49 protein-coding genes, 1 tRNA gene and 1 riboswitch (1 of these 51 only partly in view) are annotated in these 46,146 nt (G+C 62.3%); of the genes, 31 read left to right on the top strand and 19 right to left on the bottom strand.

Features of this window, described 5'->3' with window-relative positions:
• Positions 1–507 precede the first annotated feature (507 nt).
• The 4 genes from N6L27_RS11945 (at position 508) to N6L27_RS11930 (ending at position 2,957) form a co-directional block, all read left to right on the top strand.
• Entirely contained in the window at positions 508–1,107 is a 600-nt protein-coding gene (locus N6L27_RS11945; RefSeq protein ID WP_271907479.1) for a hypothetical protein, read from the top strand.
• Positions 1,108–1,407 (top strand): hypothetical protein, encoded by a 300-nt coding sequence (locus tag N6L27_RS11940; RefSeq protein WP_271907478.1) that lies wholly within the window; start codon positions 1,108–1,110, stop codon positions 1,405–1,407.
• A gap of 90 nt (positions 1,408–1,497) precedes the next feature.
• The gene (locus N6L27_RS11935) at positions 1,498–2,010 is read left to right on the top strand and encodes a hypothetical protein (RefSeq protein ID WP_271907476.1); all 513 of its coding nucleotides are present in this window, start codon (positions 1,498–1,500) and stop codon (positions 2,008–2,010) included.
• 14 nt (positions 2,011–2,024) lie between these two features.
• Positions 2,025–2,957: an IS5 family transposase gene (locus N6L27_RS11930; protein WP_271907474.1), complete on the top strand. Its 933-nt coding sequence runs from the start codon at positions 2,025–2,027 to the stop codon at positions 2,955–2,957.
• Positions 2,958–2,995: 38 nt separating this feature from the next.
• Here the strand turns inward: N6L27_RS11930 and N6L27_RS11925 are convergent, their stop codons facing one another.
• Both N6L27_RS11925 and N6L27_RS11920 read right to left on the bottom strand, forming a co-directional pair.
• Positions 2,996–3,193 (bottom strand): hypothetical protein, encoded by a 198-nt coding sequence (locus N6L27_RS11925; RefSeq protein ID WP_271907473.1) that lies wholly within the window; start codon positions 3,191–3,193, stop codon positions 2,996–2,998.
• A 327-nt stretch (positions 3,194–3,520) separates the two neighbouring features.
• On the bottom strand, positions 3,521–5,818 hold the full coding sequence (locus N6L27_RS11920; protein WP_271907472.1) for an adenosylcobalamin-dependent ribonucleoside-diphosphate reductase: 2,298 nt from the start codon (positions 5,816–5,818) through the stop codon (positions 3,521–3,523).
• Positions 5,819–6,012: 194 nt separating this feature from the next.
• On the opposite strand from N6L27_RS11920, the gene N6L27_RS11915 reads away from it, so the two are divergent.
• Positions 6,013–6,444, top strand: coding sequence for a DUF1489 family protein (locus N6L27_RS11915; protein WP_271907471.1), 432 nt, complete (start codon positions 6,013–6,015; stop codon positions 6,442–6,444).
• Between the two features lie 225 nt (positions 6,445–6,669).
• On the opposite strand, the gene hisG is transcribed toward N6L27_RS11915, so the two are convergent.
• The 3 genes from hisG to hisS are packed head-to-tail and all read right to left on the bottom strand — an operon-like array spanning position 6,670 to position 9,943.
• Positions 6,670–7,368 carry an ATP phosphoribosyltransferase gene (gene hisG / locus N6L27_RS11910; protein WP_271907470.1) on the bottom strand — a complete coding sequence of 233 codons (699 nt, stop codon included), beginning with the start codon at positions 7,366–7,368 and terminating at the stop codon, positions 6,670–6,672.
• Positions 7,365–8,453 carry an ATP phosphoribosyltransferase regulatory subunit gene (locus N6L27_RS11905; protein ID WP_271907469.1) on the bottom strand — a complete coding sequence of 363 codons (1,089 nt, stop codon included), beginning with the start codon at positions 8,451–8,453 and terminating at the stop codon, positions 7,365–7,367. Before N6L27_RS11905 ends, hisG begins: the two co-directional genes overlap by 4 nt.
• Before the next feature lie 2 nt (positions 8,454–8,455).
• Positions 8,456–9,943 (bottom strand): histidine--tRNA ligase, encoded by a 1,488-nt coding sequence (gene hisS / locus N6L27_RS11900; RefSeq protein WP_271907468.1) that lies wholly within the window; start codon positions 9,941–9,943, stop codon positions 8,456–8,458.
• Positions 9,944–10,140: 197 nt separating this feature from the next.
• On the opposite strand from hisS, the gene N6L27_RS11895 reads away from it, so the two are divergent.
• Positions 10,141–10,335 (top strand): SlyX family protein, encoded by a 195-nt coding sequence (locus N6L27_RS11895; RefSeq protein WP_271907467.1) that lies wholly within the window; start codon positions 10,141–10,143, stop codon positions 10,333–10,335.
• Between the two features lie 98 nt (positions 10,336–10,433).
• A complete protein-coding gene (locus tag N6L27_RS11890; protein ID WP_271907466.1) occupies positions 10,434–11,057 on the top strand; it encodes a hypothetical protein in 624 nt (207 codons plus the stop codon).
• A 558-nt stretch (positions 11,058–11,615) separates the two neighbouring features.
• On the opposite strand, the gene N6L27_RS11885 is transcribed toward N6L27_RS11890, so the two are convergent.
• The 8 genes from N6L27_RS11885 to N6L27_RS11850 all read right to left on the bottom strand — a co-directional run bounded on the left by N6L27_RS11885 (position 11,616) and on the right by N6L27_RS11850 (position 17,517).
• A tRNA-Pro gene (locus N6L27_RS11885) sits at positions 11,616–11,692 on the bottom strand.
• Between the two features lie 174 nt (positions 11,693–11,866).
• Positions 11,867–12,970, bottom strand: coding sequence for a 3-isopropylmalate dehydrogenase (leuB, locus tag N6L27_RS11880; RefSeq protein WP_271907465.1), 1,104 nt, complete (start codon positions 12,968–12,970; stop codon positions 11,867–11,869).
• A 124-nt stretch (positions 12,971–13,094) separates the two neighbouring features.
• On the bottom strand, positions 13,095–14,138 hold the full coding sequence (locus N6L27_RS11875; RefSeq protein ID WP_271907464.1) for an endonuclease/exonuclease/phosphatase family protein: 1,044 nt from the start codon (positions 14,136–14,138) through the stop codon (positions 13,095–13,097).
• Positions 14,135–14,971 carry a hypothetical protein gene (locus tag N6L27_RS11870; protein WP_271907463.1) on the bottom strand — a complete coding sequence of 279 codons (837 nt, stop codon included), beginning with the start codon at positions 14,969–14,971 and terminating at the stop codon, positions 14,135–14,137. Before N6L27_RS11870 ends, N6L27_RS11875 begins: the two co-directional genes overlap by 4 nt.
• 200 nt (positions 14,972–15,171) lie before the next feature.
• Complete coding sequence (locus tag N6L27_RS11865; RefSeq protein WP_271907462.1) at positions 15,172–15,321, bottom strand: hypothetical protein; 150 nt, start codon at positions 15,319–15,321, stop codon at positions 15,172–15,174.
• Positions 15,322–15,343: 22 nt separating this feature from the next.
• A complete protein-coding gene (leuD, locus tag N6L27_RS11860; RefSeq protein WP_271907461.1) occupies positions 15,344–15,949 on the bottom strand; it encodes a 3-isopropylmalate dehydratase small subunit in 606 nt (201 codons plus the stop codon).
• A 12-nt stretch (positions 15,950–15,961) separates the two neighbouring features.
• Positions 15,962–17,365: a 3-isopropylmalate dehydratase large subunit gene (leuC, locus tag N6L27_RS11855; RefSeq protein ID WP_271907460.1), complete on the bottom strand. Its 1,404-nt coding sequence runs from the start codon at positions 17,363–17,365 to the stop codon at positions 15,962–15,964.
• Between the two features lie 53 nt (positions 17,366–17,418).
• Entirely contained in the window at positions 17,419–17,517 is a 99-nt protein-coding gene (locus tag N6L27_RS11850; RefSeq protein WP_226429013.1) for an isopropylmalate isomerase, read from the bottom strand.
• Between the two features lie 224 nt (positions 17,518–17,741).
• Here N6L27_RS11850 and N6L27_RS11845 point away from each other — a divergent pair, with 224 nt between their 5' ends.
• The 3 genes from N6L27_RS11845 to rlmH all read left to right on the top strand — a co-directional run bounded on the left by N6L27_RS11845 (position 17,742) and on the right by rlmH (position 20,203).
• Positions 17,742–19,118, top strand: coding sequence for a mechanosensitive ion channel family protein (locus tag N6L27_RS11845; protein WP_271907459.1), 1,377 nt, complete (start codon positions 17,742–17,744; stop codon positions 19,116–19,118).
• A 166-nt stretch (positions 19,119–19,284) separates the two neighbouring features.
• A complete protein-coding gene (gene rsfS / locus N6L27_RS11840) occupies positions 19,285–19,656 on the top strand; it encodes a ribosome silencing factor (RefSeq protein ID WP_271907458.1) in 372 nt (123 codons plus the stop codon).
• 76 nt (positions 19,657–19,732) lie between these two features.
• Complete coding sequence (gene rlmH, locus N6L27_RS11835) at positions 19,733–20,203, top strand: 23S rRNA (pseudouridine(1915)-N(3))-methyltransferase RlmH (RefSeq protein ID WP_271907457.1); 471 nt, start codon at positions 19,733–19,735, stop codon at positions 20,201–20,203.
• A 52-nt stretch (positions 20,204–20,255) separates the two neighbouring features.
• On the opposite strand, the gene N6L27_RS11830 is transcribed toward rlmH, so the two are convergent.
• Positions 20,256–20,612 carry a hypothetical protein gene (locus N6L27_RS11830; RefSeq protein ID WP_271907487.1) on the bottom strand — a complete coding sequence of 119 codons (357 nt, stop codon included), beginning with the start codon at positions 20,610–20,612 and terminating at the stop codon, positions 20,256–20,258.
• 35 nt (positions 20,613–20,647) lie between these two features.
• Positions 20,648–21,370 carry a DUF599 domain-containing protein gene (locus N6L27_RS11825; RefSeq protein WP_271907456.1) on the bottom strand — a complete coding sequence of 241 codons (723 nt, stop codon included), beginning with the start codon at positions 21,368–21,370 and terminating at the stop codon, positions 20,648–20,650.
• Positions 21,371–21,450: 80 nt separating this feature from the next.
• On the opposite strand from N6L27_RS11825, the gene N6L27_RS11820 reads away from it, so the two are divergent.
• The 7 genes from N6L27_RS11820 to N6L27_RS11790 all read left to right on the top strand — a co-directional run bounded on the left by N6L27_RS11820 (position 21,451) and on the right by N6L27_RS11790 (position 28,306).
• Positions 21,451–22,899, top strand: a complete 1,449-nt coding sequence (locus N6L27_RS11820) for an FAD-linked oxidase C-terminal domain-containing protein (protein ID WP_271907455.1) — start codon at positions 21,451–21,453, stop codon at positions 22,897–22,899.
• 49 nt (positions 22,900–22,948) lie between these two features.
• Positions 22,949–24,046: an FAD-binding protein gene (locus N6L27_RS11815; RefSeq protein WP_271907486.1), complete on the top strand. Its 1,098-nt coding sequence runs from the start codon at positions 22,949–22,951 to the stop codon at positions 24,044–24,046.
• Between the two features lie 3 nt (positions 24,047–24,049).
• Positions 24,050–25,372, top strand: a complete 1,323-nt coding sequence (gene glcF / locus N6L27_RS11810; RefSeq protein WP_271907454.1) for a glycolate oxidase subunit GlcF — start codon at positions 24,050–24,052, stop codon at positions 25,370–25,372.
• Between the two features lie 153 nt (positions 25,373–25,525).
• Positions 25,526–26,284, top strand: a complete 759-nt coding sequence (locus N6L27_RS11805; protein WP_271907485.1) for a trypsin-like serine peptidase — start codon at positions 25,526–25,528, stop codon at positions 26,282–26,284.
• Positions 26,281–27,096, top strand: coding sequence for a trypsin-like serine peptidase (locus N6L27_RS11800; RefSeq protein ID WP_271907453.1), 816 nt, complete (start codon positions 26,281–26,283; stop codon positions 27,094–27,096). Before N6L27_RS11805 ends, N6L27_RS11800 begins: the two co-directional genes overlap by 4 nt.
• 137 nt (positions 27,097–27,233) lie before the next feature.
• On the top strand, positions 27,234–27,698 hold the full coding sequence (locus tag N6L27_RS11795; protein WP_271907452.1) for an Hsp20 family protein: 465 nt from the start codon (positions 27,234–27,236) through the stop codon (positions 27,696–27,698).
• A gap of 209 nt (positions 27,699–27,907) precedes the next feature.
• Complete coding sequence (locus N6L27_RS11790) at positions 27,908–28,306, top strand: globin domain-containing protein (RefSeq protein WP_271907451.1); 399 nt, start codon at positions 27,908–27,910, stop codon at positions 28,304–28,306.
• Positions 28,307–28,346: 40 nt separating this feature from the next.
• Here the strand turns inward: N6L27_RS11790 and N6L27_RS11785 are convergent, their stop codons facing one another.
• The gene (locus N6L27_RS11785) at positions 28,347–29,819 is read right to left on the bottom strand and encodes an NAD-dependent succinate-semialdehyde dehydrogenase (RefSeq protein WP_271907450.1); all 1,473 of its coding nucleotides are present in this window, start codon (positions 29,817–29,819) and stop codon (positions 28,347–28,349) included.
• Between the two features lie 182 nt (positions 29,820–30,001).
• On the opposite strand from N6L27_RS11785, the gene N6L27_RS11780 reads away from it, so the two are divergent.
• Together N6L27_RS11780 and N6L27_RS11775 are read left to right on the top strand one after the other, a co-directional pair.
• Positions 30,002–30,787: an alpha/beta hydrolase gene (locus tag N6L27_RS11780; protein ID WP_271907449.1), complete on the top strand. Its 786-nt coding sequence runs from the start codon at positions 30,002–30,004 to the stop codon at positions 30,785–30,787.
• A 189-nt stretch (positions 30,788–30,976) separates the two neighbouring features.
• A complete protein-coding gene (locus N6L27_RS11775) occupies positions 30,977–32,185 on the top strand; it encodes an aminopeptidase P family protein (protein WP_271907448.1) in 1,209 nt (402 codons plus the stop codon).
• A 111-nt stretch (positions 32,186–32,296) separates the two neighbouring features.
• Here the strand turns inward: N6L27_RS11775 and N6L27_RS11770 are convergent, their stop codons facing one another.
• Complete coding sequence (locus tag N6L27_RS11770) at positions 32,297–32,791, bottom strand: GlcG/HbpS family heme-binding protein (protein ID WP_271907447.1); 495 nt, start codon at positions 32,789–32,791, stop codon at positions 32,297–32,299.
• A gap of 80 nt (positions 32,792–32,871) precedes the next feature.
• Here N6L27_RS11770 and N6L27_RS11765 point away from each other — a divergent pair, with 80 nt between their 5' ends.
• The 10 genes from N6L27_RS11765 to N6L27_RS11720 all read left to right on the top strand — a co-directional run bounded on the left by N6L27_RS11765 (position 32,872) and on the right by N6L27_RS11720 (position 42,797).
• Complete coding sequence (locus N6L27_RS11765; RefSeq protein ID WP_260017374.1) at positions 32,872–33,507, top strand: Crp/Fnr family transcriptional regulator; 636 nt, start codon at positions 32,872–32,874, stop codon at positions 33,505–33,507.
• Positions 33,508–33,749: 242 nt separating this feature from the next.
• The gene (gene pssA / locus N6L27_RS11760; RefSeq protein WP_271907446.1) at positions 33,750–34,496 is read left to right on the top strand and encodes a CDP-diacylglycerol--serine O-phosphatidyltransferase; all 747 of its coding nucleotides are present in this window, start codon (positions 33,750–33,752) and stop codon (positions 34,494–34,496) included.
• Between the two features lie 25 nt (positions 34,497–34,521).
• Entirely contained in the window at positions 34,522–35,145 is a 624-nt protein-coding gene (locus N6L27_RS11755; RefSeq protein ID WP_271907445.1) for a class I SAM-dependent methyltransferase, read from the top strand.
• Positions 35,146–35,318: 173 nt separating this feature from the next.
• The gene (locus N6L27_RS11750) at positions 35,319–36,401 is read left to right on the top strand and encodes a hypothetical protein (RefSeq protein WP_271907444.1); all 1,083 of its coding nucleotides are present in this window, start codon (positions 35,319–35,321) and stop codon (positions 36,399–36,401) included.
• A 383-nt stretch (positions 36,402–36,784) separates the two neighbouring features.
• On the top strand, positions 36,785–37,906 hold the full coding sequence (locus N6L27_RS11745; RefSeq protein WP_271907443.1) for a hypothetical protein: 1,122 nt from the start codon (positions 36,785–36,787) through the stop codon (positions 37,904–37,906).
• A 105-nt stretch (positions 37,907–38,011) separates the two neighbouring features.
• Entirely contained in the window at positions 38,012–39,946 is a 1,935-nt protein-coding gene (locus tag N6L27_RS11740) for an AAA family ATPase (RefSeq protein ID WP_271907442.1), read from the top strand.
• A gap of 3 nt (positions 39,947–39,949) precedes the next feature.
• Positions 39,950–40,315, top strand: a complete 366-nt coding sequence (locus N6L27_RS11735; protein ID WP_134828959.1) for a hypothetical protein — start codon at positions 39,950–39,952, stop codon at positions 40,313–40,315.
• A 196-nt stretch (positions 40,316–40,511) separates the two neighbouring features.
• A complete protein-coding gene (locus N6L27_RS11730; RefSeq protein ID WP_271907441.1) occupies positions 40,512–41,873 on the top strand; it encodes a DUF6638 family protein in 1,362 nt (453 codons plus the stop codon).
• 1 nt (position 41,874) lies between these two features.
• The gene (locus N6L27_RS11725; RefSeq protein WP_019297329.1) at positions 41,875–42,141 is read left to right on the top strand and encodes a hypothetical protein; all 267 of its coding nucleotides are present in this window, start codon (positions 41,875–41,877) and stop codon (positions 42,139–42,141) included.
• Between the two features lie 11 nt (positions 42,142–42,152).
• Positions 42,153–42,797: a DUF1523 family protein gene (locus N6L27_RS11720; protein ID WP_271907440.1), complete on the top strand. Its 645-nt coding sequence runs from the start codon at positions 42,153–42,155 to the stop codon at positions 42,795–42,797.
• A 71-nt stretch (positions 42,798–42,868) separates the two neighbouring features.
• Here the strand turns inward: N6L27_RS11720 and N6L27_RS11715 are convergent, their stop codons facing one another.
• Both N6L27_RS11715 and N6L27_RS11710 read right to left on the bottom strand, forming a co-directional pair.
• The gene (locus N6L27_RS11715; RefSeq protein WP_271907439.1) at positions 42,869–43,408 is read right to left on the bottom strand and encodes a TetR/AcrR family transcriptional regulator; all 540 of its coding nucleotides are present in this window, start codon (positions 43,406–43,408) and stop codon (positions 42,869–42,871) included.
• Positions 43,409–43,423: 15 nt separating this feature from the next.
• Complete coding sequence (locus N6L27_RS11710) at positions 43,424–43,960, bottom strand: dihydrofolate reductase family protein (protein ID WP_271907438.1); 537 nt, start codon at positions 43,958–43,960, stop codon at positions 43,424–43,426.
• Positions 43,961–44,231: 271 nt separating this feature from the next.
• Positions 44,232–44,429, top strand: a riboswitch (cobalamin riboswitch).
• A 107-nt stretch (positions 44,430–44,536) separates the two neighbouring features.
• Here N6L27_RS11710 and N6L27_RS11705 point away from each other — a divergent pair.
• Both N6L27_RS11705 and N6L27_RS11700 read left to right on the top strand, forming a co-directional pair.
• Positions 44,537–45,772, top strand: coding sequence for an aromatic ring-hydroxylating oxygenase subunit alpha (locus N6L27_RS11705; protein WP_271907437.1), 1,236 nt, complete (start codon positions 44,537–44,539; stop codon positions 45,770–45,772).
• 4 nt (positions 45,773–45,776) lie between these two features.
• Positions 45,777–46,146, top strand: the 5' end (the start) of a protein-coding gene (locus tag N6L27_RS11700; RefSeq protein WP_271907436.1) for a hybrid-cluster NAD(P)-dependent oxidoreductase. It continues 716 nt past the right edge of the window; only the first 370 of its 1,086 coding nucleotides appear in the window; the start codon lies at positions 45,777–45,779; the stop codon falls past the right edge of the window.

Genomic DNA, 46,146 nt, shown 5'->3' with positions numbered 1-46,146 from the left:
CCTTGGCCTTGAACTCAGGCGAATGGTTCTTCCGTTTCGACATCTCTGATCTCCTCTGCGTCGAAGATCAACAGACAGCAAATTGTAGCTTACGTCAGTGTCCGATTTTCGGGGAGTAGCTCAATCACCTCTGTCCCCGTCGTTTTCTACAAAACAGCGGCAGGCGAATGGAAAATCGCCGACATTAACATCGGCCTCTGACCCCTCCGGCCCGCTGCCCTTTTTTTGGCGAGCCATCTGACCAAGAGTTTTTCATGACGCGCATTCTGAACTGGGCCACTGCTCTGAGACACATTCTTCACCAGATCGAGCCCTACAGAGATGATCACTGACATGAGCATTCCTCTGTGGATCATTGCGGACCCACCGAGGCACATTGATGCCGTCAGAGGGCGGTCACATCACCAAATCCCATCAACGTCCATCGTCTGGCATAATAAACACCGGAGCCCCAAGTACCCCCAAGGGCTGCAGAGCTCAACCGTTCATCTACTTGTCACGCAATGAATGCCCGCCGACCGCGACCTCAAAAAACACCAATTGAATACGCCGAAAAAGGAGCAGACGTGCTCACGCTTCCAGGAAATCCTCGAGTTTTGGCACAAGCTTGAGTTCTCCACGCCCTTTGATTTAACCAAGAGGGTCGAAAATCCCGGCCAGAAGAAGGTTTTCTGGCTTCACCCTGAAGATCTCGAAGCCACACTGAGAATAGCCGCAGCATTCCGACCGCCTGAAGGCAACCGCATCAGCAGCATTCACCTATTTGCCGGTGTCTTCGACATCGCTGATCTCAGTGAAGTTGCACGCGAGATATGTGCCAGCACGGCAGATGGCAATGGCTTCGACAACGACGAGCGGGGCCTGCCGGAGGGCCGAACATGCTTTGCCAGGTTTGGCCTAAGCGAAGATTTCCGCATCAATTTCGAAGATGTTGAGATTTCAACGCTGCCCTGGGCCATGGGGCGAAACCTGACCGTCGGGGTGGATACCCTTTCTCTATCGGCCTTTCAAGCCGATCTCAAACGCCTGAAGGACACGTTTTTTATGCTGCGGAGGCTCCACAGTGACGAGCCGGCCGGCCCAGTGACATCTGTGGAGATACTGTAATTGGCTGAGTCATTGACCTCATGGGCCCAATACCACCCAGCTTCGAGCAATCCGCTTGTATGCCTTGAAATCAACTTGGGCAAAGAGCGGCCTGCCGATGTCCGTTCCGGTGAAAACACGCCCAAGGGCGCGATGGGAATCGCCGATAGAGGCGAACAGGATCGCGTTCCCGAATCCGATGACGAGCAGGAAATCGGGATCTTGAACAGCTTCTACATTTCAGATCTGGAGCTCGCTATCAGGCTTGCCGCTCGCGGCGCACTGCCGCCTGTGCTGCGGGAATATCTTTCACCCAAATAAGCCGATCAAAGGGCCGACCTTTACCGGAACGCTGGCCGCGAAGACCTTCTAGCAACACTAGCCCCAGAAAACGTTAATCAGGGCCGCTGGATGAGCGAGGCCGCCCATGCCATGAGTTTGATGCAGCAATTCGCCATCAACAAGACAATCCAAATGCGCGAGACGGAAGGCTTGTTTTCGGTGAATGGCCCTCCCGGCACCGGCAAGACAACGTTGCTACGCGATATCCTCGCTGACAACCTGGTGGCCCGGGCACAGATTCTGGCCAGTTTTGCCGGGGCGCAAGATGCCTTTCTGAAGGAAAATCGCCCCTTTGAGGCCGCGGATGGAAGTACCGTGCCAGTCAGCCTCCTGAAGCCGGAGTTGACTGGCTATGGAATGGTCGTTGCCTCCTCAAACAATGCCGCGGTGGAGAATATTTCACGAGATCTGCCCAAGCGGGATGCTATCGTTGCACCCAAGGAATTTGACTACCTTAAAACTATCGCGCATAAGTTTGCGGCCGAAAAAGGATACGGCCGCTTCGAACGTCTGAAAGAAGGAGACATGCCTTGGGCGTTGTTGCACAAAGGCCGTAGAGGATTCACTTCGCGAATCCCGTAGGTTAGATCGGCGGCATGCCGAAGCCTGCCTCTTCCCGCTATCGAACAACGAACTGGTCCAACTGTAACGCATCACTTCGAAAGCGCGGCTCTCTGCTGGTCTGGTTTGACCGCGACATGACCTGGTTCGCCGAGCGATGCGGCAAACGCGGACGACCGGAGACCTTCTCCGATGCGGCCATCCAGTTCTGCCTTAGTGTGAAGGTGTTGTTCGGCCTGCCATTGCGGCAAACGTCCGGTATGGTTGCGAGCCTGCTGAAGATGGCGGGACTTGATTGGCCGGCGCCTGATTTCAGCACGCTGTGTCGGCGCCAGAAAACCTTGAAGGTTCAAATACCTTATCGCCGTGCGGACGGGCCGTTGAACCTGCTGGTGGATAGCACCGGCATCAAGTTTCTCGGCGACGGAGAATGGCAGGTCCGCAAGCATGGAGCCAGCCGCAGGCGTCAATGGCGCAAGGTGCATTTGGCCCTGGACACCACCACATCCGACATCCGGGCGGTCGAGTTCACGCCCAGCCGGGACGGCGACAGCCCTGTCCTGCCGGACCTGCTGGAGCAGATCCCCGAAGACGAGCAGATCGGCACCGTGACCGCTGATGGCGCTTATGATACTCGCAGGTGCCACGCCGCCATCATTGCCCGAGATGCAGAAGCAATCATTCCGGTACGGCGCAACGGGCGATTGTGGAAAGAGGACGGCCCCGCCGCCAAGGCGCGCAACGAGATACTGCGCGCTTCGCAACGCTTCGGCAGGGAGCTGTGGAAACGATGGAGTGGTTATCACATCCGAAGTCGCGTGGAGGCCAAAATGCTATGCCTCAAGGCATTCGGCGAACGCATCATGGCGAGGGGCCCAGACAGACAAACCGCCGAAATCCACATCCGCATCGCTCTCATGAACCGCTTCTCGGCCCTCGGCACCGCTGAGATCGTGTGTGATGGATAAATCCGCCGCGGAAAGGGGAAGCTCGTCCTCAAAACAAGTTACGCAACAACGCCACCGATCCGCATCAATTCGGTTTCCCACCGAAGGCGGTCATCACGATCCTCAGGGTCCGGAGGCACGATACCGCGTTCGAGCGCGCGGCGTGTTTTCAGGAACCGTTCCAGGCGCTGTCGTATTGCCCGCCGGTCTTTGTCGGCATTGTGGAACTCTGCTTCGATGAACTTGATCTTGGACATAGCTGGCCCTTTCCCGGCGCGCCGCGCCGTCTGGCACCCGATTGCACACGGTGCGTTCGGGGAAATGAAGGAAAGAACCTGGCCAGGTTTGAGCTTCACTCCTGCTCAATACGGCCATTTCAGTCAACAAGTGGCGCTGATTACCAAGGGGGAAACGTGTCCCCGCAACAGGTACAACGTAACAATCACCTAAGCCATTGTTTTAAAACAGAACCACCGGCCGAAGATCGGCCGGTGGAAAAAACCTCGTGTCGGAATGGCAGAAAACCCCCATCAATGGCATTTATTTCATGGGTCCGACACCGACAAAACATCTAACAGCTTGGCTCAGCCGCACTTCGAATGGCCGCAGCTGCGGCAGGTCATGCAGCCTTCGACCATTTGCATGTCAAACTGGCCGCAGCTGGGGCAGGCCTTGCCGCGCGGGGCGTTCAGGTTCACCACTTGCGCCTGCGGGTCGGATTTCAACCCCATGCCCTCGCCTTCAAGGAAGCCGGTCTTGACCATGTGGGTCTCGATCACACCTCCGATGGCCGCCAGAATCGAGGGGATGTACTTGCCCTGCACCCAGGCGCCGCCACGCGGATCGAACACCGCTTTCAGCTCCTCGACGACAAAGGACACGTCGCCGCCGCGGCGGAACACAGCCGAGATCATCCGGGTCAGCGCCAGCGTCCAGGCGTAATGCTCCATGTTCTTTGAGTTGATGAACACTTCGAACGGGCGGCGGTGGCCGTTGATGATGATGTCGTTGATGGTGAGGTAGATCGCGTGCTCGCTGTCCGGCCATTTCAGCTTGTAGGTATGTCCCTCGAGGCTCTGCGGGCGGTCCAGCGGTTCGGACATATAGACGACTTCGGCCCCGTCTTCACCCAAACCGCTTTCGTGCGGCGCCTGCGCGGTTTCGCCGGGAGCTGTGTCGGCGCTCTCGCTCACCGACAGCACCGATCCGGTCACGTCGTTCGGACGGTAGGTGGTGCAGCCTTTGCAGCCCTGGTCCCAGGCCTGCATGTAGACATCCTTGAAGTCATCAAAGGAAATGTCTTCCGGGCAGTTGATGGTCTTGGAAATCGAGGAGTCGATCCATTTCTGTGCCGCCGCCTGCATCTTGACGTGGGCTGCGGGGCTCAGCGTCTGGGCGTTGACGAAGTAATCGGGCAGCTTGGCGTCTGCGCCGAATTTCTCGCGATACATCTGCACCGCATAGTCGACCACTTCCTCCTCGGTGCGCGAACCGTCCTTTTGCAGCACCTTGCGGGTATAAGCATAGGCAAACACCGGCTCGATCCCCGAGGACACGTTGCCCGCATAAAGCGAAATGGTGCCGGTCGGCGCGATGGAGGTCAGCAGCGCGTTGCGGATGCCGTGCTCGCGGATCGCGCCGCGCACGTCCTCATCCATGTTCAGCATGTTTCCGGAGTTGAGGTACTTCTCGGCGTCAAACAGCGGGAAGGCGCCTTTTTCCTTGGCCAGGTCCACCGACGCCAGATAGGCGGCGCGGGCGATCGCGTGCAGCCATTCGTCGGTCTGACGCGCCGCCTCGTCGGAGCCGTATTCCAGACCCAGCATCAAGAGCGCATCGGCCAAGCCGGTCACGCCCAGGCCAATCCGGCGCTTGTTTTTTGCTTCCTGTGCCTGTGCCTCCAGCGGAAACTTGGAGACGTCGACAACGTTATCCATCATCCGTACGGCAGTGGCGACCAGTTCCTGCATTGCAGCCTGGTCCAGCTGCGCGTCGCTCTCAAACGGATTGGCTACCAGCCGCGCCATGTTGATCGAGCCCAAGAGGCAGGCGCCATAAGGCGGCAGAGGCTGCTCGCCGCAGGGGTTGGTGGCGCAGATGTTCTCGATGTAGTTGAGGTTGTTGGCCTTGTTGATGCGGTCGATGAAGATCACGCCCGGCTCGGCGTAATCATAGGTCGCCTGCATGATCTTGTTCCACAGATCGCGCGCTTCGACGGTGTGATAGACCTTGCCGTCGAACTGCAGCTCCCAGGAGCCGTCGGATTTCACCGCATCCATGAAGTCATCGGTGACCAGCACCGACATGTTGAACATGCGCAGGCGGGCAGAGTCGGATTTGGCGGTAATGAAGGCCTCGATATCCGGATGGTCGCAGCGCATGGTTGCCATCATCGCACCGCGGCGGCTGCCTGCGGACATGATGGTGCGGCACATCGCGTCCCAGACGTCCATGAAGGACAGCGGGCCGGAGGCATCCGCCGCCACGCCCTTCACATCGGCGCCCCGCGGCCGGATGGTGGAGAAGTCATAGCCGATGCCGCCACCCTGCTGCATGGTCAGCGCAGCCTCTTTCAGCATGTCGAAGATGCCCGACATGCTATCCGGCACGGTGCCCATCACAAAGCAGTTGAACAGCGTCACCTGGCGCGCGGTGCCGGCGCCTGCAGTGATCCGGCCTGCGGGCAGGTATTTGAAGTCCTCCAGCGCGCCATAGAACTTCTCTTCCCACACGTCCGGTTTCTTTTCCGCCCGCGCCAGGTCACGCGCGATGCGCCGCCAGGTGTCTTCGACGGTCACGTCGATCGGCGCGCCATCGGCCTGCTTGAAACGGTATTTCATATCCCAGATCTGCTCGGCGATGGGGGCGGCAAAGCGGCTCATGTGTCGGTCCTTCGGCTCGTTTGGGCTTCCTAAAAACGGCTCCGCTGCGGCTGCTTTTTCAGGGCACCGTGGCGAATCCATTTTTTGTTAAGGCTTACTTGCAGCAAATGCGTGGAGAAACACAATACCTTGAAGTCAGGGATCCGTAAACTACTATATACTGTCAAAGCTCTGGACGACTCTGTGGGGAACCTGTGGATAAGCGCGTGAATCTCGTGAAGCTTTCGGTCGGCACCGAAAGCGTCGAAAGCCTGATGGCCTGGCAGGAAATGCGCCGTGCGGAACTGCCGGAGGGCCTTCCCCGCCACGTCACTCGGATGTGGCCCAAGCGCGAGGCCGAGATTTTGAACGGTGGCTCGATCTACTGGGTCATCAAGGGGCTGATACAGTGCCGCCAGCGGGTTCTGCGGCTGGATGAGGTTATCGGCGAGGACGGCATCCGGCGTTGCGCCATCATACTGGCCCCGGAACTGCACCGCACCCACACGGCGCCGAAGCGCCCGTTCCAGGGCTGGCGCTACCTGAAAGCTGAAGACTCTCCTGCTGACCTGCCTGCAGGCAAAAGCCAGGAAGATCCGCTGCCACTGGAACTGTCACAGGCACTGGCGGAAATCGGGGTTATCTGAGGCCGTCCGCTCCCCCCGCGGCAGCCTCGCCAGCGCCGGGCGTCAGCCCGGCGCACGGCCCAACCGGGGCGGAAGTATCTCGGATGCTTCCAGCCCCGGGCGGGAGCGCACCGGCAGGCGGTATAATCCGTAACCAAGAAGAAGCCCTCCCGCCTCCTTTGCAAGCATCCATAGATGCCTTTAAGGCGTTGGGCATGGCCCGCACTGACGCGCGGGTGTCATCGCTTAGCTGCGGTGTTCCAGAAGATCCAGCAGCGTGTTCAGCGCGGCCTTTTCATCCACGCCGTACTTCGCCACCCGGCTGCGCCACAGGGTTGCCTGCGATTTCAGCACCAGCCCGTCATTCAGGAGCTTCAGGTGGTTGGCCCGCAGCGTCTCGCCGGTGGATGTGATGTCGGCCACCATCTCGGCGGTCTCGTTCTTCACCGTGCCCTCGGTCGCACCCTGGCTGTCGACCAGCTGGTAATCCGACACTCCGGCATCGGTCAGAAACTCACGCACCAGCCGGTGGTATTTGGTGGCAATCCGCAGCCGGTGGCCATGCGCCGTGCGGAATGCAGATGCGGCCGCGTCGAGGTCATCCAGCGTGTCCACATCGATCCAGAACTGCGGCACCGCCAGGATCAGATCGGCATGGCCGAAACCCATCTCCGCCAGACCCTCCACCTGCTGCTCGAACCGCGGCAGCTTCTCCTGCACCAGATCGGTACCGGTGACACCCAGATGGATCCGCCCCGCCGCCAGTTCACGCGGGATCTCGCCTGCCGACAGCAGCACCAGCTCCATATTCGACACGCCTTCGACCGCGCCGGCATATTCCCTGTCCGACCCGGTACGCGACAGCGTCACGCCGCGTTTGGCAAACCAGTCAAAGGTCTTTTCCATCAGCCGCCCCTTGGACGGCACTCCCAGCTTCAGGGTCATTTGCGCGCCTCCTCAAGCTGCAGCATCAGGTCGGGACGCAACACGCCTCCCACCGCCGGGATTTCCTCGCCGTCACCCAGCTGGCGGGTCAGCGCATCATAGCGCCCGCCGCTGGCCACAGGCGGCAGATCGGGCCGGGCCTCGGCATAGAAACCAAAGACAAACCCGTCGTAATACTCCATCGAGGTGCGCCCGTAGGAAGCTTCGAAATCGAGGTTGTCAACATCCACGCCGCGCGCCTTCATCGCCGCAGTGCGCGCGTCCAGCCGGTCCAGCGCGGGATTGATCTGAGGCAGGTCCACCGCGATGTCGCGCATCTGCTCGGTGGCAAAGGGCACCGTCTCGCGCACCGCCATCAGTGCTTCCAGCGCCAGCAGTTCGTTTTCGGCGATCGGCGGCTCCTTGGCATCTGCACGCAGCGCCTCCACCCGCGCCTGCACCTCTGTCGCGCGGCGCTTGCCGATCTCCACGGCGGAACCGGTCAGGTCGCCCTCAGTCGACAGCAGTTTCCTGCGGCTCTCCGGCACAGGGCTGCGGCCGGCAAACCGGTCCAGCAAGGAGCGGAACCGGCGCGGCCGCCAGATGTGGCGCATCAGCGCCGTTTTGCGCTTGTCCGTGGTGTTCAACCCCTCGACCGCCGCCATCAGGATGCCGATATCGCCGGTTGCGGCCCGCAAAGGCAGCCCGCGCACCTGCAGTGCGAACAGCGAAAACACTTCCGCGTCCGCCGCCGCCGCATCGTCGCGCTCGAACACCTCATAGCCGACCTGCAGATACTCGTTGGGCCGGTCTGGATCCAACTCCTGACGCCGGAACACCTCGCCCGAGTATGTATAGCGTGCAGGCTCCGCCCCATGGCGCATATGCGCCTCCACCACAGGCACAGTGAAGTCCGGGCGCAGCATCTGCTCGCCGCGCAAGGCATCGGTGGTCACATAGGCACGGGCACGGATGTCTTCACCGTAAAGATCCAGCAAGGTGCCGGCAGGCTGCAGCAATGGCGTATCCACCACCTGTCCGCCAGCGGCCTCAAAGCGGACCCGCAGCTGGGCGGCGCGGGCCTGAATGTCAGAACGCAGCGTCATGATCAGACCTGCCCATCCAGGATTTCACGCACCTTGGCGACCAGCTCGCTGCGCGGCACCTCGAACTGGCTGGGGCGTTCCTTCCACTCCTCCAGCGTGGCGCTTTCGGCGATCTTTGCACCCAGGATCAGGTCCTTGATCTGCACCACGCCGTTCGCCTTCTCGTCGCCGCCTTCGATCACCGCCACGGGAGAGTTCCGCTTGTCCGCATACTTCAGCTGGTTGCCGAAGTTCTTGGGGTTGCCCAGATAAACCTCGGCCCGGATGCCTGCGTTGCGCAGCTCCGCCACCATAGCCTGGTAATCCGCCATCCGGTCCCGGTCCATCACGGTCACAACCACCGGCCCGGTGGCCTCGGCGCTCAGCCGACCCTTGGCGTGCAGCGCCGCCAGCAACCGGTCCACGCCGACCGAGACACCCACTGCAGGCACTTCCTGGCCGGTAAAGCGCTTGACCAGCCCGTCGTAACGACCGCCGCCCGAAACCGAACCGAACTGCCGCTTGCGGCCCTTCTCGTCCAAAATCTCAAAGGTCAGCTCTGCCTCGAACACTGGCCCGGTGTAATAACCAAGCCCGCGCACGACGGAGGGGTCGATCTCGATCCGGTCCTTGCCGTAGCCGCCCGCGGCCAGCAGCTCGCCAATCTGCTCCAACTCGGCAATGCCCTCCTGGCCAACCTTGCTGTCACCCACTGCGGCGCGCAGGTTGGCAATGGTGCCTGCCGCATCCGCTGCTTTGGAGGTCAGGAAGGCCAGCACCGGCGCTGCCTGATCACCGCTGAGGCCAACCCCGTCAATGAAGGCGCCGGAGGCATCCAGGCGGCCTTTGGTCAGCAGCTCGCGCACGCCGGCCTCGCCCACTTTGTCGAACTTGTCGATTGTGCGCAGCACGTCGTCGCGCTTGGTGTCGCCGTCGCCAAGGCCCATGGCCTCCAGCACCCCGTTCAGAACCTTGCGGTTGTTCACCCGCACCAGATAATCGCCGCGCGGAATGCCGACGGTCTCCAGCGTGTCGGACAGCATCGCGCAGATCTCTGCATCCGCCGCCAACGAGGCGGTCCCCACGGTATCCGCATCGCACTGGTAGAACTGGCGGAAGCGGCCCGGGCCCGGCTTCTCGTTGCGCCAGACCGGTCCCATCGCGTAACGGCGGTAGGGCGTCGGCAGGTCATTGCGGTGCTGCGCATAGACCCGTGCCAAGGGCGCCGTCAGGTCATAGCGCAGCGCCATCCAGTCACCATTGCCGTCCTCTTCCGTCTCCTGCCAGGCAAACACGCCCTCGTTCGGGCGGTCCACATCGGGAAGGAATTTGCCGAGCGCCTCAACGGTTTCCACCGCCGAAGACTCCAGCGCCTCAAACCCGTAATGATGATACACACCCGCGATGGCCCGCAGCATCTCGCTGCGCTGGGTCACCTCCGCACCGAAATAGTCACGGAACCCCTTCGGCGTTTGCGCCTTGGGACGGGGCTGTTTCTTCACTTTGGCCATCTGCGGCCTCCTCACGGGTAGCGGTTTCACTCGCGTGGCGGTCTAACGGAAGCAGCCCCGCGCGGCAAGGCTGCGAAGGGTCCAGCGCCTGCGTCCTTTCTCCCGTAATTCCCGTTATGAGAATGCGCGCGGCTTGATGATGGACGCGCCTCGCGAAAGCGCCTATCTAGGCGCATCGGCAATCAAAGGTGTGAACCATGCAGCATTTGGAAGAGCAAATCGCCCATCTGATCCGCAGCGTGGAGGAGATGAGCGACGTGATCGCCCGCCAGCAGCAGGAAATCGACGTTCTGACCCGCCGCGTCGCCATGCTGATGCAGCGTGAAGCCACCCGGGAACAGGAAGGCACCGGCGGCGTGGTCTTCGCCGACGAACGCCCGCCGCATTACTGATCCACAGCCCGGAAGCCACGGTTTTCCTTGATCCAAACGGCCGCCCCGCGCAGGCTGTAACTCAGGTATTCAGTGACACGTGATTGGGGGACACGGCCATGGCACCGTCCAACGACCCGGTGGAATTCGTCGAAAGAGGCATCGAAAAGTTCCATACGCGGGTGATCTTCTACCTCAAGAAGGTCTGGAAGCGCGTCCGCTCGCTGCTGATGCCGCTGCGCAAGTTCATGAAGAAGATGCTCACATCGGCCAAGACCATCGCCAAAACCGCCGGCAAGAAGGCGGTCTCGCAGGTCACCTCCGCCGGGCAGACGGTGCTCAATCTGCTGGACCGGGTAGAGCAGCTGCTGAAGACCATGGTCAAACTAGGCCAGCGCATCCTCGACACCATCCGCAAAAACACCGACCGCTCCCGCCTGGTCAAAGTCCTGAAAACCGTGATCCGCAAATACGTTGAGATGTTCCGCCAGGTCTGGGGCTGGGTGCAGGAGATCTGGGAGCAGATCGGCGTGCTCGACACAGCACTGATGATCCTGAACCGCTTTGCTTCGGTGCTGCAGATCATCTTCGGCTGGATCAAGGAACTGACGGCGATTCTGGGTGGTGTGAAGAAGGTGAAGGGACTGCTGAAGAAAGTGGTGAAAACCCTGCGGCTGGAAATGAAGGAAGCCATCCGCCTGCTGAAAGACGTCGTCAAGCTTCCGGTGCCGAAGGAGGCGTAACGTCAGCAAAGGGCCTGCGGGGGCCCGTGGGATGGCGTCCTAACGGGGTGTTCGGGGCAATTGTTGCGGGCCCATCTGCACGACTTCAACAGTGTGTCTGATACCAGCGCCTTTTGGCCTGATCGATGGATTAGCATAACAGAAGATTTCTGGCGTATCAGAACCGCCAATGCGCGAAGGTAAGACGGAAAGCTGGAACCAGCGATCAGCCTGCGGCTGAGCGGCCTGTCAAAGACATTCGCTGCAAGACGCGCAAGCACCATTCGGCGGAGGGGAAGATCCGCATTGTGCTGGAGGGTTTGCGGGCAGAGGAGGGCATCGCCGGACCCTGCCGTCGCGAAGGGATTGCCACGAGCTTGTACAATTCCTCGCCGTATGAGTTCCTGGAGGCCGGAAGGAAGCGGCTGGCAGGTGACGACTTAGCCAGGCAAACGGCAAGCCTGATGTCCTCAAGCTTCTCGGTAGTCGTGTATGAGCTGGAGGTTCCCAAAGTGCGATTGAAACGTTGCGGTGAAGTGTTGGAAAACAAAAAAGGCGCCCTAGGGCGCCTTGTTTTATTGGTCGGAGTGAGAGGATTCGAACCTCCGACCCCTGCCTCCCGAAGACAGTGCTCTACCAGGCTGAGCTACACTCCGACCGTGGAGGGCGAAATAGCCCAGGGCGCGGGGTTTGACAAGGGCGATTCCTCAGAAAGATGCGGTTTTCGGGAAATCTTTTCGGCCCAGCAGGCCGCGGCTTATCAAGCACGAAAAAGCCCCGCTCCGGCGGCCGGGCGGGGCTTGTGCTGATTTCAGATTAGTATCCGGAAATCAGAGGCTTGCATCCAGAGCCGCTACAACAGCGTCGCCCATCTGGCTGGTGGAAACCGGTTCTACGCCTTCGCTTGCCAGAAGGTCCGCGGTGCGCACACCGTCGGCCAGAACCTTCTCGACCGCGGCTTCCAGCCGGTCGGCCTCGGCGCCCTGGTCGAAGCTGTAGCGCAGCGCCATGGCAAAGCTCAGGATACAGGCGATCGGGTTGGCCTTGCCCTGGCCTGCGATGTCGGGGGCGGAGCCGTGCACGGGCTCATACAGCGCTTTGGGCCGGCCGTTTTCCATCGGCGCGCCGAGCGAAGCGGAGGGCAGCATGCCAAGCGAGCCGGTCAGCATCGCGGCGCAGTCGGACAGGATATCGCCGAACAGGTTGTCGGTCAGGATGACGTCAAACTGCTTGGGCGCACGCACCAGCTGCATGGCGCCGTTGTCGGCGTACATGTGGGACAGCTCGACCTCGGGGTAATCAGCTGCCACGCGGGTCACAACCTCGCGCCACAGGATGCCGGATTCCATCACGTTGGCCTTCTCCATCGAGCAGACCTTCTTGCCCCGGCGCATCGCCAGCTCAAACGCGGAACGGGCGGCACGCTCGATCTCGCTCTCGGTGTAGCGCTGGGTGTTGATGCCGACGCGTTCGTTGCCTTCCTCGAAGATGCCGCGCGGCTCGCCGAAGTAGACGCCCGAGGTCAGTTCGCGCACGATCATGATGTCGAGGCCTGCGACGATGTCCTTCTTCAGCGAGGAGAAATCCGCCAGCGCGTCAAAGCACTGCGCCGGGCGCAGGTTGGAGTAAAGGTCCATTTCCTTGCGCAGGCGCAGCAGGCCGCGTTCGGGTTTCACCGAGAAATCCAGGTCGTCATAGGCCGGGCCGCCGACTGCGCCCAGGAGAACCGCGTCGACTTCCTGCGCCTTGGCCATGGTCTCATCCGCGAGCGGCTTGCCATGCTTGTCATAGGCCGCACCGCCCACCAGATCCTCGCTCACATCGAACTCCAGGCCGCGCTTATCCCCGAACCAGGAGATGATCTTGCGCACCTCGGCCATGACCTCGGGGCCGATGCCGTCGCCGGGCAGAATCAGAATCGATGGGTTGGGCATGGGATCCTCCAAAAAAACAGCTGGCAAGGGCGTAGCGGGACAGCGGGGCAGGGTCAATAACGGCCCTTGGAAATAAAGGGGTAAGATGAGGATTTGCCTGCGCAACGAAGTTGTGGAAGGCGGGTCAGTCCAGCAGCAAATCCACCCAGACCAGCCGGTGGCGGCTGGCGGTTGCTGCGGGAGTATCCTGGCCGTCCGGCCACACCACGCCGCTTGCGGTCACGGTAAGGCCGGCGGAAGGCAGCACATAGTCCACCCGCATGCGTCCTGCGCTTTGCCACTCCACAGTGGCTGTGCCGCCCCGGGGACTTTGCGGGCGTGCATCCTGAAGCCGCGGGTCGGCCAAAAGGTTGCGTATGGCTTGTTTGCGGCCTTCGCCGAGCTCCGGGTCTAGGTTGGCATCGCCGGCGATCACAAAGGGAGGTTCGGGTGCAGGCCCGATAGCGCCGTCCAGCAGCATTTGCCACAGGTGGATTTCATCGTGGTTGCGTCTGCCATTGCGGTCTTCCGGCCCGTCAAACAGCGGCGGTGTGGCGTGGAAGGTCATCATATTCAGGCGGCGGCCGTCTGGCAGCAGCAGGGGCACCAGCCAGTGAGCTGTTGCGGACAGGCGCTGGACAGCCTGCGCTTCGGCTGAGGGGAAGGGTCTGCCATCCGGGTGTTGCGGCAGCAGGGCGCCCGGGAGGTCCTGCCAAAGAAGGGAAGAGAAGTCGCGGATGCTTTCATGATCCGCCGGCAGCCGCGACAGCAGCGCAATGCCGCCCTGACCGCGGAACCGGCCATAGCCCTGGTTGTCTCGCGGCTCTCCGGTCTTTCCATTGCCGTCCATGTCCAGCGGGGCAGGCGGCGGCAGGCCGGAATTGGGTTTCAGGGATATGCGGTAGGGGTAGTCCAGCCCTTGGCCGGCCAGCCGCATGGCCAGTGCTGCCAGCGCCTTGCCTTCGTGGTCCCAGTCGATGCCTTGCAGAGCCAGAACATCCGGCTGCGCGGCGGCGATCACGTCCACCACAGCATCAACCTGCGGATCGTTGCCACGACTGATATCGCGCAGCAGCAGGCCCGGCCCGCCGCGCGACAGTTCCGTGTTGAAAGTGGCGATCCGCAGCGTGTCTGCCCAGCCGGTTCCGGCGGCCAGGATCAAAAGGAGACCCGCTGCCAGCTGTTTCATGCAGTTTGCAGGGTCTCGTCCGCGCCGAGACTGGCTGCGCGCCGTTTCAGGGCAATCAGCCCGGCAATGCGCAGCATCGCCATACCCCGCATGATCATTGAAGCAGGCACCAGCGCCCAGGCGCTGACCACCCAGATCAGCATGTGCGGAGATGCCAGAATGCCCGGATCCACAAGACCGGAGGCAAGTTTGACTGCGGCGGGCAATGCAAAGGGCAAAAGCGCGCCGCCTGCAATATTGACACGGCCGTCGCGCTGCAGGCGCTGCACCACGTCTCCGCCGGTTGTGGGGTCGAACAGGGGCAGGTTGACCCAAACATTGAAGGCGCCGTTGCCCACCGGCCAGTGGCCGACCCGGATGACCAGCGCAAATATGGCGATGGCTGAAGCTGCAATAGCAGCGGCAAGCCCGGCAGCATCACGCACCATCAGCACAACCGCTTCCGGTATCTGCGGCGGCATCATCAGAACCGTCATTTGCACCGGTGAATAGGCAAAGCCGAGGTGGCCGCCAAGCCAGCTGCCCAGCTGCTGCACCAGGGCGGTCAGCCCTGTTGGCGCCACCGGGTGCGCCGCCAGCAGGCTGAGCGCGCCGACGGTGGCGGCGGCTGCGGCAAAACGCATGCGGTTGATGGGCGGGGCATTGCGGAACTCAACGAAGCTTGGAAAGTGGGAGGCGTACTCGCTGAAGGCAAGGGCGCAGCCCAAGAGAGCAAGAAACAGGATGATTTCCGGCGACTGGGTGGCGGATGCCGGCAGAATCAGCGTCGGCATCGCAAACAGCATGGCCACCAGTATGCCGCGGAACGCCGCGCCTGTGATACGTGCAAACACGTCTTTCATTCCCTTCAAACCAGCGCGGGCGTTTGGCCTCTTGCGTCCGGATTTGAAGCCCCCCGTGAAGTGGTCCGGGGCGCTCTGCCTCATTTTTGCCCCATTGTGCCCGGCTGGCAGCTTTCCGCTCAAGAGGTCGCGGCTGATGCATGGCCACTTTCCCTGCCGCACTGGTGCGGGATTGCATCAGGCTTTCAGTTCTATTTGAGGGTGTTGGCGGCCTTGCCACCAGATGCTGTGTGCCTGATCATCAGGTGCACAAGCAGGGTGCCGCTACGCAATTGCGGCAGAATTGCGGCGCGAATCTGGCGCGCAAAAAGAAAACCGCCCCAAGGCAGGGCGGCTTCCAATGTTCCGGCAGTCCGGCGGGGATCAGACCCAGGGACGCTCTTGCGCGGCCTTGTCCTCGAAGGACTTGATCGAGTCGGCCTTTTCCATGGTCAGGCCGATGTCGTCCAGACCGTTCAGCAGGCAATGCTTCTTGAAGGCGTCCACCTCGAAGCTGATCACTTCGCCGTCGGAAGTGGTGATCTCCTGCGCTTCCAGGTCCACGGTCATACGGGCGTTGGCACCCTTTTCCGCGTCCTTCATCAGCACATCGACCTGCTCCTGCGGCAGCACGATCGGCAGGATGCCGTTCTTGAAGCTGTTGTTGAAGAAGATGTCGGCAAAGGAGGTCGACACGATGCACTTGATTCCGAAGTCGGCAATCGCCCAGGGCGCATGCTCGCGCGAGGAGCCGCAGCCGAAGTTGTCGCCCGCGATCAGGATCTCGGCGCTGCGGTACTGCGGTTTGTTCAGCACGAAATCCTCGATCTCGGTGCCGTCGCGGTTATAGCGCATCTCGTCAAACAGGTTCTTGCCGAACCCGGTGCGCTGGATCGACTTCAGGAACACCTTCGGAATGATCATGTCGGTGTCGATGTTAACCAGCGGCATGGGGGCCGCGACGCCTTGGATCTTGGTGAATTTTTCCATGCTTCTGGCTCCTTACATCAGCTCGCGCACGTCGGTCAGCTTGCCGGTCAGGGCAGCGGCGGCAGCCATGGCGGGGGACACCAGATGGGTGCGGCCCTTGTAGCCCTGGCGGCCTTCAAAGTTCCGGTTCGAGGTTGCGGCGCAACGCTCTTCCGGGGCCAGCTGGTCGGGGTTCATCGCCAGGCACATGGAGCAGCCCGCAAGGCGCCACTCGAAACCGGCGGCTTCAAAGATCTCGGCCAGGCCTTCTTCCTCGGCTTGCGCCCGCACCAGGCCGGAACCCGGAACGATCATGGCGCGCATGCCGTCCTTGATCTTCTTGCCCTTCACCACTTTGGCCACGGCGCGCAGATCTTCGATGCGGCCGTTGGTGCAGGAACCGATGAATACGGTGTCGATCTCGATATCGGTCAGCTTCTGGCCGGGGGTCAGGCCCATGTACTCGATCGAGCGCCGCGCCGCCTCGACCTTGCCGCCCTCAAAGTCTTCGGGCGCAGGGACGACGCCGGTGATCGGCAGCACGTCTTCGGGCGAGGTGCCCCAGGTCACGACCGGCTGGATGTCTTCCCCTTTGAGGGTGATCACCTTGTCGAAATGCGCGCCTTCGTCGGTGTAAAGCGTCTTCCACCAGTTCAGCGCCGCTTCCCACTGGGCGCCCTTGGGGGCGTGCGGGCGGCCTTTGACATATTCAAAGGTGGTCTCGTCCGGCGCGATCAGGCCGGCACGGGCGCCGCCTTCGATTGCCATGTTGCAGACGGTCATGCGGCCTTCCATCGACAGATCGCGGATTGCTTCGCCGCAGTATTCGATGACATAGCCGGTGCCGCCGGCGGTGCCGGTCTCGCCGATCACGGCCAGGGTGATGTCCTTGGCGGTCACACCCGGCTTCAGCTTTCCGGTGATCTCCACCTTCATGTTCTTGGACTTCTTCTGGATCAGCGTCTGGGTCGCCAGCACGTGTTCCACCTCGGAGGTGCCGATGCCATGCGCCAATGCGCCAAACGCACCATGAGTGGCGGTGTGGCTGTCGCCGCAGACCACGGTCATGCCGGGCAGGGTCCAGCCCTGTTCCGGGCCGACGATGTGCACGATGCCCTGGCGGATGTCATCCACCGGGTAGTAGTGCACCCCGAATTCGCGGGCGTTCTTGTCGAGCGCCTCGACCTGGATGCGGCTTTCCTCATTCTCGATGCCCTTGGCGCGGTCGAGCGTGGTCGGCACGTTGTGGTCCGGCACCGCGATGGTCTTCTCGGGCGCGTGCACCTTGCGGCCGGCCATGCGCAGGCCTTCGAACGCCTGCGGGCTGGTCACTTCGTGGACCAGGTGGCGGTCGATATAGAGCAGGCTGGTGCCGTCCTCTGCTTCATGCGCAACATGCGCATCCCAGATCTTGTCATAGAGTGTCTTGGGGGACATGGGTCCTCTCCCGTGATGTATTGGGTATGCTGGCTTTGGGCTGGGCAAGCACCTTATAGGCGCGCCAGGACCGTGCGGGCGGCGCCAAAGAACCGTTCGCGCAGCCGCGCGCGGTCTTGCAGTTCGATCTTTTGCGCCAATACGAGGGTCATGGCTGTCAGATACATCCCGGCGGGCCGGCAATCAAGATTCGTTCTAAGGGCGGAACAGAAAGCCCGCCCCGCTCAGACCGCGCGGCACCCGGCGTGCACCCCCTGTACACCCCTTGTGCACCGGCCGGTGCCTTTTCCTGCCGGCGGGAGAGCCGGGCAGGACCGCTCCTGCCTTGATCCGGGCGCATCCCGGCGGCACACTGGCAGAAAAAAGGGGGCGCGCGATGGAGCCGGAAGAGCAGACACCACCCAGGGACGCGATTGCCGAAAGCACCGCCGAGGCGCTGGAGCTTGGCCAGCAGTTGTGGGCGCTGGCGGCGCAGGGCGTTGAGCTGCTGCTGAGGCCCTGGAACGCCTATCAGGCGGGGATCGTGCTGGCGGTCTTTGTGCTTGCCGCATTGATCGCGCGGCCGGTGAAGAGCGCTTTTCATGACTGGCTGCGCGCACGCGAAGGCTGGCCGCGCTGGCGGATCCGGGCCGGGCTGGTGGTGCACAAGCGGATCCGGGGCATCCTGTTTGTGCTGCTGATCTGGATGGTTGTCCTGATCATGCAGGAGGTGACCTGGCCCAGCCGGTCACGCCTGCTGGGCGTGGTGGCAAACCTGTCCCTGGCCTGGCTGATCGTCGCCTTTGCCACCCGGCTGGTCGGCAACCCGCTGTTGCGCAACCTTGTGAAATACGGGGCCTGGACATGGATCACCCTGCGCATTCTGGGCATCACCGAAGAGGCGATACATCTGCTGGACGGCGTCGCCATCGACTTCGGCGATCTCCGGATTTCGCTGTATCTGGTGGTTCAGGCGGTGGTGATCCTGGGTGTGATGCTCACACTGGCGCGCGTGATCTCGCAGGTGGCGGCGAACCGGATCCGTGCCAATTCCGACATCTCCCCGTCGATGCAGGTATTGGGCGCAAAGCTGGCGCAGATCCTGCTGTTCGGCGGCGCCTTCTTTATCGGGCTCAAGGCGATCGGCATCGACCTCACTGGCCTGGCGGTGCTGTCCGGCGCTATCGGCGTGGGTCTGGGCTTTGGCCTGCAGAAGGTGGTGTCGAATCTGGTGTCTGGCCTGATCATCCTGCTGGATAAATCGATCAAGCCGGGGGATGTGATCAGCCTCGGTGACACCTTCGGCTGGATCAATGCGCTGGGCGCGCGCTATGTCTCCGTCGTGACCCGCGACGGGCGTGAATACCTGATCCCGAACGAGGACCTGATCACCACCCAGGTGGTGAACTGGTCGCACTCCGACAAATATGTGCGACTGGATCTGACCTTCGGCACCGGCTATGGCGACGACCCTCACCAGGTCCGCAAAATCGCGATTGAGGCCGCGTCCAGCGTCCAGCGGGTGCTGCAGTACGGCAGCAAGAAGCCGGTCTGCCACATCACCGGCTTTGGCGACAGCAGCGTCGATTATGTGCTGCGGTTCTGGATCGACGATCCCACAGGCGGCCTGACCAATATCCGCGGCAATGTCTATCTGGCGCTGTGGGATGCGTTCCAGGATCAGGGCATCTCTATCCCGTTCCCGCAGCGCGAGGTGCGCATGCTGAACGACCCGCTGCCGGTGAGGGTTGCACCCGGCGGCGATGACGGATAAAGCACAGGGCTTGCATCGCCGGGGCGGGTTTCATTGAAAATTTACCACCCGGTTGCTACATTATTAACAGGCCCGGCGCCGGGGCTAGGCGGCGCGTTGCAAGGAGGACTATGTCCTGTCACCCGTACCTCAAGCGGCGGATGCCGCTGTTAATGGGGCAGCCGTGATGGCCGCCCAGTCCCAGCCCACCAGCGAACAGCTGCTGGAGCGGATTCTCTCCTCACTCAGCGATGACAAAGCCGAAGATGTTGTGCAGATCGACCTGCGCGGCAAGACCTCTATCGGCGATTACATGGTGCTGGCCTCGGGCCGCTCCACCCGTCAGGTCGCTGCGATGGCGGAAAAGCTGACCGACCGGCTCAAGCAGGAATACCGGATCAGCTGCAAGGTCGAAGGCAAGGATGCCGGCGACTGGGTGCTGATCGATTCCGGTGATGTGATCGTCCATATCTTCCGCCCGGAAGTGCGCGAGTTCTACCAGCTCGAGAAGATGTGGATACCCGCAGGCACCGCGGAAGCACCGGCCGCGGAGAGCTGATCCAAGTCTGATTTGATGCAGGCCCGCGCAAGCGTGCGGGCCGGAGTGCTTCAGGCCCGCTAAAGTCAGGACTGACATGCGTCTGCATATCTGTGCGGCCGGGCGTCTGCGCTCAGGCCCGGAAAAATCCCTCATCGACGATTACCTGACCCGGTTCGACCGGACCGGCCGCGCGCTGGGTCTGGGGCCTGCGCGGGTGGTGGAGATCGAGGACAAGAAAAATGCAGGCATGGCGGCGGAGGCCGTTTTGCTGCGCAAGGCGCTGCCCAAGGGCGCGGTGATCTGCACCCTGGACGAGCGCGGCAAGCTGCTCTCCTCCCCCGATTTTGCGGACAAGCTGGCCGGCTGGCGTGACAGCGGCCGTCAGGACCTGGCGCTGATCATCGGCGGCGCGGACGGGATCGACCCTTCGTTGCGGGCCGAGGCCGATTTCTCGATTTCCTTCGGCAAGATGGTCTGGCCGCATATGCTGGTGCGGGTGATGCTGGCGGAGCAGATCTACCGCGCTGCGACCATCCTGGCGGGCAGTCCCTACCACCGGGTCTGAAGGCGCCTTATGTCGCATGGCTCCGGCGGGAGTATCTTTTCAAAGAAGATGGTCAGGGCAGGGTGAGGACGTAGGTGTCCTGGCCCCAGCCGTCCACCAGGCAGCGGGCCTGGATCTGCACCCGGGTTATTCCCTCCGGGACCTTCACGCCGCCGAGGGACCGGGTGAAGGGCTGCTCATGCTCGTGCGGATGGGCCAGCACCCGCAGGCCCAATTCATTCCCGTCCATGTCCAGCACCCGCCAGCCATCGGCGTAATGCTCCCATCCGGTATCCGGGTGGGACAGGGTGACGCTGAAGGTCCAGCTGCCGCCGGATTGGCGGGCGGTGGCGTTCTCTATCACCGGTTCATCCGCAAGGGCGGGCAGAGCGGCAGTGCTGAGTGCGCAGGTCAGAAGCAGGTGTTTCATGCCCGCACCATAGCTTTGCAGAGACTGCAGCGCGGTCACGAAACCGTGTCCCCGCTGCTTTCGGGCGGGATGCGCTGCAGGATCCGGCGGGAGTTGGAGGCAAACTCGCGCCGGTACAGCACGGCAATGGTGATCAGTGCCGCCGCGCCCAACGGCAGGGCGCCCGCCAGCCAGGCCACGGCGGCCAGCGCGAAATAGGTTGACCGCATGCCGCGGTTGAAGCTGCGCGCGGCGGTGATGCTGATTTCCGCCGCCTGCGCGGCGCGGGGGTAGGCGAGATCGTGGGCGGGATCGTTGGGCACCGCTGCCATCAGCACCGCGCAATAGCCGAACAGCCGATGCGACCAGACAAATTTCAGAAAGGCATTGGACAAAAGCAGAAGCACCACCAGGATCTTGACCTCCCAGACGAAGGCCGGGGCGCTGTCCTGGATCAGGTCTTCGGCAACACCTGCCAGTTGCTCGGTATTGCCGATCAGCGCCAGCCCGCCGCCGATGGCGATCATCGCGGCAGAGGCAAAGAAGGCGGTGGCCTGGCGCAGGTTGCCGGCCAGCTGGGCGTCAAAGATCCGCGGGTCGCGCTCCACCATCCGCTTCATCCAGTCGCGCCGGAAATCCTCCATCAGCAAGGACACCGAAGGCCGCCCCGAGGGCGGGTTTTCGATCCGCCAGCCGATCCACAGCCAGCCTGCAATCAGCAGGGTCACAGCGGCGAGGTCGAAGTAGGAAAATTGTGCAAAGCGGGTGGTCCAGATCATGGGCTGACCCTACCGCGGCGATCCGGGACTTGCCAGAGCGGGCAAATTGGTAATATTATCTTACCAAAGAGGAGAGCCCGATGGAGATGCCATCCCCGAACCCCGCCATTCTGGCCCGCAAGGCGCGGCTTGCAGAGCGTCTGCTTGCCGTGCTGCCCGCGGATGCGGTGATACAGGAGGAGGCAGAGACGCGCGCATACGAATGCGACGCGCTCACTGCCTACAGATGCCCGCCTTTGCTGGCGGTGCTGCCGCGCAGCACCCAGGAAGTCTCTGACGTGCTGCGGATTTGCCACGACGAGGGCGTGCCGGTGGTTCCGCGCGGAGCCGGGACCTCGCTGGCGGGCGGGGCGCTGCCGACGGCGGATTGCGTCATACTGGGTGTGGCGCGGATGAATGAGGTGCTGGAGACGGATTTTGAGAACCGCATCATCCGGGTGCAGACCGGGCGCACCAATCTGAGCGTCTCCGGTGCAGTGGAGGAAGAGGAATTCTTCTATGCGCCGGATCCGTCCTCGCAGCTGGCCTGCGCCATTGCCGGCAATATTGCAATGAACTCCGGCGGGGCGCATTGCCTGAAATACGGGGTCACGACCAACAACCTGCTGGGCGTCACCATGGTGATGATGGACGGCACCGTGGCGGAGATCGGCGGCGCGCATCTGGATGCGGGCGGGCTGGACCTCTTGGGCGTGATCTGCGGCAGCGAGGGGCAGCTGGGGGTGGTGACAGAGGCCACCCTGCGCATTCTGCGCAAACCTGAAGGCGCGCGTCCCGTTCTGATCGGCTACGACAGCAACGAGGTGGCCGGCGCCTGCGTATCGGACATTATCAAGGCAGGCGTGCTTCCGGTGGCCATTGAATTCATGGACCGCCCCTGCATTGAGGCCTGCGAGGCCTTTGCCAAGGCGGGTTACCCGATGTGCGAGGCGCTGCTGATCATCGAGGTCGAGGGCAGCGAAGCGGAAATCGATCACCAGCTGGGGCTGATTACGGAGATCGCCCGCTCCCACAACCCGGTGGAGCTGCGCGAGGCGGGCGATGCCGATGAAGCCGCGCGCATCTGGCTGGGCCGCAAGTCAGCTTTTGGCGCCATGGGCCAGATCAACGATTACATGTGCCTGGACGGGACCATCCCGGTGTCCTCACTGCCCTTTGTGCTGCGCCGGATTGGTGAGATGAGCAAGGAGTTCGGGCTGGACGTGGCCAATGTGTTCCACGCGGGCGACGGCAATATGCACCCCTTGATCCTGTTTGATGCCAACAAGCCCGGCGATCTGGAAACCTGCGAAGCCTTTGGTGCCGAGATCCTGAAGCTCTGCGTTGAGGCCGGCGGCTGCCTGACCGGTGAGCATGGCGTGGGGATCGAGAAACGCGACCTGATGCTGCACCAGTACAGCGCGGCGGATCTGGAGGCGCAGCTGAAGGTCAAGGATGTGTTTGACCCCAAGTGGCTCCTGAACCCCGCCAAGGTGTTCCCGCTGTCTGTGACCGAAGGCCGCCGGGCCGTCGCGTTGGCTGCCGAGTGATGGGGGCGAGCCCCCAAACCCCCAGAGTATTTCCGGAAAGATGAAAATGATGACACCAGGGAGCGAGGCCGAGCTGGCCGAGGCCATTGCAGGCGCAAGCGGGCCGCTGTGTATCCAAGGCGGCGGCACCCGCGGGCTGGCGGTGGACGGGGAAGTTCTGAGCACCCGGGGGGTGTCCGGGGTGGAGCTGTATGAGCCCGGAGCGCTGACACTGGTGGTCAGGGCAGGCACCCCGGTGGCCGAGGTGGAGGCGCTGCTGGCCAAGGAAAACCAGCGGCTGGCGGTTGAGCCGATGGACCACCGCGGGCTTTTGGGCACAGACGGCGCGCCGACCATCGGTGGCGTGATTGCCGCCAATGTCTCTGGCCCCCGGCGGATCCAAGCAGGTGCCGCGCGGGACCACCTTCTGGGGGTGCGGTTCGTGGATGGGGCCGGCCAGGTGGTCAAGAACGGCGGCCGGGTGATGAAAAACGTGACCGGCTATGACCTGGTCAAGCTGATGTGCGGCGCGCATGGCACCCTAGGGGTGCTGACGGAAGTCGCGCTGAAGGTGCTGCCGCGGGCTGAAGCCGCCGCCACCGTGACCCTGACCGGCCTCGACCAGCCGGGGGCGGTGCGGGCGATGTCCGCGGCGCTGGGCTCCCCTTATGACGTGACCGGCGCGGCCTATGATGCGGAAACCTATCAGGCGCATATCCGGGTGGAGGGGTTCCGGGACTCCGCTGCCTACCGCAGCGCGGAGCTGGTCAAGCTGCTGTCGCCCTTTGCCATGGCGGAGGTGCAGGAGGATGCAGAAAGCCTGTGGCGGGGCATCAGGGATGTTGCGGCTTTCCAGGGACGGGATGGCGATGTCTGGAGGATTTCGGTTAAGCCCACGGATGCGGTGGAGCTGGTGCCGCATCTGGAGGCAGAGGCGTTGCAGTTCGACTGGGGTGGCGGGCTGATCTGGGCGCTTGTCCCCGCTGGGACGGAGCTGCGAAACCGGATCAATGTGCCGGGCCATGCCACGCTGGTGCGCGCCGCGCAGGAGACCCGGGCGCGGCTCGGCGTGTTCCAGCCGCAGCCCGGTCCCCTGGCGGCCGTTTCCGACGGGCTGCGGCGGCAATTCGATCCGCGCGGCATTCTTAATCCGGGGCTGATGGGGTAAGACATGCAGACCACCTTCACAGAAAAGCAACTGCAGGACCCCGGCACCAAACGGGCCAACGAAATCCTGCGCTCCTGCGTGCATTGCGGCTTTTGCACAGCCACGTGCCCGACCTATCAGGTGCTGGGCGATGAACTCGATAGCCCCCGCGGGCGGATCTACCTGATCAAGGACATGCTGGAAAACGAACGGGTGCCGGACGAAAAGACCGTCAAGCATATTGACCGCTGCCTGTCGTGTCTGGCCTGCATGACCACTTGTCCCTCGGGCGTGCACTACATGCATCTGGTGGACCATGCCCGGGCCTATATCGAGAAACACTATGACCGTCCCTGGAGCGACCGCGCGCTGCGTTGGCTGCTGGCTCGGATCCTGCCTTATCCCACCCGGTTCCGCCTGGCTCTGCTGGGGGCCAAGCTGGCGAAACCGTTCAAGGCCCTTCTGCCGGACGCTCGGTTGCGCGCAATGCTGGAAATGGCGCCCAGGACCATCCCGCCGGTCAGCCGCAATGATGATCCGCAGAGTTTTGCGCCGGAGGTTCCGCGCAGGAAACGGGTGGCCTTGATGACCGGCTGCGCCCAGAAGGCGCTGAACACGGATATCAATGACGCTACCATCCGTCTGCTGACCCGGCTGGGCTGCGAAGTTGTGGTCGCCAAGGGTGCGGGCTGCTGCGGCGCGCTGACCCACCACATGGGGCGGGAGGAGGAGAGCCACGCCGCCGCCGCCGGAAACATCCGCGCCTGGACGGCAGAGCTGGACGGGCAGGGGCTGGATGCAATCGTCATCAACACCTCTGGCTGCGGCACCACGGTCAAGGATTACGGGCATATGTTCCGCAATGATGCCTTGGCCGAAGATGCGGCGCGGATCGCAGGGATTGCGATGGATATCTCGGAACTGCTGATGCAGCTGGAGCTGCCGGAAGGCGCGGACAAAGGGCTGACGGTTGCCTATCACGCGGCCTGTTCGCTGCAGCACGGGCAGCAGATCAAGACCCACCCCAAGACACTGCTGAAGCGTGCGGGCTTCAAGGTGGTTGAGCCTGCCGACAGCCATCTGTGCTGCGGTTCGGCCGGGACGTACAACCTGATGCAGCCGGAAATCTCCGCCCAGCTGAAGGCGCGCAAGGTGAAAACGCTGGAGGCGAAGCAGCCTGATCTGATTGCCGCGGGCAATATCGGCTGCATGATGCAGATCGGCGGGGGCACCGGATTGCCCATCGTGCACACGGTGGAGCTGCTGGATTGGGCCACCGGCGGCCCGCAGCCGCCTGCGCTGACGGCACCGGGTAAACGCGCGCCGGAGGTGCCGGTGCTGCGCTGAGGCGGGCGGTCGAAAGAATCGGGCTGCATTCACCGCAGGCTTGCCGTAATTTTGCCTGAACAGACAGATAATCTCCCAGCCGGTGGATAAGAGGAGACGCATGTGAGGCAGTGGATTCTTGCGGTTGCAGCAGTGTTGCTGCCAGCCGCGGCGATGGCGCAGGACAGCCGGCTGCAGCGGATGGACACGCTGGATGCAGGCCGCAAGTGGGAAGCTGTCGGGCGGCTCGATGTGAACGGCGAGGGGTTCTGCACTGGCGCGCTGATTGCGCCCGATCTGGTGCTGACCGCCGCGCATTGCCTCTATGACAGCCGCACCAAAGCGCCGATCGACCCCACCAGGATCGAATTCCTGGCAGGCTGGCGCAACGGGCGCGCCTCGGCCTACCGCTCCGTGCGCCGGGCGGTGCAGCATCCCTCCTATGTCTATGACGGTGAACTGTCGACCGGCCGGGTGCGCAATGACATTGCCCTGCTGCAACTGCAGCGCCCGATCCGCAATACCACCGTGACCCCTTTTGAGACCGAATACCGCCCGCGCAAGGGCGCCAAGATCGGTGTGGTCTCCTATGCCCATGACCGCTCGGAGGCGCCGTCGTTGCAGGAGGTCTGTGCAGTGAAGGCCCGCCAGCAGGGGGTTCTGGTGATGTCCTGCGACGTGGACTTCGGGTCCTCCGGCGCGCCGGTCTTTTCCTTTGAGAACGGAACCCCGCGGATTGTTTCGGTGATCTCTGCCAAGGCGGAAGTCAGCGGTGAACAGGTGTCTCTCGGATCTGCCTTGGCAGAGGAGCTGACGCTGCTGCAGGCGCAGCTGACCGGCGTGAACACTGGCGGGCAGCTGCCGCCTGGTGTGGGCCGGGTGAAAGCGGGGGAACGGGGCGGTTCCTTCGGCGCGAAGTTCATAAGGCAATGAACTGGCGCAGGCTGATACTGGGCGCGGCCATGCTGGCCTATGCCGGGAGCGCGCTGGCACAGGGGACCGGCCTGCGCCGCCTGACCGACCGCGACGACCTGTTGGGCTGGGAAGCCGTCGGGCGGCTGGAGCTGAACGGTAAGGGCTATTGCACCGGCACGCTGATTGCGCCGGAGCTGGTGCTGACGGCGGCGCATTGTGTTTACGGCAAGGACGGCGGGTTGCGCCCGGCAGAGCAGATCAGGTTCCGTGCCGGGCTGCGTGACGGGGTCGCGGTTGCCGACCGCCAGGCGCTGCAGATTGCGGCCCATCCCGGCTATGACCCGCGCCGCCGCCTGAATATGGAAAACATCCGTCACGATGTGGCGCTGATCCGTCTAGCGGAGCCAATTCTCAGCAGCCAGGCGAATGCGTTTGTGCTGCATTCGGGCGAGGAATACGGGAGCGATATCTCCGTAACCTCCTATGGCAAGGGCCGGGATGAAGCGCTTTCGCGCCAGCGTCAGTGCAACCTGATGGGGGAGCACCGGGACGTGCTGATGATTGACTGCAATGTCACCTTCGGCTCCTCCGGGGCGCCGGTGTTTTCGCAGGTGGGCGGCCGCGGGCGGATATTGTCGCTGGTGTCCGGCGGCGGCAATTTCCGGGGCAAGCAAGTGGCCTTCGGCATGAAGCTGCCACAGCGGGTGGCCGAACTGAAGGCGCAGCTGCGCCGCAATCCGGTGGCCTCGCCGGACCGGCGGATCAAGCGGATCCAGGTTGGCGGCGGCACCTCTGCTGGCGGTGCAAAATTTGTCAGCGTTGGCGACTGATAAACCTCTTGAAGCCGTAAATTGCGTTTCCTATCTCAGAATTGTCCGGGCAGCCGCTGATTGGGGCCCGGAGCAATAAAACCGGCCTGTCCCCGCGGGGAAGGCACTCTGAAATCGCTCATGAATGAGGATGGAAAATGCGTACTTTTGATTTTGCACCGCTGCACCGTGCCACCATCGGCTTTGACCAGATCGCCAGCCTGATGGACCGCGCCCTGAGCGCTGACGCGGCCCAGTCCAGCTACCCGCCCTACAATATCGAGAAGACCGACGCCGACAGCTACCGGATCTCAATCGCTGTTGCCGGTTTCTCTGACGAAGACCTGAATGTCGAAGTGAAGGAAAACGCGCTGGTCGTGTCCGCCAAGAAAGCCGAGGACGGCGATGGCCGCACCTTCCTGCACCGCGGTATCGCTACCCGCGCATTCGAACGCCGGTTTACTTTGGCCGACCATGTCCATGTGACGGGTGCCAGCCATGAAAACGGCATGCTGCATATCGATCTGCACCGCGAGGTGCCGGAGGCGCTGAAACCGCGCCGGATCGAAATCTCCTCCTCCCGCCCGAACCGCCCGGAGATCGAGGCCAAAACGGTCAACTGACCCTCTGGTCAACGGTTCGTGCGCACGATGCCCCCTGGTTCTGCCAGGGGGCTTTTTTGTCTTGGCAGGCTGAACCTGCCGAAACAGCCAAGGGTTGCAAAGCGCAACCGCTTGTTAGGAATTTGGCGGCACACTGGGGCGGTGAATGGTTTTTGCGCCGGCGTTTGACCGCCCGCCGGTGCTGGCAATGCGCGGTCCGGGTGAACCGCATGAGACCACAGCAGATACAGCATGTTCAGCAGAGCTTTGCAGGCATTTTCGCCCGCAAGGCTGATTTGGCGGAACGGTTCTATGTGCACCTGTTCACCCGCCTGCCGGAAGCACGGGGGTTGTTCCGCGGCAATTTCGTGAAGCAGAAAACGATGCTGACAGCGATGATCGCGTCCTGTGTGCGCAATCTGGACGATCCGCGGACGCTGGAGGATATCGGCGTGCAGCTGGTTGCGGTGCATGCGCATTTGGGCGTTGGCCCGCGCGAGACAGAGGCGGCAAAGCGGGCGCTGATCGCCGCTTTGCGCGATGTTCTGGGGGCGGATCTGGACCCGGAGACAGAGCGGGCCTGGGCCAGTGCCATCAGCAGGGTCGCCGGGACCATGGCCCGGCACTGACCCGCTTATCACTGACCCGATTATACTGAGCCGGGCAGGATCAGACCGACATGCAGATGTATTTCATCTCCAGGTAATCCTCGATGCCGTGGTGGCTGCCTTCGCGGCCCAGGCCGGACTGCTTGACACCGCCGAACGGGGCCACTTCAGTGGAGATGATGCCGGTGTTGACACCGACGATCCCGTATTCCAGCGCTTCCGCCACCTTGTATACGCGGGATAGATCCTTGGCGTAGAAATAGGATGCCAGGCCGAAGATGGTGTCGTTGGCCAGCCCAATCACCTCATCCTCGTCCTCGAACTTGAACAGCGGGGCGAGGGGGCCGAAGGTCTCGTCAGTGGCAAAGGCCATGTCCTGGGTGGCGCCAGTGACGATGGTCGGCTCAAAGAAGGTGCCGCCCAGCTCCGACGGGTTGCCGCCCAGAATAACCTCCGCGCCCTTGGCTTTGGCGTCGGCGATATGCTCCTGCACCTTGACCACGGCCTTGGCATTGATCAGCGGTCCGAACTGGGTGCCTTCCTCCAACCCGTCACCGACCTTCATGGCGGCGATGGCGGCCTTCAGTTTTTCGGCAAAAGCATCGTAAACGCCAGCCTGCACATAGATCCGGTTGGCGCAGACGCAGGTCTGGCCGTTGTTGCGGAACTTGCACATGATGGCGCCTTCGACGGCGGCATCCAGATCGGCGTCGTCAAACACGATGAAAGGCGCATTGCCGCCCAGTTCCATCGAACATTTCATCACGGTGTCTGCAGCCTGGCGCATCAGGATGCGGCCGACCTCGGTGGAGCCGGTAAAGGTCAGTTTGCGCACTGCGTTGTTTTCGCAAAACTCCTTGCCGGTCTCCGATGCGTTGGCCGATGGCACGACGTTGAACACGCCCGCCGGGATGCCTGCACGGTCGGCCAGAACCGCCAGCGCGGTAGCCGACAGCGGTGTCAGTTCTGCTGGGCGGGCGACGAAGGCGCAGCCTGCGGCCAGCGCCGGGCCGGCCTTACGGGTGATCATAGCGTTGGGGAAGTTCCACGGCGTGATCGAGGCGGCAACACCAATCGGCTGTTTCAGCACGGTGATGCGCTTGTCGCGCTGATGGCCGGGGATGGTCTCGCCGTAGATCCGCTTGGCTTCCTCCGCGAAGAATTCAATGAACGACGCGCCATAGGCGATCTCGCCGCGGGATTCCGCCAGCGGCTTGCCCATCTCGGCGGTCAGGATCACCGCCAGATCCTCCTGGTTCTCCATCATCAGGTCGAACCATTTGCGCATTGCTGCGGCGCGTTCCTTGCCAGTCCACTTGGCCCATTCCTTTTGCGCGGCTTCGGCCTGGGCAATGGCACCCGCAACTTGTGCGCGGCTGGTGTCGGCGACCTGGGCGATTACGTCGCCGCGGGCGGGGTTGGTCACGTCAAAGGTGCCTTCACCATCAACGAACCGGCCGCCGATATAGGCGCGGGTTTCCAGCAGGCTGGGGTCTTTGAGCAGGGATTTCAGGTCAGTGGTAGCATCAAGCATTGCGGGCCTCCCAGGTGTTCAGTTGCGGAATGCAAAGCAGTTGTGCCTTGATATGTCCAGTATCATCCATGAGTCCAGAATTTGATCAAATTTCCGGACGGGATTTTGAGCCAAGCAATTTGACATGTGCTGTGCCAGACTGTCTGGTAGCGGCCAACAATAAGAACAGGGGAGAATTGGGCATGGAATTGGATGATGCCTATGCCAACGGGGCTTATATCGAGAATGCAGACACGTACCCGCCGCGCTGGGCGGCCTCGGCGGAGGATTTCCGCAACAGCCTGCATGAGCGGGCCCGGCTGAACATTCCTTATGGCGAGGGGGAGCGGCAGGCATTTGATCTGTTCCTGCCCGAGGGCACGCCTAAGGGTCTGTTTGTTTTTGTCCATGGCGGCTATTGGCTCGCCTTTGACAAAAGCTCTTGGTCGCACCTGGCCCGTGGTGCGATGGCGCACGGCTGGGCGGTGGCGATGCCGTCTTATGACCTGTGCCCCGATGTGCGCATTGTCGATATCACCCGGCAGGTCGCTGCCGCTGTGACGCGGGTTGCGGCGGAGGTTGATGGCCCGATCGCGCTGGCAGGCCATTCCGCAGGCGGACACCTGGTTGCACGGATGCTGGACCCTGCGCTGCTGCCGCCGGATGTGGGCGCGCGGATCAAAACAGTGATCCCGATCTCGCCGCTGTCGGACCTGCTCCCCTTGCTGCGGACCTCCATGAACCAAAAGTTCAAGATGGATTCGGCAGCTGCGGTGGCAGAAAGCCCGGTGGAGATGCAGGACCGGTATCCGGCAGAGGTCACCGTCTGGGTCGGCGGCGTGGAGCGCCCGGCATTTCTGGACCAGGCGGTCTGGCTAGTGGAAGCCTGGGGCGCAGATCATGTGATTGCTTTCGGAAAGCATCATTTTAACGTGATTGACCCGCTGGCCGACCCGGACAGCGATCTGGTGGCTCTGATTGTGAATTGAGCACCGGGAGGGGGCGCAAACACCCCCATCACACGAGGTGTAATTAACTCTTGCCAGAATCCCCTTTCCGCCGCATCTTCCGGCCTAGGGGCCAGGCGATGGCGTCGCCGCATGGAATACATGCCAGCCCCCACATTCCAAAACTGTCCTGAACGCCGGGACCTTTCTTGTAAGAAGGAAGGGTCTGATATGACTGCACGTCCTGAAATGTACCGTTTTCACAATGGTGAGAAGGCGCCGCTGCAATTTGCTGTCTCTGAATATGAGGCGCGGATTGCGGGTCTGCGCAAGATCATGTCTGAAAAGGGGGTGAGCGCCGCTGTCTTCACCTCAATGCACAATATCTCCTACTACTCGGGCTTCACCTATTGCGCCTTTGGCCGCCCCTACGGCCTGGTTGTGACCGCAAGTGAAGCCGTGACCATCTCTGCCGGTATTGATGCGGGGCAGCCCTGGCGCCGCTCCTTCTGCGACAACATCACCTACACCGACTGGCAGCGCGACAATTTCTGGCGTGCAATCAAGTCGGTAAGCGGCGAGGGCGTGGTGGTCGGCTATGAGAGCGACCACCTGACCCTGCTGCAGAAGGCCAAGCTGGAGGGCTTCCTGAAGCCGTCCGAACTGGTTGATCTTTATGAGCCGACCATGCGCCAGCGGATGGGCAAATCCGCCGCTGAACTCGACATGATCCGCGTCGGTGCGGCTGTCGCCGACGTCGGCGGCTTTGCGATCCGCGATGCGGTCAGGGAAGGCGCGCGGGAGATCGACGTGGCGATGGCGGGCCGTGATGCGATGGAGCTGGAGATTGCCAAGCGCTTCCCGGATGCGGAATACCGCGACACCTGGGTCTGGTTCCAGTCCGGCATCAACACTGACGGTGCCCATAACCCGGTGACGGGCCGCACCCTGCAGCGCGGCGACATCCTGTCCCTGAACACTTTCCCCATGATTTCAGGGTATTACACTGCTCTGGAACGGACCATGTTCGTGAAGGAAGTGGATGCGGAATCTTTGCGCATCTGGGAGGCCAATGTGGCGGCCCATGAACTGGGTATCTCGCTCTTGAAACCGGGTGCGAGTTGTGCGGAAATCACCCACAAGATCAACGCCTTCTTTGAAGAGCAGGATCTGCTGCAGTACCGCACCTTCGGCTATGGCCACTCGTTCGGGGTCTTGTCGCACTATTATGGCCGCGAGGCGGGGCTGGAACTGCGTGAGGACATCGACACGGTGCTGGAGCCGGGCATGGTGATCTCAATGGAGCCGATGCTGACCATCGCCGACGGCCAGCCGGGTGCCGGCGGCTACCGTGAGCATGACATCCTGATCATCCACGAGGACGGCAACGAGAACATCACCAAATACCCCTATGGGCCGGATTTCAACGTCGTCGGCTGAGGTTTCCAATTTTTTGAAAAGACGCAGGGGGTGCCATCCGTGCACCCCCTGTACACCGGGCAGGCGCCTGCGGGGCTGAGCCAGACTGGTTGCAGGTCTGGAAGCGGGCCGTCAGCCGTCCTTGCTGTTCAAAACCTTCGCGATTGCGGATTCACCGCAGGCCTCTTCAATGTTCGGGTCTGGCGCACCCGAAAGTCCGATTGCGCCGATCAACGTGCCCTCGTGGAACAGCGGCAGGCCTCCGGTTAGCAACAGGATGTCGTCTTCCATTTTTCCCAGCTGGCTGTATCCGTCCGCCTGGGGTGCCATATTGAGAACAGATGTTGATACCTTCAGGGACGCGGCCGTATAGGCCTTCCTGAAGCTGGTATGAATGGTGTTCGCACCAGTGCCTTCTCCCCGGAAGAAATAGAGCAGCCGGCCTTGGTCATTCACGACAGAGACCGATACTGCCGCCTCTTGTGCACGGCAATCTGCAAGCGCTTCTTTGGCGATTGCTTCGGCAATTTCGGTTGTCAGAGCCGGGCGGTTCGGTATTTCGACTGCCGAGGCAGCCGCGGCCGCGAGCAATCCGGCCGCAGCCGCGCCGAAGATTACCATTTTCATCTCTTTGTCTCCCTTGTAGCTGATGCTGTGCACACTAGGTGTAAGGCTGGAAACAAAAGACAATCTGGATTGTTTTCCTGATGAAAAATGTGAACTTCCGGAACTGGCTTGATCATTGCTCTCACGAAACCAGGCGGGCGGTGCATGGCAAGGCACAGGCAAGCTGCATACCCAAAGGAGGGCTGATCCACGAAATCGCAGATCCAGCGCAGGAGTTGTACTTCATTGAGTCCGGTACAATTCGATTCGGGGCAACGCATGAGGGCGGCAAGGAGCTGATCGTCCGCGATCTTGGTGCGGGTGACTGGTTCGGTTTTATCGGCTGCCTCGGGCCCGGGTTGCGGCCGAATGCGGCCTATGCAAGGTCAGAAACCAGGCTGCGGGTGGTGAACTGGAAAGACGTCGAGGAAATAGGCCAAACAGACCCGCGTCTTTGGCAGGCGATTGCAGCTGTCCTGGCAGGGCTTGCCGACCATTTTTATAAGAATTTTGAGAACACGGTTTTTCTCTCTCTGGAACAAAGATTGAAAACCGCATTGCAGCAGATTTCCAAGTGGCAGAACACACGAAAGCTACGAGTCAGCCAGGAGGAACTGGCTGCTATTTTAGGTGTGACCAAGGAAGCTGTGGGTCTTCATTTGAATGCCTTAAAGGCTAAAGGCCAGGTGCAGCTGGGATACAGGAGCATCCATTTGCTGGAGAAGGCCGGACCTTAGCCGGATGGCAGAGCGCCAGGCGAACGCTGACATGAGGTGAGGCCGGCCGGTGCCGGGCGCCAGCGTGCAGGGAGCTTTCAGCCTGGACGCCTAGCAATTGGTCTTCTGGCAGGGCCGTTGCGCCGGGGCGGGTCTTGGGGCATATGTGCGCCACGGCATTGACTGCCCCGTTGTTACCCTCTTGCTGAGGACGCACGCACGTCCGCGCGTGCGCGCCCCGCGAGGAAGAAAGAGCCACCGCCATGTATGACGCCCCGGAAAAGAAGAAATCGGAATTTGCGCTGATCCAGCTGATGCCGAACCTGATGACCATCGGTGCGATCTGCGCCGGGCTGTCGGCGATCCGCTTTGCCATCTCCGGCAACTTCAAGCTGGCGGTGATGCTGATCCTGCTGGCCGCGGTGCTGGACGGGCTGGATGGGCGGCTGGCGCGGGCGCTGCGCAGCGTCAGCAAGATGGGGGCAGAGCTGGACTCGCTGGCTGATTTCCTGAACTTCGGTGTGGCGACCCCGATGGTGATCTATCTGTGGGCACTGCAGGATATGCGCGGGATCGGCTGGATTTCGGTGCTGGTGTTCTCGGTCTGCTGCGTGGTGCGGCTGGCGCGGTTCAATGTCAGCAGCAAGTCGGAGGAAGAGGCGCCGAAGCTGCGCAAGGGTTATTTCGAGGGCATCCCGTCGCCCGCCGGAGCGCTGCTGGCGCTGCTGCCGATGTTTGCCACCTTTGCCTATGGCAGCCGTGAACCGGTGCTGCATGAGCTGCTGATCTGCCTCACCATGGTGCTGGTGGGGCTGGCAATGATCAGCCACATTCCGACCTGGTCGCCGAAAGCGGTTAAAATTTCGCGGGAGAATGTTAAGTACCTGCTTGTGGGCTTTGCCTTCATGGCTGCGGCATTGCTGACCTATGCATGGACGGTGCTGGTTGTGCTATGCCTTGCTTACGTTGTTATGGTGATTTGGGGGCTGGTTTCCAAGCCAAAGGGCTAGCCCAGGACGTCCGGGGAGGGACGAATTGGATATCAAGGCAGTTGAGGAATCATACGCGCGCTGGGCGCCGGTGTATGACAAGACTTTCGGCGCGGTGACGCGCTCTGGCCGCCGCAGGGCGACCCGCTACATCAATTCCCGCGAAGGCAAGGTGCTGGAGGTTGGGGTCGGCACCGGCCTGTCTCTGCAGCATTACGCGCCGCATCTGCAGGTGACGGGGATCGATTTCAGCCACGACATGCTGAAGAAGGCCCAAGGCAAGGTGCAGGAGCTGGGGCTGAAACAGGTCGAGGCGCTGCGGCAGATGGATGCCCGGCAGCTGGATTTCCCGGACAACTCGTTCGACACGGTGGCGGCGATGCATGTGCTGTCGGTGGTGCCGGACCCGGATAAGGTGATGCATGAGATCGCGCGGGTGCTGAAGCCCGGCGGCAAGGTGGTGATCACCAACCATTTCAAGAGCGGCAAGGGGGTGCGGGCCTCGCTGGAGAAGCTTTCGGCGCCCCTGGCCAATGTGATCGGCTGGCATTCGGACTTCGAGTTGAAAACGGTGCTGCAGGAGGACCGCCTGCAGGTCGAGCAGCAGGAAAGCATTCCGCCCTTCGGGATGATGACATTCCTGGTGCTGGGCAAGCAGCAGACCATGTGAAACACCCTGTTTCCGCGATGCAGCCCCGGGGGGATCCTCCGGGGCTTTTCTTTGTGCGGCCTGTCTGCAACAGTGCATTTGAAACGGGCAGAATTGCACCGCCCAAGGGGATGTAAATTTCTTTTACATACCCATATCGGGATCAGATATTTGACAGGGAAGGAACGGATGCGATGAGTGTGTCCCAATTTGAGAAAATGGTGGCGGACAGCCAGGAAAAGGTGCGCGAGTCGCAGTCCAGGATCGAGGCGCTGACCTCGCGCATTGAGGCTGCGCGCAGCAAGATCGAAGCGGGCGAGGACGCCAGCGTCGATATCGAAAACGCCACGCTGGAAGATGTGCACGCGCATACCGAGGTAATGAACGCCAACATCGCCGAGCTGATCATGGGGCTGGACGATGTGACGGCGGCGTTCTCCAAGGATTTCGACGAGATGCGCTCGAAAACCGGCTGGGAGAGCTTTGTCGGGTTTTTCTCCAAGGGCAAGTCGGACTCGATGCGCCAGGAGCGGATGCGCACCGCCAGTATTGACGACAAGCTGCAGGACCTGATTGCCAAGTCCGATGTGATCGTGAAGCTGCTGGAAGGTCAGCTGGCCACCCTGGAAGAGCAGCGCGAGAAGGTGCAGGTGAACCTGTCGGCCACGCTGGACGACCGCGAGTTCACCGTGCAGGAGCTGGAGGGCGTGCGGGCTGAGATCGTGGCGCTGGACCCGCAGATCATCGAGCTGGAGAACAAGATCGCGGTCGAGCAGGACGCCGCCGCGCGCACCAAGCTGGAGACCGAGCTGGCCGACATCAACGCGAAATACAACGCGCTGGTGCAGGAGGAGCAGGTGAAGCTTGCTAAGTCCCAGACGCTGGAGCGCTATATCGAGAAGGGCAAAACCTGGGTCGACTCGTTGCAGAACCAGGCGGCGACGCAGATGGTGCTGATCAACAAGCTGCAGACGGACACCCAGCAGCGGGTGGTGCTGTATGATGCGCTGACCAAATCGCTGAAGACCGCGCAGCAGCAGGATGTGGCGCACCGGATCAACGAGATCGGCGTGCAGACCGACAAGGAAGCCCAGACCGCAATGGCGGCGATCGGCACCGCGACCAACCAGAAGATGGCCGACATGCTGGAAGCGCATGAGGACAACATGGTGTTTGCCCGCGACGTGCTGGAGAAGAAGGCCAAGGCGGATGAACGCTTTGCCCGCCGGTTTGCGGCGATTGTCGAGAAGCACGACAAGAACCTGTATGGGGGGTGAAGGTGTTCAGGCTCTCTGAAGTCAACGGGTCGTTTCTCTACAAGGCCAGCACTCTAAGTGATTTCTACTTGCAGATCGCCCTTGTGGCAGTTGCCATTTTTTTCATCCCGTCTGAAAGCAATGCTAAGTGGGGAATTTTCGCAGGTGGGGCGGTTGCTTTGTGGGGAAGCTATGTAAGGAGACGAAAGGAAAAAGAAGGCGGTCGAAATGACTAAGACCAGCCAAAACTATGCTGTTCTTACAACTAGCACCTGCTCGCGCTGGAAATTGAGTGTGCGAAACACAGGACGGCTCCCGGCCGCGGGTGGGAGCGTAGCGCCCGCCCGGGGGGGCGGCCGGGCGCTGTCCGCGCCGCAAGCGGCACGTCCGGAAAGGGGACATGCATGACCGATCCCTCCCACGACCACGCAGGCCTCAGCGATACCTTCGCCTCGCGCCGGTATTTCAAGAAGTTCGAGACCATCATCCGGCATCTCACGCGGGTGGCGGCGGCGATGCAAGCGGAAGGGCGGCTGTCGAAATCCGATGTGAAGGTGCTGACCGCCTACCTGATGCGGCTGAACTTCACTTTCCGGGCGCTGTCGATGAAATACCTGATGGCAGGGCGCGACACCGGGCGATTTTTCGGCAGCCTGGCGATGGACAAGCGCGACAGCGGCTTTCCGGTGGCGGCGGAGCTGATGACCATGGCCAACGACGCCCAGCAGGCGGAGCGGCACCTGGCCAATATGGCGAGCGAGGCGCAGCTGAAGGATGATATGGTGCGCACCATCATCTCGGACCGGGCGGTGCCCGCGAAGCTGCAGTTCGCGCTGTCGCAGCGGCTTTACTATCAGGAGCTGCTGAAAGGGCAGCTGTTCTGGGGCCAGAACGATCCGGTTTGCGAATGGCTGGAAAACATCGGCGAGCGGCGGCGGCGCTTTCTGCTGCATTGGGCGGCCTATGACAGCCAGGTGAACCTGCCGGTGATCTACCTGATGGAACTGGAGGACAGCGGCAAGGTGGCACTGCCCAAGGACGAACGGCGCTGGCCGGAGGTGCAGGCGCATCTGATGGCGCAGGCCCTGGCGGGGCTGAAGCTGGTCACGATTGCCAAGGGGTTTGACGAGGATTTCGACGACCTCCACCCCAAGCACCTGCGCCGCTTTCATGTGGGGCCGATGTATTCCTCTGCCTACACCGAGCAGTCCGGGCCGCTGCACCGGGTGCTGGAGGAAGCGGAGGCGCCCGCGGGTCAGGACTGGGCGCTGGCCTGGACGCTGGAGGAGCTGGAAAGCGAGGACGTGCGCGAGGAGCGCGCGGGCTGGTTCGGCACTGTTGAGAGGGAGATCTTTGCGCTCGACCCCTTTGGCGGGCGCGGCGCGGATACCGGCGCGACCCGGACCCAGCGCGCCATCATCCTGCCGCAGCGCCCGTTCCAGGTGCTGGCAGAGCTGGATCCGCCGGGGTTCGGCGATGTGCAGAAGTTCGTGGTGAGCGACGCCGGGCAGGTGCTGCGGTATTGAGCGGCGAGCCTGCCGAGACCGCAGGAGCCTCCGGCGGGGATATTTTTTAGCCAGATGAAGAGCGGATCGGAATTGCGTCCGCAAGCGACGGATTGAGAGGGTGAGATGAGCATTTCAGGCAATCAGATGGAGCTGCGGGAAGAGGATATCCGCAAGCATTACGCGGCTGCGGCGGCGATGCTGGAGGGGTTTGACCACACCCCGCGCATTGCCAAGCCTGCTGTGGAGGGCGCGGTGGCGGAGCGGTCCTCTGGCATTGGCACGCGGCGGCGGTTCCGCTCGACCACGCCGGGGCTGGTGACGCGCTCCACCGCGCGGCCTGAAGGGGTGCATCTGATCGCCCGCATTGAGGCGGCGGATGACGATGATCCGCTGACCTCGCCCTTGCAGGCGACGTTGCAACACGCGTTGCGGCGGGCGCTGGCGGTCTCCTTGGCGATGGGGGAGGCTTATGCGGATGTGTCCGGCCTCGGCGATCTGAAACGGGCCAATCTGGCCGGGTCTTTGGACGCGGCGCGCAAGGGGGAGTTCACAGAAATGCTGGCCGCCGAGGCGCTGATTGCCGCGCATGTGTTTGCCAATGCCACGGCCTTTCTGCTGGCACCGCACGGGTCCGAGGCGCAGGCTGAGGTGGGCGAGGCGGAGGAGCTGCTGACGGACAATGCGCCGCTGGCGCTGCACGGGGCACTGTGGGAGCTGGACCAGAAGCTGGCGCTGCATGCGCCGGATGATGCGCATCTGATTGCGGCCTCCGCCGCCTATGCCGAGCAGCTGATGGAGAAGGCCTCCCTGCGGGCTCAGAACGCGCCGCGGCTGGAGGCGTTCACTGCTGCTGCCTGGCGGGTGGAGGCGGATGATCTGACCATCAGCGGCTTTGAGCCCGCAGCCAAGGCGAAGTCCACAACGCTCACCATGGCATTCAAGAAGCCGCATGAGGTGGTGGGCAACCATATCGCCAAATACCAGGCGCTCAGGCTTTCCAAGATGCTGATGGCCTATGATTTCGACCGGCGTCTGAACCCCTTTGCAGAGATGGGCGGCTTTATCTTCACCTTCATGGGCGACGGCAAGCCGGGAACGGGCAAGACGACCCTGATCCAGATGATGGCGGGGCTGATCCATGATTATTGCCAGAATGCAGGCTATGCCTTCCGCTACCAGAATTTCGGCATCGACAATATCGACAGCTATCAGGGCAAGTCGGGGCAGAACGCCAAATCGTTTATCCAGAACGTGATCGACCCGGGTGTCATCGGCTTTGGCACCATCGACGACATCGACCAGATCGCGGGCAAGCGCGGCGACCGGCAGTCATCTGCGGGCCAGCAGGAAGTGACGGCGGTGTTTATGGAGGCCTTTGCCGGCGCCAATACCGTGGTGCGCGGCAACTGCACCTTCGGCATGTTCTCCAACTACCCGGAGAATGTGGACGATGCGCTGCGCCAGCGGGCCGGCGCGCGGTTTCTGGTGGACGGGCCGCAGACTCGGGAGGACTATATCGACATCCTGACGCTCTTGATGGGCAAGAACCATGCGATCCCGCTGGGCGAGCATGATCTGTACGGTGCGCAGGAGATCAAGAAGGCGGTCGCGCGGTCGTTTGAGGCGCACAACCGGCCGCAGGAGCCGGGGCTGGCAGAGGTCTTTGGCCGGGTGCACGACCAGATCGGGGAACTGGATGATCTGGCCAAGCTAGGCACATACCTTAAGGCGATCCAGCAGGCGGATGAGCGGTTCACCGGCCGCGCCATCAAGAACATCACCGATGCGGTCAAGGTGCGGGCGATGGACTTTGAGCTGCCCGATGAATGGATGGAGAACCCGGAGCTGTTCCTGTTCAAGGATTACGAGACCAAATCCGCGATGATTGCGGAACTGTGGGTGCCGATCACGGTCGACATGGTGGTGCAGGAGATCAACCGCTACGCCGACAGCGAGTTCCGCTATGCCGACAAGTCGGATGAGGTGGCGATTGAGAACATGGTGCGCGATTTCGGGCGGCAGGAAGAGGCCAAGCGGCGGTATTTGGAGGGGAAGTGACCGTTGGGGATTGCTCTCTTATATCTCGGAATTGTGGTGACGGTTTTTGCCGCGCTCTTTACCCTTCCAGCCGCGTGGGTCAACGGCGACAGAGTTGGGAACAAGGAGAGGGTTTGGTGGCGGGCAGCAGGCTTTACACTATTGACAGCCGGGATCATTTGCTTTGCGGCCTATGGTCTAGCTGGCATTGCCTTTTTGCCTGGCTTGTCTCCTGGTCCAGTTAGCGCCTTTGAGTATTTGCAGTTTGCGGCAGCCGGAACGGCAGCATCGTGTGTTGTGCTGGTTCCAATCTCAGCGCTCGTTTTTGGTGCGGCTTGGTTCCTGGGCAGACGATCATTCACCCGTGCACGGGTGCAGGAGAAGGCCTGATGAGTGTTGAGCAAAACAACGGGGCAGAACATGTCCGTGGGCGGAAGCGGAGCGCCTGCCCGTTTTGCCGGAGGCAAACCTGCGGTTTGACGGGGCGGACGGGCGCTGCCCGAGCCGCAAGCGACTCGGGCGGGGAAATTGTGCAGCCGTTCTCACAACAAATGCGCCACTTTCGTGATGCACACAGGAGGACAGTATGAAACGCCTCATCCAGTATGGCCTGATGTTCGGCAATCTCTTCCATGTGGCCTCGCCCGCGCTGGCGGAGCGCTATAACCGCGCGCTGAAGCATCTGACCGGCAAGACCACGGCCCTTACGGATTTTCACGTCGATATCTCGGGCTTTTCGCCCGAAATCGGCGATGAGCTGGGGGATGATCACTATCTGAACCATGCGGGCGTGAACCGGCAGTTCATTCTGCTGTCGACCGAGCAGAAGCGCTGCCCGCTGCTTCACGTGAAATTCTCCACCAGCCGGGACATCCTGCGACGGTTTATTGAGGTCAATGAACGCCAGCTGTTTGCGCTGACCGCGACCGATGCGGTTGCGGGCGAGTTGGTGAATTCGGTGTTTGAGGTGTCCTCTCCGGCCAAGCTGTTCGACATCCATCAGGTGCGGATCGAGGCGGACACCACCCGCGGCACGCTGCGTCACGCGGACCGTCTGGCGGAGCTGGTGGAGCGGTTCAAGACCGGCGAAGATGCCTGGTTTGATGATGGGCTGATTGCTGAGATGATCGCAACGGCGGAACAGACCGGCGATGTGACCCGCAATCCGGTGCATCTGGAGCATGAGGTCTTTGAGCAGGGTAATTTCTGGACCGCGCATTTCGGCGGGTTGTATGTGTTTCAGGGGCTGGAGCATCCGGCGGTGATTGCCAGCGGGGCAAAGCCCGAGGGGGTGCCGCTGGATCGCGTCTTTGACCTGAGCCAGCGCAATGCGATTGCCAAGTTCCTGGAGCTGAATGGGCTGGCTGAGCCGGTGATCCGGGCGCGCGGCGTCGATGGCGCGGCGATCCTGCGGCAGAAGATGGGGTTCCTGGCGGTTTCGGTTTTGACAGAGAAGGGCCGGGATCTGACCGGCTTGTCGCGGTCGGACCTGCGGCGGCTGGCGGCGCGGCATGCGGAGGAACTGCCGGAGGAGTTCGAGGGGCTGGCGGCGCTGGTGCGCTGGGCCGAGGGCGGCGGCAAGTGGCCGCGGATCAGCTCGGACCATCCGGCCTATTTCTATTCCCTGCGGGCGTCGGACACGCCTTGCCGCGATCTGGTCAACATGCTGCTGGCAGAGCTGTGCCCGCATGACTTCCGCCAGATGTTCATCTGCCACAAGGAAGAATTTTACCGCCGGTACCGCGGCTGGCCGGAGACCAAGAAGGCCTATGCAGCGGAGTTTCTGGCGCGGGAATATGCGGTGGACAAGGCCGGCGCGCGCGCCGCACTGTTCGGGCATGAGCCGGACATGGAGGGACGGATGCCCCGGCTGCCGCGGAACCGGCGCAAGGCGGTGGTTGACCGGGTCGGCCCCTGGGGGGCTGTGAACCGGGTGAGGGGGCGCTGAGATGTTCGGCTTTATCCGCCTGATCCTGATCCTCTTGGTGGTGCTGACCGTGGTCTATGCCGCGGTGTCGCTCTACTCGCGCGAGATGCGGCGGCTGAAGCTGAAGCGGCGCTGGAAAGAGAAGGGGTTGACCGGCGACCGCGCGGCCTTCATCCAGCGGGGGCTGAAACAATACGACAACTCGTTCCGGCGCAAGCTGATCCTCTTGGTCTACATCATCCCGCTGGGGGCGCTGGCGCTCCTGATCTACGTCATTAACTTCATGTGAGGTCCACCCCCATGCGTTTCATCAAATGGGCTTTCCTGATTACCTTCTGGGTGCTGTTCGGCGCCTTCCTGCATTACACGCTGCCGCAGTATGACGTGGTGCGGATCGTCAACACCTACGAGGAACGGCAGGAGCTGAACGACTGGACGCGGGTTTTCTGGTCCAAGCCCGACGACCAGTCGGCGCAGCTGATCAACCGCGATGTGCAGTTCATCCAGGCGGTGCGCGCCAACGGCCGCAACATGGTTTACCGGAACGAGGATACCGGCTGGAGCTGGCCGCCTTATTTCAAGTTCGACACCGCGAACCTCTATACGGACGCCAATGACAGCATCTCGACCAAGGCGAACCCGGAGTGGGTGGCGGTGATGCATTACGGCTGGCGCAACGAGTTTCTGTCGATCTTCCCCAACGCGGTGACGATCAAGCCGGTGACGGGGCCGGAGGACAAGCCGGTGAACTGGTTCTCGATCATCTTCCTGGTGCTTCTGGCGGCACTGTTGTGGGCGATCTATGTGCGCTGGCGCCGGTTCCGCCGGGCGCGGATCGACCCGATGATCGAAAGCGCCGAGGACAGCCTCTATGCGGCGGGGGATGCGATTGCCGAGCGCAAGGGCCGGTTCCGCCGCTGGCTGGATACCTGGAAGTCAAAGTGAGGAGGGGCCGCTGGATCGGCGGCTCTGCAAGACACACGCGGATGCGCGGGCCTGAACGGGCCCGCGTTTCTTTATTCAATGCGGTCCAGCACCCAGTCCAGCGCCGGGATGAAATCGTCAGGTGACAGTGCTCCGCCTGGCGCTGCGGCGGCGGCAAAGGCGAAGCCGTGTGTGTAATCCACCAGCAGGCAGAGAAGGGTGCGGGCCTCTGCACCGGTTACGCCTGCGGCTGCAATTTCCGCCTCGATGAGCTGCGTCAGCCTTGTCAGGGAGGGGCCGATCAGGGCCGGATTCTCCAGGATGCATTTCGCCAGCTCCGGGTGCCGGGTCACCTGGGCGCAGTAGCGGGTCAGCAGGTCGCGCAGCCGCAGTTTAGGCGTTGCTGCCTTTGACGGGGTGTCTGATCCTTCAAACGCAATGGCCACGAGGCTTGCGATCATCTCATCCCTTGTGCCGGCGTGATGGGCAACCGCCATTGGGGTGACGCCAAGCGCCGCTGCCAGTGCCTTGTACGTCAAGGCCTTACTGCCGCCCTCGTCGAGCAGCTGCAGGGCCTTTTTCAGGACATCATCCTTGCTGAGGATCCGGCTGCCCTTGGGAGGGCGCCCCATGCGCGGAGGCAATGGTCAGGCCACCCTGAACGTGGTCTGGATCATGCCGGTGGGCAGGATGCGGGAGCTGTCCACCTGGAGGTCGATGTCCCGGTCCAGGCTGCCGAACAGGGGAATGCCGCTGCCGATCAGGATCGGGACCGTTGTGATGGTCAGATCGGCGATCAGCCCCTGGCGCAGGAAGGACTGCACCATCCGGCCGCCGTCGACATAGGCGCGGGTCCAGCCCTCTTCTTGAAGCTCCTGCATAAGATCTGCGGGTGCGGCGCTGCTGAGGCGTACCTTGTCCTTCAGCTCCTCGGGAATGTCCTGTCCGGTCAGGCTGCTGCTGAGGACAATAACCGGCTTGGTGTAGGCCCATTGGCCGAACCCCAGCACAGTCCGGAATGAGCCCGACCCCATGACCAGCCCGTCGACACTGTCCATGAAGGCCGCGAAACCGCCATCGTCATCTTCGGCATCGGGCTGTTTGAGCAGCCAGTCCAGCGAATGGTCCTGGCGGGCCACAAAGCCGTCGAGGCTGGTGGCGATGAAGACGTGGCCGGTGGTCATCGGATTCTCCTGTGTACCATTTAACTGTACGGCATATAGTTAAATAAAATTCGCGTTCCAAGGGGGCAGCGCAAGATTCGCGGCGGGCGAATCGGTTCGTAACTCCGGATGGCGTCTAAATGCATGAAAGATAAGCGCTTGCCGCAAACAGGCTGGCGGATGCCGGTTTGAGATTCTGGACATTCCTGTCCCGCCGGAAACGGGAAACATGCATGTCTTTTTCCGGTTTTGGCGGGTCGGATTTGTCTCCGCCTGCGGGGCAGGATTAGGGCAATTTCCGCCTCAGCAAGGTGCCGCCTTTCGGGGCGGAGAATTGGGAAGCTGGTGAAACTCCGGCACTGCCCCCGCAACGGTGACCCCGGGCAAGGCATGGCAAAAACCACTGAAGCAGCGGCTTCGGGAAGGTGCCAGGCCCGCCGCCAAAAGGCCCCGGGACAGTCCGGAAACCAGCCTTGCCATGAAAACGTCAACCGCGGGCGGCGGCGGGGCGGTTGCAGGCGCGTGGCCTGCAATCTCTCCCTCCATGCCCGCAGCCAAGCCAACCTGCCGCGGGGATGCGGCAAAGGAGAGAAGCAGATGCTTCACGACAGCGAAATTCTGGCCAAACTGGTGGCCCGTCAGAAAAACTATTCCCTGGAGCAGGCGTTTTATACCGATCCGGGCGTGCTGGATCTGGACATGCGCCAGATCTTCTACCGCGAGTGGCTGTTTGCCATTCCCGCCTGCGAGATCCCGAAGGCGGGCAATTTCGTGACCCATCAGGTCGGCGCCTACAACGTCATCATCGTGCGCGGCAGCGATGGCGAAGTGCGCGCCTTCCACAACGCCTGCCGCCACCGCGGTTCGGTTGTGTGTAAAGCGAAGAAAGGCAATTCGCCCAAGCTGGTCTGCCCCTACCACCAGTGGACCTATGAGCTGGACGGCTCGCTGCTGTGGGCGCGCGATATGGGGCCGGATTTCGATGCCTCCAAACACGGGCTGAAGCCGGTGCACTGCCGCGACCTGGCGGGCCTGATCTACATCTGCCTGGCGGATGAGGCGCCGGATTTCGATACCTTTGCCGAAGTGGCCCGCCCGTATCTGGAGCCGCATGATCTGGGCAACGCCAAGGTGGCCTTTGAAAGCTCGATCATCGAAAACGGCAACTGGAAGCTGGTCTGGGAGAACAACCGCGAGTGCTATCACTGCGGCGGCAACCATCCGTCGCTGTGCCGGACCTTCCCGGAAGATCCGTCCGTCACTGGTGTTGAGGGCGGCGAGACCCCGCCGCATCTGCAGAAGCACTTCGACCGGATCGAGGCGGCGGGCGTGCCGGCGCAGTTCCAGATCGATGCGCGCGGCCAGTACCGGGTGGCGCGGATGCCGCTCAACGAGGGTGCCGAGAGCTATACCATGGACGGTAAGGCAGCTGTCGCCAAGAAGCTGGGCCGGGTGCCGTTTGCCGATGCGGGCACGCTGTTGAAGTTCCATTACCCGACCACCTGGAACCACTTCCTGCCGGATCATTCCATCGTGTTCCGGGTGACCCCGATCAGCCCGACCGAGACTGAGGTCACCACCAAATGGCTGGTGCACAAGGACGCGGTTGAAGGCCAGGATTATGACCTGAAGCGGCTGACCGAGGTCTGGGTTGCCACCAACGACGAGGACCGCATCGTGGTCGAGGACAACCAGCGCGGCATCAACTCGCCCGCTTATGAGCCCGGCCCCTATTCGGAAGTGCAGGAAAGCGGTGTTATCCAGTTCTCCAACTGGTACGCCGAACACCTGACCCGCGCGCTGACCGGCCGCCACCTGATCGCGGCGGAGTAACGGCATGGGACTGCAGGCAAACTTTGAGACGCTGGACGAGACCCTGGCGTGGAAGGACGACGAGATGCTGGAATGCGTCTCTGTCGTGCCGGAAGCGCCGAACACCGCCACCTTCAGCTTCCGCGCGCCGTCCGGCGCGTGGTTCAAATACCAGCCGGGCCAGTTCCTGACGCTGGAGCTGCCGGTGCCGGGCGGCACCGTCTGGCGGACCTACACCATCAGTTCCTCGCCCTCGCGGCCCTTGTCGATCTCGGTGACGGTGAAGGCGCAGGCCGACAGCATCGGCACCCGCTGGATGCTGGACAATCTGAAACCGGGCATGTTCCTCAGGGCCTCTGGCCCGGCAGGCGTGTTCACCCTGCCGAAACGGCCGA

Origin of the sequence: Leisingera sp. SS27 (genome assembly GCF_028368855.1) — a bacterium.
Lineage (GTDB): Bacteria > Pseudomonadota > Alphaproteobacteria > Rhodobacterales > Rhodobacteraceae > Leisingera.
The sequence above is the reverse complement of the archived record's forward strand: the minus strand, read 5'-3'. Positions and strand labels throughout refer to the sequence as shown.

Coding starts and splice junctions, on each gene's coding strand:
- N6L27_RS11815 (WP_271907486.1), top strand. CDS start 22,949: ATGACACCAGGGAGCGAGGCCGAGCTGGCCGAGGCCATTGCAGGCGCA.
- N6L27_RS11905 (WP_271907469.1), bottom strand. CDS start 8,453: ATGACGCTGCGTTCTGACATTCAGGCCCGCGCCGCCCAGCTGCGGGTC.
- N6L27_RS11705 (WP_271907437.1), top strand. CDS start 44,537: ATGCTTCACGACAGCGAAATTCTGGCCAAACTGGTGGCCCGTCAGAAA.
- glcF (WP_271907454.1), top strand. CDS start 24,050: ATGCAGACCACCTTCACAGAAAAGCAACTGCAGGACCCCGGCACCAAA.
- N6L27_RS11750 (WP_271907444.1), top strand. CDS start 35,319: ATGAGTGTGTCCCAATTTGAGAAAATGGTGGCGGACAGCCAGGAAAAG.
- N6L27_RS11935 (WP_271907476.1), top strand. CDS start 1,498: ATGAGCGAGGCCGCCCATGCCATGAGTTTGATGCAGCAATTCGCCATC.
- N6L27_RS11845 (WP_271907459.1), top strand. CDS start 17,742: ATGGAGCCGGAAGAGCAGACACCACCCAGGGACGCGATTGCCGAAAGC.
- hisS (WP_271907468.1), bottom strand. CDS start 9,943: ATGGCCAAAGTGAAGAAACAGCCCCGTCCCAAGGCGCAAACGCCGAAG.
- N6L27_RS11780 (WP_271907449.1), top strand. CDS start 30,002: ATGGAATTGGATGATGCCTATGCCAACGGGGCTTATATCGAGAATGCA.
- leuC (WP_271907460.1), bottom strand. CDS start 17,365: ATGTCCCCCAAGACACTCTATGACAAGATCTGGGATGCGCATGTTGCG.
- N6L27_RS11825 (WP_271907456.1), bottom strand. CDS start 21,370: ATGATCTGGACCACCCGCTTTGCACAATTTTCCTACTTCGACCTCGCC.
- N6L27_RS11800 (WP_271907453.1), top strand. CDS start 26,281: ATGAACTGGCGCAGGCTGATACTGGGCGCGGCCATGCTGGCCTATGCC.
- N6L27_RS11930 (WP_271907474.1), top strand. CDS start 2,025: ATGCCGAAGCCTGCCTCTTCCCGCTATCGAACAACGAACTGGTCCAAC.
- N6L27_RS11770 (WP_271907447.1), bottom strand. CDS start 32,791: ATGAAAATGGTAATCTTCGGCGCGGCTGCGGCCGGATTGCTCGCGGCC.
- rsfS (WP_271907458.1), top strand. CDS start 19,285: ATGGCCGCCCAGTCCCAGCCCACCAGCGAACAGCTGCTGGAGCGGATT.
- N6L27_RS11920 (WP_271907472.1), bottom strand. CDS start 5,818: ATGAGCCGCTTTGCCGCCCCCATCGCCGAGCAGATCTGGGATATGAAA.
- N6L27_RS11715 (WP_271907439.1), bottom strand. CDS start 43,408: ATGGGGCGCCCTCCCAAGGGCAGCCGGATCCTCAGCAAGGATGATGTC.
- N6L27_RS11945 (WP_271907479.1), top strand. CDS start 508: ATGCCCGCCGACCGCGACCTCAAAAAACACCAATTGAATACGCCGAAA.
- N6L27_RS11895 (WP_271907467.1), top strand. CDS start 10,141: ATGCAGCATTTGGAAGAGCAAATCGCCCATCTGATCCGCAGCGTGGAG.
- N6L27_RS11730 (WP_271907441.1), top strand. CDS start 40,512: ATGAAACGCCTCATCCAGTATGGCCTGATGTTCGGCAATCTCTTCCAT.
- leuD (WP_271907461.1), bottom strand. CDS start 15,949: ATGGAAAAATTCACCAAGATCCAAGGCGTCGCGGCCCCCATGCCGCTG.
- N6L27_RS11820 (WP_271907455.1), top strand. CDS start 21,451: ATGGAGATGCCATCCCCGAACCCCGCCATTCTGGCCCGCAAGGCGCGG.
- N6L27_RS11850 (WP_226429013.1), bottom strand. CDS start 17,517: ATGACCCTCGTATTGGCGCAAAAGATCGAACTGCAAGACCGCGCGCGG.
- N6L27_RS11795 (WP_271907452.1), top strand. CDS start 27,234: ATGCGTACTTTTGATTTTGCACCGCTGCACCGTGCCACCATCGGCTTT.
- N6L27_RS11875 (WP_271907464.1), bottom strand. CDS start 14,138: ATGAAACAGCTGGCAGCGGGTCTCCTTTTGATCCTGGCCGCCGGAACC.
- N6L27_RS11805 (WP_271907485.1), top strand. CDS start 25,526: ATGGCGCAGGACAGCCGGCTGCAGCGGATGGACACGCTGGATGCAGGC.
- N6L27_RS11740 (WP_271907442.1), top strand. CDS start 38,012: ATGAGCATTTCAGGCAATCAGATGGAGCTGCGGGAAGAGGATATCCGC.
- N6L27_RS11890 (WP_271907466.1), top strand. CDS start 10,434: ATGGCACCGTCCAACGACCCGGTGGAATTCGTCGAAAGAGGCATCGAA.
- N6L27_RS11790 (WP_271907451.1), top strand. CDS start 27,908: ATGAGACCACAGCAGATACAGCATGTTCAGCAGAGCTTTGCAGGCATT.
- N6L27_RS11765 (WP_260017374.1), top strand. CDS start 32,872: ATGAAAAATGTGAACTTCCGGAACTGGCTTGATCATTGCTCTCACGAA.
- N6L27_RS11925 (WP_271907473.1), bottom strand. CDS start 3,193: ATGTCCAAGATCAAGTTCATCGAAGCAGAGTTCCACAATGCCGACAAA.
- hisG (WP_271907470.1), bottom strand. CDS start 7,368: ATGACCCTGAAGCTGGGAGTGCCGTCCAAGGGGCGGCTGATGGAAAAG.
- N6L27_RS11785 (WP_271907450.1), bottom strand. CDS start 29,819: ATGCTTGATGCTACCACTGACCTGAAATCCCTGCTCAAAGACCCCAGC.
- N6L27_RS11710 (WP_271907438.1), bottom strand. CDS start 43,960: ATGACCACCGGCCACGTCTTCATCGCCACCAGCCTCGACGGCTTTGTG.
- N6L27_RS11775 (WP_271907448.1), top strand. CDS start 30,977: ATGACTGCACGTCCTGAAATGTACCGTTTTCACAATGGTGAGAAGGCG.
- N6L27_RS11720 (WP_271907440.1), top strand. CDS start 42,153: ATGCGTTTCATCAAATGGGCTTTCCTGATTACCTTCTGGGTGCTGTTC.
- N6L27_RS11830 (WP_271907487.1), bottom strand. CDS start 20,612: ATGAAACACCTGCTTCTGACCTGCGCACTCAGCACTGCCGCTCTGCCC.
- leuB (WP_271907465.1), bottom strand. CDS start 12,970: ATGCCCAACCCATCGATTCTGATTCTGCCCGGCGACGGCATCGGCCCC.
- N6L27_RS11725 (WP_019297329.1), top strand. CDS start 41,875: ATGTTCGGCTTTATCCGCCTGATCCTGATCCTCTTGGTGGTGCTGACC.
- pssA (WP_271907446.1), top strand. CDS start 33,750: ATGTATGACGCCCCGGAAAAGAAGAAATCGGAATTTGCGCTGATCCAG.
- rlmH (WP_271907457.1), top strand. CDS start 19,733: ATGCGTCTGCATATCTGTGCGGCCGGGCGTCTGCGCTCAGGCCCGGAA.
- N6L27_RS11745 (WP_271907443.1), top strand. CDS start 36,785: ATGACCGATCCCTCCCACGACCACGCAGGCCTCAGCGATACCTTCGCC.